Origin of the sequence: Hathewaya proteolytica DSM 3090 (assembly GCF_900142225.1) — a bacterium.
GTDB lineage: Bacteria > Bacillota > Clostridia > Clostridiales > Clostridiaceae > Hathewaya > Hathewaya proteolytica.
The window spans coordinates 57,672-115,342 of sequence record NZ_FRAD01000008.1; the positions used below are offsets into that span (position 1 = coordinate 57,672).

Annotated in this window: 55 protein-coding genes, 1 pseudogene and 1 other annotated feature (2 of these 57 cut by a window edge); of the genes and pseudogenes, 44 read left to right on the forward strand and 12 right to left on the reverse strand. The window is 31.2% G+C overall.

Annotated features, from left to right (window positions below; translation table 11 throughout):
- From BUA73_RS05525 to BUA73_RS05545, 5 genes are all read left to right on the forward strand, one after another.
- Positions 1-783 carry the 3' portion of a DUF342 domain-containing protein gene (locus BUA73_RS05525; protein WP_072903150.1) on the forward strand. It extends 1,002 nt beyond the left edge of the window, so only the last 783 of its 1,785 coding nucleotides appear in the window; its start codon lies beyond the left edge, outside the window; the stop codon is at positions 781-783.
- Positions 784-787: 4 nt separating this feature from the next.
- On the forward strand, positions 788-2,101 hold the full coding sequence (locus BUA73_RS05530; protein ID WP_072903151.1) for an EAL domain-containing protein: 1,314 nt from the start codon (positions 788-790) through the stop codon (positions 2,099-2,101).
- Positions 2,102-2,118: 17 nt separating this feature from the next.
- Positions 2,119-3,090 (forward strand): ornithine cyclodeaminase family protein, encoded by a 972-nt coding sequence (locus tag BUA73_RS05535; protein ID WP_072903152.1) that lies wholly within the window; start codon positions 2,119-2,121, stop codon positions 3,088-3,090.
- A 97-nt stretch (positions 3,091-3,187) separates the two neighbouring features.
- Positions 3,188-4,816 (forward strand): ATP-binding cassette domain-containing protein, encoded by a 1,629-nt coding sequence (locus BUA73_RS05540; protein WP_072903153.1) that lies wholly within the window; start codon positions 3,188-3,190, stop codon positions 4,814-4,816.
- Complete coding sequence (locus BUA73_RS05545) at positions 4,817-6,439, forward strand: ATP-binding cassette domain-containing protein (RefSeq protein ID WP_072903154.1); 1,623 nt, start codon at positions 4,817-4,819, stop codon at positions 6,437-6,439. It begins immediately after the preceding gene.
- A 62-nt stretch (positions 6,440-6,501) separates the two neighbouring features.
- On the opposite strand, the gene BUA73_RS05550 is transcribed toward BUA73_RS05545, so the two are convergent.
- On the reverse strand, positions 6,502-7,044 hold the full coding sequence (locus tag BUA73_RS05550; protein ID WP_072903155.1) for a hypothetical protein: 543 nt from the start codon (positions 7,042-7,044) through the stop codon (positions 6,502-6,504).
- Positions 7,045-7,059: 15 nt separating this feature from the next.
- Entirely contained in the window at positions 7,060-8,025 is a 966-nt protein-coding gene (locus tag BUA73_RS05555) for a YARHG domain-containing protein (RefSeq protein WP_072903156.1), read from the reverse strand.
- A 280-nt stretch (positions 8,026-8,305) separates the two neighbouring features.
- Between BUA73_RS05555 and BUA73_RS05560 the strand changes: the two genes are divergently transcribed.
- Genes BUA73_RS05560 through BUA73_RS05590 form a run of 7 tightly spaced genes read left to right on the forward strand, consistent with a single transcriptional unit; the run spans position 8,306 to position 14,453 of the window.
- On the forward strand, positions 8,306-9,025 hold the full coding sequence (locus BUA73_RS05560) for a hypothetical protein (protein WP_072903157.1): 720 nt from the start codon (positions 8,306-8,308) through the stop codon (positions 9,023-9,025).
- Positions 8,977-9,678 carry a hypothetical protein gene (locus tag BUA73_RS05565; protein ID WP_072903158.1) on the forward strand — a complete coding sequence of 234 codons (702 nt, stop codon included), beginning with the start codon at positions 8,977-8,979 and terminating at the stop codon, positions 9,676-9,678. The genes BUA73_RS05560 and BUA73_RS05565 overlap by 49 nt, the downstream gene beginning before the upstream one ends.
- 31 nt (positions 9,679-9,709) lie before the next feature.
- Entirely contained in the window at positions 9,710-10,837 is a 1,128-nt protein-coding gene (locus BUA73_RS05570) for an ABC transporter ATP-binding protein (RefSeq protein ID WP_072903159.1), read from the forward strand.
- Entirely contained in the window at positions 10,834-11,610 is a 777-nt protein-coding gene (locus BUA73_RS05575; RefSeq protein WP_072903160.1) for an ABC transporter permease subunit, read from the forward strand. The genes BUA73_RS05570 and BUA73_RS05575 overlap by 4 nt, the downstream gene beginning before the upstream one ends.
- A gap of 12 nt (positions 11,611-11,622) precedes the next feature.
- Complete coding sequence (locus BUA73_RS05580) at positions 11,623-12,420, forward strand: carbohydrate ABC transporter permease (RefSeq protein ID WP_072903161.1); 798 nt, start codon at positions 11,623-11,625, stop codon at positions 12,418-12,420.
- On the forward strand, positions 12,420-13,373 hold the full coding sequence (locus BUA73_RS05585) for a hypothetical protein (RefSeq protein WP_072903162.1): 954 nt from the start codon (positions 12,420-12,422) through the stop codon (positions 13,371-13,373). Before BUA73_RS05580 ends, BUA73_RS05585 begins: the two co-directional genes overlap by 1 nt.
- A 27-nt stretch (positions 13,374-13,400) precedes the next feature.
- The gene (locus BUA73_RS05590) at positions 13,401-14,453 is read left to right on the forward strand and encodes a hypothetical protein (protein WP_072903163.1); all 1,053 of its coding nucleotides are present in this window, start codon (positions 13,401-13,403) and stop codon (positions 14,451-14,453) included.
- A 140-nt stretch (positions 14,454-14,593) separates the two neighbouring features.
- Here BUA73_RS05590 and BUA73_RS05595 read toward each other — a convergent pair whose 3' ends face one another.
- Together BUA73_RS05595 and wecB are read right to left on the reverse strand one after the other, a co-directional pair.
- Positions 14,594-15,097: a GNAT family N-acetyltransferase gene (locus BUA73_RS05595; RefSeq protein WP_072903164.1), complete on the reverse strand. Its 504-nt coding sequence runs from the start codon at positions 15,095-15,097 to the stop codon at positions 14,594-14,596.
- Between the two features lie 300 nt (positions 15,098-15,397).
- Complete coding sequence (gene wecB, locus BUA73_RS05600) at positions 15,398-16,558, reverse strand: non-hydrolyzing UDP-N-acetylglucosamine 2-epimerase (RefSeq protein WP_072903165.1); 1,161 nt, start codon at positions 16,556-16,558, stop codon at positions 15,398-15,400.
- A gap of 127 nt (positions 16,559-16,685) precedes the next feature.
- Between wecB and BUA73_RS05605 the strand changes: the two are divergent.
- Together BUA73_RS05605 and BUA73_RS05610 are read left to right on the forward strand one after the other, a co-directional pair.
- Positions 16,686-17,162 (forward strand): annotated as a pseudogene (locus tag BUA73_RS05605) (CinA family protein); the annotation flags it as partial.
- 130 nt (positions 17,163-17,292) lie between these two features.
- The gene (locus BUA73_RS05610; RefSeq protein ID WP_072903167.1) at positions 17,293-17,634 is read left to right on the forward strand and encodes a hypothetical protein; all 342 of its coding nucleotides are present in this window, start codon (positions 17,293-17,295) and stop codon (positions 17,632-17,634) included.
- An 84-nt stretch (positions 17,635-17,718) separates the two neighbouring features.
- Here the strand turns inward: BUA73_RS05610 and BUA73_RS14330 are convergent, their stop codons facing one another.
- Positions 17,719-18,087, reverse strand: coding sequence for a hypothetical protein (locus tag BUA73_RS14330; protein ID WP_242942335.1), 369 nt, complete (start codon positions 18,085-18,087; stop codon positions 17,719-17,721).
- Positions 18,088-18,140: 53 nt separating this feature from the next.
- The gene (locus tag BUA73_RS14335) at positions 18,141-20,180 is read right to left on the reverse strand and encodes an IS4 family transposase (RefSeq protein ID WP_072903169.1); all 2,040 of its coding nucleotides are present in this window, start codon (positions 20,178-20,180) and stop codon (positions 18,141-18,143) included.
- A gap of 406 nt (positions 20,181-20,586) precedes the next feature.
- Here BUA73_RS14335 and BUA73_RS05625 point away from each other — a divergent pair, with 406 nt between their 5' ends.
- Positions 20,587-21,972, forward strand: coding sequence for a hypothetical protein (locus BUA73_RS05625; RefSeq protein WP_072903170.1), 1,386 nt, complete (start codon positions 20,587-20,589; stop codon positions 21,970-21,972).
- Between the two features lie 94 nt (positions 21,973-22,066).
- Here BUA73_RS05625 and BUA73_RS05630 read toward each other — a convergent pair whose 3' ends face one another.
- A complete protein-coding gene (locus BUA73_RS05630; RefSeq protein WP_072903171.1) occupies positions 22,067-23,302 on the reverse strand; it encodes a S8 family serine peptidase in 1,236 nt (411 codons plus the stop codon).
- A 217-nt stretch (positions 23,303-23,519) separates the two neighbouring features.
- On the opposite strand from BUA73_RS05630, the gene BUA73_RS05635 reads away from it, so the two are divergent.
- Positions 23,520-24,554 carry an MBL fold metallo-hydrolase gene (locus BUA73_RS05635; protein WP_084672091.1) on the forward strand — a complete coding sequence of 345 codons (1,035 nt, stop codon included), beginning with the start codon at positions 23,520-23,522 and terminating at the stop codon, positions 24,552-24,554.
- A gap of 76 nt (positions 24,555-24,630) precedes the next feature.
- Here the strand turns inward: BUA73_RS05635 and BUA73_RS05640 are convergent, their stop codons facing one another.
- Positions 24,631-25,518: a selenium metabolism-associated LysR family transcriptional regulator gene (locus BUA73_RS05640; protein WP_072903172.1), complete on the reverse strand. Its 888-nt coding sequence runs from the start codon at positions 25,516-25,518 to the stop codon at positions 24,631-24,633.
- 267 nt (positions 25,519-25,785) lie between these two features.
- Positions 25,786-26,025: a binding site (T-box leader), on the forward strand.
- Positions 26,026-26,093: 68 nt separating this feature from the next.
- Here BUA73_RS05640 and asnS point away from each other — a divergent pair.
- Positions 26,094-27,485 (forward strand): asparagine--tRNA ligase, encoded by a 1,392-nt coding sequence (asnS, locus tag BUA73_RS05645; protein ID WP_072903173.1) that lies wholly within the window; start codon positions 26,094-26,096, stop codon positions 27,483-27,485.
- A 68-nt stretch (positions 27,486-27,553) separates the two neighbouring features.
- Here the strand turns inward: asnS and BUA73_RS05650 are convergent, their stop codons facing one another.
- The 3 genes from BUA73_RS05650 to BUA73_RS05660 are packed head-to-tail and all read right to left on the reverse strand — an operon-like array spanning position 27,554 to position 34,048.
- Entirely contained in the window at positions 27,554-30,709 is a 3,156-nt protein-coding gene (locus BUA73_RS05650) for an AAA family ATPase (RefSeq protein ID WP_072903174.1), read from the reverse strand.
- Between the two features lie 47 nt (positions 30,710-30,756).
- Positions 30,757-31,971 carry an exonuclease SbcCD subunit D gene (locus BUA73_RS05655; RefSeq protein ID WP_072903175.1) on the reverse strand — a complete coding sequence of 405 codons (1,215 nt, stop codon included), beginning with the start codon at positions 31,969-31,971 and terminating at the stop codon, positions 30,757-30,759.
- Positions 31,972-32,011: 40 nt separating this feature from the next.
- A complete protein-coding gene (locus BUA73_RS05660) occupies positions 32,012-34,048 on the reverse strand; it encodes a HAMP domain-containing methyl-accepting chemotaxis protein (protein ID WP_072903176.1) in 2,037 nt (678 codons plus the stop codon).
- A gap of 236 nt (positions 34,049-34,284) precedes the next feature.
- Here BUA73_RS05660 and BUA73_RS05665 point away from each other — a divergent pair, with 236 nt between their 5' ends.
- Positions 34,285-34,710 carry a DMT family transporter gene (locus tag BUA73_RS05665; protein ID WP_072903177.1) on the forward strand — a complete coding sequence of 142 codons (426 nt, stop codon included), beginning with the start codon at positions 34,285-34,287 and terminating at the stop codon, positions 34,708-34,710.
- A gap of 65 nt (positions 34,711-34,775) precedes the next feature.
- Here BUA73_RS05665 and BUA73_RS05670 read toward each other — a convergent pair whose 3' ends face one another.
- On the reverse strand, positions 34,776-35,333 hold the full coding sequence (locus tag BUA73_RS05670) for a hypothetical protein (RefSeq protein ID WP_143146977.1): 558 nt from the start codon (positions 35,331-35,333) through the stop codon (positions 34,776-34,778).
- A 249-nt stretch (positions 35,334-35,582) separates the two neighbouring features.
- Here BUA73_RS05670 and BUA73_RS05675 point away from each other — a divergent pair, with 249 nt between their 5' ends.
- The 26 genes from BUA73_RS05675 to BUA73_RS05800 all read left to right on the forward strand — a co-directional run.
- A complete protein-coding gene (locus BUA73_RS05675; protein WP_072903179.1) occupies positions 35,583-36,839 on the forward strand; it encodes a UDP-N-acetylglucosamine 1-carboxyvinyltransferase in 1,257 nt (418 codons plus the stop codon).
- A 51-nt stretch (positions 36,840-36,890) separates the two neighbouring features.
- Complete coding sequence (locus BUA73_RS05680) at positions 36,891-37,682, forward strand: MBL fold metallo-hydrolase (RefSeq protein WP_072903236.1); 792 nt, start codon at positions 36,891-36,893, stop codon at positions 37,680-37,682.
- Between the two features lie 41 nt (positions 37,683-37,723).
- Entirely contained in the window at positions 37,724-38,287 is a 564-nt protein-coding gene (locus BUA73_RS05685; RefSeq protein ID WP_072903180.1) for a GerMN domain-containing protein, read from the forward strand.
- Positions 38,288-38,386: 99 nt separating this feature from the next.
- Positions 38,387-38,884, forward strand: coding sequence for an SEC-C metal-binding domain-containing protein (locus BUA73_RS05690; protein WP_072903181.1), 498 nt, complete (start codon positions 38,387-38,389; stop codon positions 38,882-38,884).
- 259 nt (positions 38,885-39,143) lie between these two features.
- On the forward strand, positions 39,144-39,917 hold the full coding sequence (gene arsM / locus BUA73_RS05695) for an arsenite methyltransferase (protein WP_178139229.1): 774 nt from the start codon (positions 39,144-39,146) through the stop codon (positions 39,915-39,917).
- Between the two features lie 45 nt (positions 39,918-39,962).
- The gene (gene rlmH / locus BUA73_RS05705; RefSeq protein WP_072903183.1) at positions 39,963-40,442 is read left to right on the forward strand and encodes a 23S rRNA (pseudouridine(1915)-N(3))-methyltransferase RlmH; all 480 of its coding nucleotides are present in this window, start codon (positions 39,963-39,965) and stop codon (positions 40,440-40,442) included.
- Positions 40,443-40,602: 160 nt separating this feature from the next.
- Positions 40,603-41,397: a DNA-methyltransferase gene (locus BUA73_RS05710; protein WP_072903184.1), complete on the forward strand. Its 795-nt coding sequence runs from the start codon at positions 40,603-40,605 to the stop codon at positions 41,395-41,397.
- Positions 41,394-44,153 (forward strand): N-6 DNA methylase, encoded by a 2,760-nt coding sequence (locus BUA73_RS05715; RefSeq protein WP_072903185.1) that lies wholly within the window; start codon positions 41,394-41,396, stop codon positions 44,151-44,153. Before BUA73_RS05710 ends, BUA73_RS05715 begins: the two co-directional genes overlap by 4 nt.
- Positions 44,154-44,274: 121 nt before the next feature.
- A complete protein-coding gene (locus BUA73_RS05720) occupies positions 44,275-44,613 on the forward strand; it encodes a hypothetical protein (RefSeq protein WP_072903186.1) in 339 nt (112 codons plus the stop codon).
- Between the two features lie 20 nt (positions 44,614-44,633).
- Positions 44,634-44,939, forward strand: coding sequence for a hypothetical protein (locus BUA73_RS05725; RefSeq protein WP_072903187.1), 306 nt, complete (start codon positions 44,634-44,636; stop codon positions 44,937-44,939).
- Positions 44,940-45,082: 143 nt separating this feature from the next.
- A complete protein-coding gene (locus tag BUA73_RS05730; protein ID WP_072903188.1) occupies positions 45,083-45,394 on the forward strand; it encodes a DUF960 family protein in 312 nt (103 codons plus the stop codon).
- 16 nt (positions 45,395-45,410) lie between these two features.
- Positions 45,411-45,536 (forward strand): hypothetical protein, encoded by a 126-nt coding sequence (locus BUA73_RS14505; RefSeq protein ID WP_278319407.1) that lies wholly within the window; start codon positions 45,411-45,413, stop codon positions 45,534-45,536.
- Positions 45,537-45,758 carry a hypothetical protein gene (locus BUA73_RS14340; RefSeq protein WP_242942336.1) on the forward strand — a complete coding sequence of 74 codons (222 nt, stop codon included), beginning with the start codon at positions 45,537-45,539 and terminating at the stop codon, positions 45,756-45,758.
- A 754-nt stretch (positions 45,759-46,512) separates the two neighbouring features.
- Positions 46,513-46,803: a Mor transcription activator family protein gene (locus tag BUA73_RS05740; protein ID WP_242942337.1), complete on the forward strand. Its 291-nt coding sequence runs from the start codon at positions 46,513-46,515 to the stop codon at positions 46,801-46,803.
- The gene (locus BUA73_RS05745) at positions 46,803-47,129 is read left to right on the forward strand and encodes a hypothetical protein (protein WP_072903189.1); all 327 of its coding nucleotides are present in this window, start codon (positions 46,803-46,805) and stop codon (positions 47,127-47,129) included. Before BUA73_RS05740 ends, BUA73_RS05745 begins: the two co-directional genes overlap by 1 nt.
- 2 nt (positions 47,130-47,131) lie before the next feature.
- A complete protein-coding gene (locus tag BUA73_RS05750; RefSeq protein ID WP_072903190.1) occupies positions 47,132-47,986 on the forward strand; it encodes a hypothetical protein in 855 nt (284 codons plus the stop codon).
- Between the two features lie 273 nt (positions 47,987-48,259).
- The gene (locus tag BUA73_RS05755; RefSeq protein ID WP_072903191.1) at positions 48,260-49,363 is read left to right on the forward strand and encodes a hypothetical protein; all 1,104 of its coding nucleotides are present in this window, start codon (positions 48,260-48,262) and stop codon (positions 49,361-49,363) included.
- A gap of 172 nt (positions 49,364-49,535) precedes the next feature.
- Positions 49,536-50,936 carry a DNA primase family protein gene (locus BUA73_RS05760; protein ID WP_072903192.1) on the forward strand — a complete coding sequence of 467 codons (1,401 nt, stop codon included), beginning with the start codon at positions 49,536-49,538 and terminating at the stop codon, positions 50,934-50,936.
- A gap of 271 nt (positions 50,937-51,207) precedes the next feature.
- Positions 51,208-51,834 carry a hypothetical protein gene (locus tag BUA73_RS05765; protein ID WP_072903193.1) on the forward strand — a complete coding sequence of 209 codons (627 nt, stop codon included), beginning with the start codon at positions 51,208-51,210 and terminating at the stop codon, positions 51,832-51,834.
- 205 nt (positions 51,835-52,039) lie between these two features.
- Complete coding sequence (locus BUA73_RS05770) at positions 52,040-52,573, forward strand: hypothetical protein (RefSeq protein ID WP_072903194.1); 534 nt, start codon at positions 52,040-52,042, stop codon at positions 52,571-52,573.
- 150 nt (positions 52,574-52,723) lie between these two features.
- Positions 52,724-54,388, forward strand: a complete 1,665-nt coding sequence (locus tag BUA73_RS05775; RefSeq protein WP_242942338.1) for a recombinase family protein — start codon at positions 52,724-52,726, stop codon at positions 54,386-54,388.
- A 172-nt stretch (positions 54,389-54,560) separates the two neighbouring features.
- Positions 54,561-55,073 (forward strand): HEPN domain-containing protein, encoded by a 513-nt coding sequence (locus BUA73_RS05780; protein ID WP_072903196.1) that lies wholly within the window; start codon positions 54,561-54,563, stop codon positions 55,071-55,073.
- Between the two features lie 257 nt (positions 55,074-55,330).
- A complete protein-coding gene (locus BUA73_RS05785) occupies positions 55,331-55,858 on the forward strand; it encodes a hypothetical protein (protein WP_072903197.1) in 528 nt (175 codons plus the stop codon).
- Between the two features lie 95 nt (positions 55,859-55,953).
- Positions 55,954-56,160 (forward strand): hypothetical protein, encoded by a 207-nt coding sequence (locus tag BUA73_RS05790; RefSeq protein WP_047001823.1) that lies wholly within the window; start codon positions 55,954-55,956, stop codon positions 56,158-56,160.
- A gap of 87 nt (positions 56,161-56,247) precedes the next feature.
- Positions 56,248-57,405, forward strand: coding sequence for a helix-turn-helix domain-containing protein (locus tag BUA73_RS05795; RefSeq protein ID WP_072903198.1), 1,158 nt, complete (start codon positions 56,248-56,250; stop codon positions 57,403-57,405).
- A 41-nt stretch (positions 57,406-57,446) separates the two neighbouring features.
- Positions 57,447-57,671, forward strand: partial view of a hypothetical protein gene (locus tag BUA73_RS05800; RefSeq protein ID WP_072903199.1) — the start only. Its footprint extends 462 nt past the window's final position; the window shows 225 of its 687 coding nt (coding positions 1-225); the start codon lies at positions 57,447-57,449; its stop codon lies beyond the right edge, outside the window.

Consider the following 57,671-nt stretch of genomic DNA (forward strand, 5'->3'; position numbering starts at 1 on the left):
GGTTCTGTAGTAATTCGTGGAAATGTAAGTGAAGGTTTTTCTGTAACGAGTTTAGATGATATAAAAATTGATGGTACCGTGGAAGGTGCTACGCTTAGGGCAGGTGGTAACATTATTATACGAAAGGGCATGAATGGTGGGATGATGCAGCAGGGCCATATATTTGCAGGTGGTGCTGTAAGTTCATACTTCTTTGAAAATGTTACTATTAATGCTAAGGGAGATGTGGTGGCAGATACAATTTTGAATTGTAAAATTAATGTCTTGGGAGATATAATTTTAAGAGGTAAAAGGGCATCGATTATTGGGGGGCAATATGTCACTGCAGGAAGTCTAGTGGCAGGTAAAATTGGTAGTGAGGCAGGGGTTTTTACAAAGATAATATTGAAAAGTAGAGAAAGCATTATGTCGGAACAATCAGGATATTTAAAGCAAATTGCTAGATATGAGGATACCATAAGTAAATTAAAAAAGGCTGCTGATATGGTTGATAATATAGAACTGAATGATAAAGAAAAACAAACTGCTAAATTACGTTCTATAATTGCCATAAGGAAATTGGAAAAAGAAATAAAAAATCTAAATAAAGAAGTAGAAGATCTTCAAAAGCATGTCTTATCAAAAAGGACATTTAATAGTGTTAAAGCCAGCAGAGAGATGTATTCAAATGTAGTCATATTCTTCGATAAGATGAGGTATTATAATGACGATGTGCATTATGATTGTATAGTTTATAACTTGAATGGAGATGTTAAATTAATCGAATCTAGGAGGGAGGAGTAAAGTTATGATAATACACATTATATCTAGTATCGCAATCTTTATTATGATATTATATATATTACATCTAAGAAAAAAAAGCCATAAAAACAAAGTACACAATATTTATAAAACTGTTTCAACTATGGAGCAGTGCAAAAAATTTTATGATGGCATAAGCATGAAAAACCATTACACTAGTGTTATCATTTCATTAGATAACTTTTATCAAATAAGAAACATATTTGGGGATGATGGTGCAGAGAATTATATCGGCCATGTTATAGATAAAATAGATAAGTTTATAAAAGAAAATGAATGTGTGGCAAAGCTTAAGGGGAGTCCTAGGTTTATTATTTTTATGGAAGAACATACAAAAGAAAAAGTTGAAAAGAGAATAAACAATATGGTAGATGTTTTATCTAATATAAAAGTAGTGAAGGGTAAGACTAGCTATGACTACTATGGCGAATATTGCACAGGATATTGTATTTTAGATAGCGATAAAGATAATTTTGAATACACAGTAGACAAAACAATGTTAAAATGTAAAATAGGGTATGGAGATAATGATGCAGAATTTGAAAATAGAGAAGAGTTGATAAAAGACATTGAAAGTGCCATGGAGAAAAGGGAATTCATACCGTATTTTCAGCCCACATACGACATTAAGCGCAATAAAATTGTGGGTTCAGAATTGTTAGCAAGGTGGAAACATCCTAAATTCGGCATATTAAATGCAGCAAAGTTTATTCCTCTTATTGAGATCTCAGGATATATTGATGAGTTAGATATTATAATGTTAGAAGAAGCTTGCATCATGATACAAGAGTGGATAAAGCGGGAAGTGGTTCCAGTTCAATTAGCCGTGAATATATCTATAACTAATTTTTATAAATTAGATTTTATGGAGAATATGTTTAAACTTGTGGATAAGTATGATATACCAGCTTGTCTTATTGAATTAAATATTAAATGTGTAACTTTGTCTCATGATGAAATAAACCTGCAAGATATTTTTGAAAAACTAAAGGAAAAGGGTTTCCATATCAGCATAAACAATTTTGAAAATGGGAAGTTAAGATCTAAGCTGTTTGATATGCCATACGACACACTGAAACTTGATTATAGGGCTTTGATGTTAAATAGGAGTAGAGCCATGGATGTATTTCTAAAATCTATAATTAAAATAATAAATAGTAATAAAACACAGTTTGTCATTACAAAAGTTGAAACAGATATAGAACTAGAGAAAATTAAAAACATGGGGTGTAATTATGTTCAGGGCTATGCTATGGGTATGCCAATGTCAAAGCAAGAATATGAAAAAATTATATTTTAAATGTCTAGGAGATTATTATGATATATTTAAATTCAGAGGAAATTATTTCAGCTTTAAGCCTTAAAGAAATTATGGACTCCGTAGAGGAGGCTTACAAATTGTACGAGAAGAAAGACTATGAGATGCCTTCAAGAATTCATGTGGATCATGGTGAAAAAGAGACTCTTCTGTATATGCCTTGTTTTGCTAAGGGGTTGTTCGGTACTAAAATGCTAACAGGGTTCGAGACAAATGCTGAAAAGGGTTTACCTGTTATTGATGGATTAATGGTCTTAAATGATGGAGTTACTGGAAAGCCTGTATGCATTATGGATGCAAAGAGTATAACTATGCTAAGGACAGGAGCTATTGGTGGGCTCGGTGTAAAATACACTACACCGGAAAATATTAGAACCCTTGGACTTGTTGGTACAGGGGTACAGGGTTTTTACCAAGTGGTTTATGCTTGCATGGTGAGAAATATTAAAAAGGTGTACCTTTTTAACAGAAATGATGAAAAAGCTTTTGAGTTTGCGGAAAGGCTTCAAAGAAGGCTTGGAAACATTGAAATTCATGTGATGAATAGTATACGGGAGCTAGTAGAAGCTTCAGAAGTTATAATTACGGCTACTACCTCTGAAAAACCTGTAATACCTGCTGATGCACAGCTTTTAAAAGGAAAGCACTTTATAGCTATCGGTTCATATAAACCCTTTGTTCGAGAATTCCCTGATGAATTATTCACAGTTGTGGATAAGGTTTATGCGGATATAGAATTTGCCAAGGAGGAGTCTGGGGATTTGTGCATACCTATTGAAAAGGGACTTATCCACAGTGTGGATATAAAAACCTTTGGCAAACTAGTAACAGGGGAAATTCCTTTTGAGGAAAGTTCTAAGGGGACTACATTTTTCAAATCTGTGGGTATGGCTTTATTTGATATAATCACAGCAGAAAAAATCTACAAAAGAGCAGTAGAAGAAGGTATGGGGACAAATTTGAAACTGTAATGCAATAAATAAAATGCCTTGGTGGGTTAAAAAAGAGTTTTTACCAAGGCATTTTTATCGTACATTTTGTAAAGGAAATATAAAAGGGGAAAAGACCATGAAAAAATATTTTAGCCATGTAAAATGGCATATTATTTTGCAATTTATTTCAGAAATTACATCCATTATGGCTTTGGCATCAGTGCCATATCTACAAAAATGCCTGGTGGACAACTTTACCTCTAAAGAGAGTTTATCAAAAAATGTTGCCGTGTATATTATAATGCTTATGGCAATCCTTATTTTAACGTATTGTATATTTACATACCTTGCTTCACATTTAACAATTCTTCGTATAAATAGAATGAAATCTTATATGCATAAGGATCTTTTTAAAGCTATATCGCAATTAAAATTTGAGGAGTTTAGGGAGCATAATGTGGGAGAGTATATATCCATGATGAATACCGACATTGTGATTGTGGCAGGAGATTATGCTCAACCATTATTAGATATGTTTAGAAACATAGTTGTTGTAGTGATTTATGCAGTGGCTATGTGTATTTACATAGATGTAAAAATTGCTTTATTCGTATTGATTTCTTCTATATGTATATGTGCTATACCCGTAATTTCCAAAAGGAAATTGGCGAATTTGCGAAAAGAGCAAGTGGAGTGTCAAGGAAAGTATACTAATAAACTTATAGATTATCTGGAAGGATTCAAACTCATAGATGGTAAGACGGTAAATAAAATTAAAAAACAGCACCAACAATCATCGAGAAATATTTCCCAGGCAATAAAACAATTTGGTATATTTAAGGCTTTTACCACATTTCTATATGAAGCTTCAACTAGTGTAATGGAAATAGCAGTATTTATTATCATAGCACTTATGCTCACAAAGGATAGAATTACTGCTGGAACAGCTCTAGCTATTTTTGGATATATACATTGCTTTTCTGAACCATTACAAGATTTCCTATACGATATTAATACTATTAATTCTGTAATGCATGTGAAGGATAGATTTTTGAATTATGTATCAAGAATAAATGGAAGTAATGAAGAGTACCAAGTTAACTATAGAAAGCCTATATCAACAATAGAATTGGATAACGTATCAGTTAAATACGATAACTTTAAGCTGGAAGATATAAGTTGTATTTTTGAACAGGGAAAAAAGTATGCCATTGTTGGACACAGTGGTTCTGGAAAATCCACCATATTAAATGTCATAATGGGTTACGAAAAACCTTATGGTGGCATAGTAAAAATTAATGGACTTGGTAAGGAAGACTCTCTTAAAGATTATAGTATAACTTGCATAAATCAGCATGAACATATATATAATGCTAGTTTTAGAGATAACGCAACCATGTTTGGATCTTATGGGGAAGAATCTATGAGATGTGTTATGGCTCAGTGTAAAGGAAATATCCTTGAAAAAATAGAAAACAAGGAAAGTTGTAAGGAGCTTAGTGGTGGTGAAAAACAGTTTTTATCGCTGATAAGAGCTATTGCTAGTGAAGATGATGTATTATTAATGGACGAACCTTTTTCTGCCATGGATGTAGAGACATACAAAAAAGCCATGGATATAGTGATGAATTTACACAATAAAACTATTATAATGGTAACTCATAATTTAGATGAAAATTTGCAGCGCTTTGACCATGTAATATTAATGGATAATGGTACTATGAAACAAAATATAGATGCCAGTGTGGTTGGGGGGCTTATATAAATGAAAAAATACATTCTAAATGTGAAAAAATATATTATTATGGAGCTTATGCTAGGAATATTGGCAGCTATTTGCGTAGGCTTTATACCTAATTGTGAAAAGCTTCTTTTGGACAATATTGCATTATTGCAAAATAGGGGTGCGCTTATAAACATAATTTTATTATTTGCAGCGTGTGGAATACTAGGTTGTATATTTTCTTATATGTCATCTCTTATGAATATAAAGTGGACATCCTCCATGAGATGTAGGTTGCAAACTGATTTTTTTGATGCCCTAGCGGATACTTCTTATGAAGAATTTAAGAAAAAAGCAGTGGGAGATTACGTATCCATGGAAACTAATAATACAGATGTGGTGGTAGATGAATATATAAAGCCATTTTTAAACATGGTACAAGCTATTTTAAAAGTAATTGTATATGCCATCATCATGTTTCTTTGTATAGATTGGAAAATATCCTTATTAATTTTTGCTCTGTCTTTTTTCACAATTTTTATTCCAAAGATATTTGAAAAAAAGAATAAAAAGCTTGGACAACTGTTTATGAAGGCCACAGAAAATTATACAACTTCAGTAAAAGATTATCTAGAAGGTATTAAACTAATAAACAATAAAACACGAAGAGCTATAATAGAACAACATAATCATGTAGTGAACAAAACCATATCCCAAAAAATTAAGTCGGGTACTTTTGTTATATTTTCAATGTGCATGGAGGTAACAGGGATAAAGATTGTGGAGCTTATTGTATTTATCTTTGTGGTTATACTACTATTGAAGGGACAGATGACGGCGGGTATGGCATTGGCTGTATTTACATATTCCTCGTATTTTGTATCGCCACTGCAAGATACGTTAAATAGTATAAATTCTATTAACTCAAGAAAAGGCATCGCAAAAGAGTACATGGAAACCATGGAACATTACAATACACATAAGATTAGAAACTGTGGTATAAATGATCATAAAAAATGCATAGAATGTTTTAAAAATAGTATAAAGTTTGAAAATGTGTGCATTCAGCGAGAACAGTTCAAAATGGACCATATAAATTTAGAATTTGAAAAAGGCAAAAAGTACGTCATAATCGGTCATAGTGGCTCTGGAAAAACCACCATTTTAAATCTCCTTATGGGTTATGAAAAATTAGATAGTGGCTGTATTAAAATTGATGGAAATAGTATCGAGGAAAGTAATACTGATGGCATTATGGGGTGCATAAGTCAAAAAGATCATATATTTAGTGATAGTTTCAAAAATAATGTAACGGTTTTTGGGTCTTACGGTGAGGAGCAAATAGAAAAAGGCACCTTAAGTAGTTATGGCGGCATATTACAAAAAATATGCCATAAGTCAGATTGTAGTGACCTTAGTGGCGGAGAGAAGCAAATAACATCTCTTTTGCGTGCACTAACTGCTGATAAGGATATAATACTGATGGACGAACCGTTTTCAGACTTGGATGTGGTGACATATAAAAAGGCTATGGATACAGTAATGGAGCTTGAAGATAAAACTATTATTATGGTAACACATAATTTGGATGAAAACCTCCAGAGATTTGACAAAATTATAAGTATGGACAATGGTAAGGTAATAGAAGAAAGGCAGCTCAGCTAGGGCTGCCTTTCTTCTATAAAGTTGAGTATATTATTTTTACCCAAAAAACTGTAGAGTAAAATCTAATTAATATCGATCTCCATACCATTTAGTTTCCAGGTACCATCTTCATCAATAAATTCAACATATAAGACTTCAGTCTTATCACTAAATTCAATATTACCATACACATGCATTTCATAAGCTATATTAAATTTTTTTTGCGTTTTATAATACGTATAACATCTTGGGAGGTAATAAATTTTTGCCTCAGGAATAGTAAATTCTTTTTTAGAACCACGATTATTTATTATCTTGTTTTTTTCTACAGTTATATTTTTAGTTACAATCTTTTTTAGTTCCTCAGTATTGCCCGTATCTATATAGTGTAATAATGTTGCGAATTTAGATTCGAACTGCCTTCTAAGCAGATTGTCTTCTTGGGATTCTAAGTTGTTATATTCATCAGTAACTGTTTTTTCATCTGTGCTACTTAATTGTGTGTTACTTATAGGTTTTGTATTGTTTTTATCATCTATCTTATCTTTGGAATTATTACAACCAATAAATAAAATAGATATCAACACCATACTAATTAATTTTATTAAATTCTTTTTTATTCTCATAAATATCACCCTCTATTATTTAATTTTTTTAATTTGTTCTGAAACTAATTTAATATTTTTTTTATCTGTATCCGTGAAAAACTTATCTACATTATCATATTTAGGAGAATACCATCTTTGGGTAGAGAAATATCTTAATAGTCTTTCTGATTTAAATTTATAACCATGAATAGCATAATAATAATTTTTTATATCATTTAGTGATTCTTCATCACAGTTTATAAGGTCTGATGTTTTAAGTTCTAAGTCAGGTGAAAGATCTATTTCCATAGGATGTATATTCATGATTTTTTCTATTTTCATGCTAGAAATTATAAAGGAATATATAATTCCTTTATTGCTATTAATTTGAACATAGTAATCATTTACTGCAAATTCATGTTTAGCCCCTAATGTATATGGTGACCCTCCTACATCATCTTCCCTAAACTCTATATTGTTTTCATAAAGTGTATATTCGTCTCCAAGCAGTTCTAGTGCTTTAGACAATGGAGTACCGTCGTTGAAATTTGAGGATGGTATACGACTTACATTTATACCTGTTACAATATTCCTATTATCTGGATTATGAAAGTATATACAAAAATCTACTTTTCCCTCGTGGATACCGATATAATCTGTGGAAGAATTTAATTCTTCTTGTGCCGCTTGGTTGGTAAATGACTTGAATTTAAATTGCTTTAATCTATTTACAGCTTCTTGTCGAGTCATACCAATATAGAAATCACCCGAAGATTGATCTAACATATTTATCTTCAATTGTTCTGGTGATTTTATGATTTCTTCAATAGATTCCCGTTTATTTTCTTTAGGTGTATTTATATCAGAAGAAATAGATTTCTTTTGTTCAGTAGTAGACTTTATTTTATCCGATTCCACACTATTCTTTCCTCCATATGAAATCATTAGTGATAATCCTACTACCAGTAAACATAGTGTGGCAGATATTATAATACCCTTTCCTTTTTTATTGCCTTGCATGATATGAATTAACCTCTCTTTTAGATTCTTTTTTACACTACCAAAACTTTATATCCTTTCCTACCTTAATGATAGTATATTTTGACAAGAAAATTTTGTCAATATGAATTGGCTGTTTTAGCGATGTTTTAAAGATTAAAATATAATAAACGTGCCTTTAAGTTTCAAGATAGATTCCTCTAAAATTCAATGAAAAAGCACTAAAATATGAATAAATGTTTACAATATTCATTAATAATGATAAGGTATATTTAGAATATTGTAGGAATAGGGGGACACTATGTATAAATTTAAAAAGATAATAGCAATATTTTCAATCTTAAATTCAGTATTTATTATGGGGTGCGGAGTTAAAAATGACCAAAAAGCAGAAATACAGTTGTGGTGGTATGAGCATGGGGTCGAAAACATGATTGATCATAATGAGAAAGAAGTTATATATAATACGAGAGCTATTATCGATAGGGTAAAATCGTATTGTGATTCAAACAAAATACCTTTAAAAATGAATGTATATACGAGCTCACAGATATCCTATGAAAATTATATTTTAAAAAGGAATGTAAATTTATCTAAAGATAATGTAATTATTATGGATAAAAGTTCTAGTCTATATGAACTTAATGAAAACCATTGCGATTATAATAAAATAAGCAATTACAAAAATTTGTATACAACTTTAGAAAAGTTATCGTTTATTCCACTTGATATGAATATTGAAATGTTTGCAATAGACACAGAATTGTTGGGAAAATATAGTGCAAAACTTGATAAAAACGTAATATCATATAATGAATATCTGGATGTAGTGAATAAAATGAGAACTAATGGATATGTTGGAGGGTTTCTAAATACAAAATTAAATTTAAAGAAAGAAAATTTATTTTCAAGTTCGCCTAAAATAAGAGATGAAAATATAAATATTAAAAAATATAAAAGAGTGATCAATGAATGTATAAAAGAAACACAAAACATATCAGCCAAAACAATGAAATATTAATGGATACGACAACTTATGTTGAATTTTGTAAACCTGATTTCAATCAATATATAGATGATAAAAGCAAGAATAAAAAATATGTAGAGATATATACGTATATTAATAATGGTTCACAATGTACTAAAAAGTACTGTGAGGATTTTAACTTTAACAAATATAAAGTTGTGTTGAAACCAACAGGCATGGATTATTGCTTTTTTATAGGTAAAAATGTGACAAATAATAAAGTATATGATATTGGAAATTTGCTTATGGAACAGAATACAGTGTTTAATTTAAACAATAATTTTAATATATATGAAGCAGAGAACAAATTTCCAACTATGAAATATGATGATATCTACAAATATCTTGGATTTGGACAGAACGGGGATTGCCTTTTTGATAATTCTTCTAAGGAAGATAATGATGGAATGATTTATAATGAAAGTTTAAAATCTCAGCTTAACATTTTGTATAAGGAGATATATTCAGGTCTATTTAATGATATAAAAAAGCAATACTATGATTCTTTTCAGTTCAATATGCCTGTGAATAATTATATTATATCTTCAATATATAATATATCAAAAAAAGTAATAGATAATCCCGAAACGGATTTGGATAGTGAAATTAATAATATGGTAACTGAGCTAAAGCTTAAATATAAATAAACTTAACTTTAAACAGGGGGATATAATAATTATGGCGGGTGTTGAACTGAATAATATAACAAAAGTATATCCAAATGGTTTCAAGGCACTTGAAAATTTAAATCTTAGTATAAAGGACAAGGAATTTCTTGTCCTTGTTGGTTCGTCAGGGTGTGGTAAATCAACTATACTTAGGATAATTGCAGGTCTTGAGGATATAACTTCGGGGGAACTGAAAATAGGAGATAGGGTAGTGAATAATGTACATCCAAAGGATCGAAATATATCTATGGTATTTCAGGATTTTGCATTATATCCTCACTTAAGCGTATATGATAACATGGCATTTTCTTTAAAGTTGAAACGTTATAAAAAGGATGAAATAAATAAAAAAATTAATGAAATTGCTAAAACCTTGGAAATAGATGACATACTAGACAAAAAACCCAGTACGTTATCGGGTGGACAGAAACAGAGGGTGGCTCTTGGGCGCGCTATCATAAGGGACCCTGAGGTATTTTTATTTGATGAGCCATTATCAAATATTGATGCGAAACTTAGGATGCAGACTAGAATAGAACTTATAAAGTTACATAGGGAATTAAAAACTACATTTATATACGTTACTCATGACCAAACGGAAGCTATGACCATGGGTGATAGAATAGTTGTTTTAAACGATGGGGAAATACAACAGATAGATACTCCTGAAAACTTGTACAATCATCCTTGCAATCTATTTACAGCCGGTTTTATTGGAACACCTCAGATGAATTTTATAGGAGGAGAACTTTGTACCAAGGAAAGCATAAGGTATATTTATGTAGAAAATAAAGATGAAGATTGTTGTAAGCTGCAGGAACATATATTAGAAAAGCTAAAGGAATATGAGGATCAGGAAGTAATACTGGGTATACGTCCTGAGGATTTCACCATAATCATGGATGATTGTTCAAAGAATAAAAATGAGGATGTAATACAATTTTGTGATTGCAAGGTAGAGGCTGTGGAGCTTCTAGGTCACGAAAAGCTTGTTTATATGAAATATGGAGCTATAACGGTTTTAGTGAAGACGGTGGCAATTAACAAGATATGCAATGATGAAAAATATGGCTTATGTTGCAATGTAGAGAAGATACACATATTTAGCAGAGATACAGAAAGGAATATGATACTATGAAGAATACAAAACTTTTAAGGTATGCATTTCTAAGTATATCTGGTGTATTCCTGCTATTTGTAATTCCATTTATAATAGCCCAAGGAGATGTTACAGCAAATTTGATATTTGGGGAAGAATCTCTTTTTAGAGATGAGGTATTTATGCTGTCACTAAAGAATTCTGTAATATTTATGATCATATTTATACCTATTGTAGTGATTGTGGGTTATGTTTTGGCATATTTTACTGAGCACTGTCAGCTTGGATTGTGGTTTCAGCTTGCAGTAATTTTGCCCATTGTAACACCTGCACTGGGAGTTTCGGGTTTTTTCAAGGGAAAAATATATGGAAACCTTGCTAGTCATTTGAATGGTATATTTATTGTAGGGATAATTTTTGTATGGGCTACCGTAGGGTATGCATATCTTGCTATACTCATATCGCTGAAAAATAGGGATAAAAACATTGAAGAGGCGGCATATCTAGATGGAGCATCTACTTTTAAAATAATTCGAAGCATGATACTGCCAATGCATTCAGAAGCATTAGTGCTTGCCACCATTTTAAGTATTTATAACTGTTTGAAACTTTTCAAGTATACTTACGCTATTTTTGGGGAAATTCCAGATCTAAGTATGTTTCAAACGCAGAATTATCTATATATAAAGTTAAAAAAATTTGAGCCTGGAACTCTCATAGTAGCGGCGGATATTTTTCTTATGGTAATTCTCATTACTTTATTGCTTGTGGTTGGTCTTGGTGAATACAGAAAAAAGAAACTATTCAAATAGGAGGGAAACCATATGAAAAAACTTTTTATTAAATTTATAGCTATAGTCATAGCAGTTGTTTTCCTTATCCCAATTTTATATACCATTCTATATTCATTTTTAGACCCGGGGAGTGGAGGGCATTTCAGTATCCAGCAGTATGTTAATATATCCATGGACAAGGTGGAGATATTTAAGACCTTGTTGAATTCCATTATTATTGTAGGTTGTATTATAGTAGGGCAACTTATAGTATCTTGTTTTACAGCATATTATTTTGCATTTAACAGTAGGAAATTTAGCAAGTGTATGTTCATTGTTTATATTTTTATAATGCTATTGCCATTGCAAATAACGCTGATCCCCAATGTAATTTTGTTTAACAGTATAGAAAAAATGTACAATATAAAGTTGTTTGATAACTATATAACCATTATTTTGCCTGGAATTTTTAATACTCTTGGTGTATTTTTTTTAAAGCAATACTTTGATAGTATACCGAAAAAATATATTGAAATGGCAAAAATTGATGGAGCATCAAACTTTCAGATTTTCACTAAAGTAGTGTTACCAAATTCTAAATATGCCATACTTGCAGTTTGTTTAGTAATATTTATAGACAACTGGAATCTTATTGAGCAGCCACTTATATTCATAGACTCCGTTTCCAAGATGCCGGCTAGTATTTATCTAAATACATTGTATGATATGGATAAAAGTATTTTCTATGCTGCTAGCATAGTATTCATGTTTCCAGTGCTGTTTTTAATATTGAAAAATATAAATAATATTAAATCCTTTATAAGTCAGGGGAAGAGGGGAAAAATGTAATGAGCAAAGTAGTGCATAATATCGTAAAAATATTTTTAATATTTGTAGTAATAATAGTTATACTTGGATTCCTTGTATTATCAGTAAATAAGCAAATGTTAATGAAGGTACAGATATCTAATATTAGACAAAATGATGAAGTGGATTGTTCTGTAAGACTTAATGGAGAAGTAAAACCAAAGTATACTTTCAATGTGGTTGCATCTAAGGACATAGAGGTAGAAAAGTCGGAGGGGCATAACGGGGAGATTTTAGAAGAAGGACAACTACTTATGAAGTTGAAAAATACTGGTAGTGGATTTTCTAAGGATGTTGTATCTGTTGATTTGATTTCCAAAGAAAAAAACGTGAAAAATGAATTTTCTTTAAAGAATACGGGGGAGTGCACAGTAAAGCACAGGGTGTATTTAAATTTTATAAATGAAAATCCATTTATTTCAGCAGGGGATATTATCATGACGTATAGTTTTTACGCAAATAATGATGATTTGTATATAGAATGTAGCAGTAAAAAAGGTCAAATAAGTGAAGAAAAGTTAAAGGTAGCAACCATAGATAGGCAAAGCGCTGATATTAGCATCATAAAAAAAGAACAGTATTTAGAACATGATATTTTTAAATTTGCTAATAAATCGGAAAGTATTATGGCTATAAATAGAAATGTAGATATTGAAATTAAGTCTAGTCGACAGTTCAGATCAGCAGTGCCTAAGACTGCATTTATTCAGGATCCTTATAAGCTTAATGAGGGATATTTATATGTGGTAAATAAAACCAAGTCTGTGCTAGGTGATGGGTATACTCTCAAAAAAGTAGAATGTAAGAAGTTATATGAGTGTGATGAATTTATAGATTGTGGAGATGTATTTGTCATGGATAATAGCACTGAGGGCGTTGTAATGTATCCCACACCTGATATGAAAGAATCACAGAGGGTTCAGATAGATAAGTAACAGTAATTTATATAAGGGGCAGAAAACATGAAAAAAGTATTTGCTTATATAACAGTTGTTGTAATGGTCACATTATGCATATATGTGCACACTGTAGCGAAATTTAACAAAAACGTGGTTGAGATTCATATGGACAATTGTTCTTCTACAAAAGAAACTGAAGAAATGCGTGATGATATGAGAAAGCAAGATTATGTTACCATATACGATGTGAGCAGCGGAGAAAAAAATTTAAAAGCGTATGATGGCAATATAAATATATATCTAAATATGAATAAGTTTCAGGCAAAAAATATGAATCTAAATGAAAATGAAGCTATAATAGGCGAGGATACGGTGAAGGAAAAGAACATTCTAGTGCCTTTGGATAATATAATCCAAGTAGATGGTAGAAATTATGACATAAATTGTGTTGTTGAAAACAAGAATTTTATTATGACAAGATATAGAGATGATATGAAGGATTCCATAAAAAATCAAGTATTGTATATGGTAATTGACTCATCAGCATTGAATTATGAAAAAGATATCATTCAGTCCGTTTTAGAGAAAAATAATATTAAAACTTCTCAGTGTCTTTTTTATGGAGATGTACATAACACTGTAAAAAAGGTATTATTTATATTTATGGTAATGGACTGTATTGTGCTTGCCATTTTAATATATAAGAAGTTTAGAGAAAACCTACAAAAAAGCGTTGAGTTTTATAAATCATGTAAGAAAAATATGACATTTGCAGGGTTTATTTATAACTATTTTATCAAGAAAAGAAAATTTGATGTAATAATACAAACAGCAATCCTTTGTGTAATCCTTGGAGTCAGCATAATTTTAATGAGAAAACTTCTCATAATAAAACTACCTTTTAATGAAAACTTTGCGAATATAGGCAACATAGTGGCTACATTTAAAGTAATAGAGAAAAGGCTACGATATAAGCTACAAACTGGTTTTTCCGAGTTTAATATATATGTTGTAAAGGTAAGTTTTATATATATTATTCTATTAATTGTGGGCATTACTTTGTGTATAAAATCTCTCTTAAAACTTATATTTAGTAAACCGGCTAATGAAAAATAAAGCATTTAAAGATTACTACGTATACACAATATAAATATGTATAATGGTGTATATGTAAAAAATATACACCATAAAGAATGAAAAACCTTCCTAAATATTATAAAAGGAAGGTTTTTTTTGCATAGAATTGGTCATGAAGCTTATGCTACAATTTTTAAAAAATCTCTCATGGTAAGCATATATTTGACTTCGTTGTCTAGTTTTTTTACTTCTTTAAATCCAACTTTCTTAAAAGCACGGCGAGATCTTATATTTTCAAATTTAATATTGGCAATGACGCTATTTACTCGCCACGTAAAAAATGCTTCCTTTAAACCTTCTAGTATAGCTGCTTTACCTAGGCCCAGTCCCCAAAGCTCACGTTCTCCAATAGCTATAACTATTTCTGCATCAGAACCCTTGGGAACTAATCTTATGAAACCAATGGAATCATCCTCATTGGTAATGATATAAAAACTACTATTATTATTAAAAAGGTGTGTAAGTATAGGCATGTTTACAGTATTTATAGCGTTTTCAATGCTTCTGCTAGCATTTCTATCTTCATTTAAATACTGCGTAACTTCAGTGTCTCTGAGCCAGTCAATTATTTTATAAGCGTCAGGCCTATATACTTCCTGTCGCAGAGATATATCGCTTTTCATCTAAAATTCCTCCAAAACATTTATAATTATAAGGGAAATAATTCTACTATTTCAATGCCAATTAATAATCATTGTACTATTATCATAAATATTAGTAAAACTGTATGATTGTATTTAATAGCATTTAAATAAAGAAACTGCTGTTTCTCAATACTTTTCTTCAATTACCATATACATACCATTTAAAATAACCATTACCATTTAAAATAATCAGTGGAATTTAATTAAATTAAGTTGTATTTAATGACAAAAAAACACGCAAGCTACATTAGTGTTGTAATTTACGTGTTTGGATAGAATTTATTTAATTATTTCTGGTGAAAAATCTTCTGGTTTTTCCAGTGTAAGTTTGTAATAATATAATATACTGTCTGCAATTCGCTTAGAAGCATTGCCATCACCATAAGGATTTACAGCATTAGACATGGAGTCATATTCCTTTTTGTCTGTAATCAAAGTAGAGGCAGTGTGGAAAATTTCTTCCTTGTCAGTGCCAACAAGCTTCACGGTACCAGCCTTTACAGCCTCAGGTCTTTCTGTAGTATCTCTCATGACTAAAACTGGTTTTCCCAGGTGGGGAGCTTCTTCTTGAATACCACCGGAATCTGATAAAATCATATAGGATTTATTCATAAGATTATGTGTTTCCTTTAAATCTAGTGGAGGAAGCAGATGGACATTGTTTGTATTGCCAAGTATAGATTTCGCTGTATTTTGTACCAACGGATTTAGGTGTACAAGGTACACAACTTCTACGTCTTCATATGCATCCGCTATATTTTTCAGAGCATGACAGATATTTTCTAATGGCGCACCTAGGTTTTCACGTCTGTGAGCTGTGACCATAAGAACTTTTTTATTTTCAAAATCTATATTTTTTAGCGTTTCATTTTCAAAAACATAATCCTGTTCCACGGTGGATTTCATGGCATCAATTACTGTATTACCCGTGATGAAGATATTGTCCTTTATGTTTTCACGTAAAAGATTTTCTTTGGAGGTTATGGTAGGTGCAAAATGAAGGTCGCAAAGATGACCTGTGAGCACACGGTTTATTTCCTCAGGGAAAGGTGAATATTTATTGTAGGTTCTAAGTCCTGCTTCCACATGACCTATGGTAATTTTGTTGTAAAATCCTGATAGTGCAGATGCAAAGGTGGTAGTTGTATCACCGTGGACAAGAATTAAATCTGGTCTGTAGTCTGCAAATATTTTATCAAGCTCTTCCAAAATACTGGTGGTAATAGTGGTTAGAGTCTGTTTATTTTTCATGATATTTAAATCATAATCGGGTGTAAGCTTGAAGAGTTCAAGGACCTGATCTAGCATTTGCCTATGTTGTGCTGTAACGCATATTTTACACTGAAATTCGTTTCTTTCCTGTAATTCCTTTATTAAAGGACACATTTTTATGGCTTCAGGTCTTGTGCCGAATATAGCCATGGCTTTGATTGGTTTCATATATTATCACTTCCTTGGAATTAATACATATTAACTTTATATTATCATAGGTAGTATAATAAAGAAAGTAATATGAAAAATTAAATGGTATAGATATATAGGAAAGGAAATGAAATATAATATGGAATCTCTTGAGAACAAGGTAGCAGAAATGCTCATACGTAAAAATTTAACTATCGCCACAGCAGAATCGTGTACCGGAGGCTATGTAGCGGGGACACTGATAAATTATCCAGGCATATCTAGCGTGTTTAAGGAAGGATTCGTTACATATACCGAGGAAGCAAAAATGAAACGCCTTGGTGTAAAAAAAGATACTCTAGAAAAATACACCGTGGTAAGTAGTGAAGTGGCAGAAGAAATGGCTGAGGGGGTAGCAAAGGCAGCAGGTGCAGATATTGGAGTATCCACTACAGGTATAGCTGGCCCAAGTGGTGGTACAAAAACACAACCTGTGGGACTTGTATATATAGCTGTATGCTTCCATGGCAAATGTCATAGCAAAAAGCTAAATTTAACTGGAAATCGTCAGGAAGTTAGAAGAGAAGCAGTGATGGAAGTATTGGAACTTGTGATGAACATAATATTGAATACTGAAAAATGATTTGTCATATAATGTCGAAAAATGTAATACGAAACAACAAGTAGTGTATGGGGTAATTTATTTACAATTGTACATATTCAGTATATACTTAATTTAGACAAAAAATTAAGTATTAAGGGGGAAAATGAAAATGAAAGGGAAAAAGAAAAGAATTAGTAAGGTTTTTATAACAATGATTGTAGCTACAATACTTATACCTACAATTGCTTACGCCGCTGAAAGTTGTCCATTTTGGAGTAAATATTACAACAAAGTATCAGGGCATGAATTTCAAGAACAATTTTATGATGCGAGATACCGATTGATAGATTCAGGTAAAGAACCTTTTGAAGTTTATCTTGGGAATGGTGTATATGATACATTGTATAGAAAGTATGAAAAATATGAAGGAAAGGAAATAAAGGGCTGTGCTTGTGGAAAACAAACAATAAGAACATGGACAACTAAAATTTACATTAAAGAAGAATTTTGATATTGTTAATTACCACATTAATTTATCCACGTAGTTGGTCAGATATATCAAATATTTACTTTATAAATAAATTAAGTAGAGTTTTCAGTCAGCACTACTTAAAATATTTATCTCATTTAATGGCTTCCAGTAGTTATATGGATGAGGATGTAGAAAGTTATAAGAGGCAACCCAAAGAGAAACTCCATAAAGTTCACCATCTTCGCTTCCATAACTGCAGGTGTTGCTATAATAAGATTTGAAGGTGCGGTTAAGCAGTTCTATTACTTGCTTAATCCAACGAAATTCAGTGGATATATCATCATCATTGGTGAGTCCTATAACCTGAGTAACATCAAAGTCCCAACCATTCACTAGTTTGCACTGCTGTCTTGTAAGCGGATAGGAACTATAACCGTCTGCAATGAATTTTAATACTTTATGAGGAAAGCTTTTAAACTTCTCAAAAGCCATAATCATAGCTAATATACATGGACCTACAGAACGGGCAATCCGTACTTGATAGCCTAAGATAGAATTCTTGTAAGGCATGCACTGTCTAGTAGATAGTTTAAGATTAACGTGATAAGTAAGGCAAGTTCCATAATATGAGCATTGAACTTCTGATACTTAAAGTTAATTGCTCTAGAAGGAAGCCCGTGTAAATCCGTCTTAAAGAAATCTATGGTAAATTCACGATAGATGTAGTGAAGTTTGTACTTATGTTTATCAGAATAACTTAAGTCCTTAGGCAATTTCTCTAAGTTCTTGCGGTAGTAGGAACACTTAGAATTAACACATTTATGTATTCTAAAGTGCTTACGGTCTTTCTTAGGTGTTAAAATATGTCCACAATAAGGACAACGCAAAGTAAGGGGGTTACTATAGACATTTGTTTCGTTAAATAACTCCCCACATACTTTGCACTGATATTGACCTTTAGAACTATTATTTTTGTAAATGTATTTATGCGGAGCACCACAACGAGGGCGTACTGTAGATTCATTAACTTTTGAACCTTCAGACCTACGATTTACTGTCTTAACAGTTTTTATGTATTTATGTGTGTAATAAGCTAAAAGCAATCGATAATCAACGGGTTTTGGATTAAAGATCTTAGGCAGTTTATCTACTTTGAACTTTTGATATTCTGGACTATGCGAATCCTCAAAAGCCCATTGCCTAAGAGGAATATATTTAGTAACTAAACTTTCCCAGCAAATATTTCGCAACAAAGCCTGAATAAATGGGGCTTGAGATAGCATCCATTCAGTAACTTTACTTTTAATCAGAGATGTGATATCTGCTGACAATGTTGAAATATGTTTCACAAACAAATCCATCAGGCTTTGCAATGAATTAGATAACTCCATATCCTGTATATCTTCACAGAACATGAAAAATAATTCGCCATACGTCTTCTGGTCATTTTCGTTTCGACGAATCCATGCTAGAATGATATATCTGGTAAATACAATGACTGTATGGCTTACCATTGCACCATAATTATGGCTCTGAAATTCAGTGCCTAACTTCATGAAAGATTTAGAAGATTTAAAGAAACATTCGATAGACCATCTGTTTCCATAAATACGTACGATTTCTTCATCTGCAAGTGAGCAGTTCGTGCTTAAGATATATAAGCATTCACTTTTCTTGTTGTGATTTCGTACAAATACAATCTTTACAGGTATTCCTGTTTTGGTCGTAACCACCAATGAGCCGAAGATATTTCTGGCGCCTTCATCAAAGCATACAAATTTCTTTAATTCAGGAAGTGTGTATTGCTTTCCGTTGTAGGCGTAACGTTGTTTTAATTGCTTCACCATTCCAATAACATCAATGCCTGTGGCAAGGACTTCCTTTATCATTGGTTCTGTAGTAAACCATGTATCCATAAGGACATAATCAGCTTTGATGCCAGCATTTAAAGCATCTTTAACCAAAAGGACAGCAGCGTCTGTTTTGTGCATCATGCTTTCTTTACGAAATTTGTAACCATTTGTACGATGATCAATTTGATTAGAAATTTCATTATAACGATTACTCTCATTAGCAGAAGAAAGCATGTTGAACCCGGTGGGGATAAAGCTATACCCATCAGACCACCCAAGTGTAAGAAGTGTAAATCCCTTTTGATATTTGTGTTCAACATGGTCAAATACGCGAGCAAGCAATTCAACTGATTTGATACGATTAGGTTTGATTACAGAATCATCCCAAATAAGGACTTTTACTCTTTCTGGTCTGATAAGTGCATCAAATACTGTTGCAACCTTAGTTGCTAGGAGCAAAAGAAACTTGCTCCAGTTATAGGACGTTTCATTCCAAAAACGATAGTACGTATTCTTTGAAACAGCCTGATCTTTATGTTTAGAATTCAGGAAACGAAAAAGATTCTTTCCTTGAAAGACTAACAGAAGTAAAAACTGTAATACATCATAAGCAGAAATTCCGCAAGATTTAGTAATGTTGGATTTACGCATCAGTTTTCCGATTTGTAGTTCTCTTATTGCATCAGAAAATTTATTTGGGGTATGGTCATTTTGGTTCATTTGATTTATCATAAGATTAGCACCTTTTCTTTGTATTTTAATGGTTGTGGTAATCTTATTATACCAAAGAATTGGTGCTATTTTAATGTCAATGAACCAATAAAAACAATAAATTTGCTTGGAAAATCAAGCATTCTCGCCGGTTATGCTGGGGGGAAAGTTGAGTTAGTAATAAAACTAATTGTTTAATAAATTTATTTTATATTAAATATATGACAGCAAATAAGTTATAATTGAATTTATAACAATGACATTTTCTTTCTGTTGTTTTTTGTTTTTGACAATTTAATTATAAAAGAAAAAGGGGGGCATTGTTTTTTTGTTTAAAAAACTTTGTAACCCTTGATATATAAAGAAAAAGTAAAAAATATAATGTAAAAAGCTTTACACTAACGAATTTAAAACGGGGGATGAGAATATGAAAAAGAAAATAATAGCAGTTATGGTGTTACTAGTATATGTTTTAACTATCGTTGGGTGTGGGAAATCTGATATTAATAATTCAAAGGATAAAGTCCAAATTTGGAGTTATAAGGATGAAATTGAAACTGGAAAATCTGAGTATACATTAGAACTTATAAGTAAAGCTAGAAATTATTGCAATAATAATAATATCCCATATGAAATGTGTAGTTATAGTTCAAAAGATATGTCAAAGAATGATTATGTGTTAAAGAGAAATCTTAGCATATCCAAGGGAAACAGTATTTGTATTGGAGATATGATGGAGATGGAACAGTGCCCTAAACAACATGCAGACTACTCAAAAATTCCAAACTATTCTAATATAAATGAGTCTTTTAAAGGGTTTAGATATATACCGTTGGATATAAATTTAAAGATTAGATTAATTAACAGAGAGTTGTTGGATATATATAATTTAAAGTATAATAATGAGTTTATAAATGACAGTGAGTACTATGAAATTATATTGTCTCTTATTGAAGAAGGGGCTTCGCTGAGTATAGAGGAAGATTTTAGCGATTTGGGCATTGTAGATATATTTCCAGAAGAGTATTTAAAAACACTTATAAGGTGTAGTGAACCTTCATACACGGATATTGGCAAAAAAAATTATGATAAGGAATCATATAAAAAATTGTACAAGGGAATTATAATTAAATTTATTAATAAGTACAAAAATCAAATTAAAAATAAGGTTGTTTGGGCTGATTGGGATACGAGAAATATAAAAGACGGAAAAACGGGAAAAAATTTTGATGAATATGAGATGGTAAATTTCACCGATATATGGAACACTAATAACCATATTACATTAGATATTGATTTTGAAAAATATGTTCCTTCATATAATATTAGAAGTAGTAAATATTGTATATATATGAGTGAAAAAGTCACTAATAATAAAGCCTATGACCTTGTAAATTATTTGATAAGTGAGGAGGCTTTGATGGATGGTAAAATGTATAATTTTTTGTATCCTACTTTTAAGTACAAAGAATTATATAAGGACATTGGATATGATGCTAATGGAAAATATATAGGTAGTAAAAAATATTTTACGGAAGAGATTATGGAACAAAGAGGATATACCAATGGTACCAAAGGTGGTATGAGAAAAATCCAGGAATCTGTATACAAAAATATTTTAGAAGGACCTTCAAAACAAACACAAAAAGAAATTGAAAAAGAGATAAATAAAGTAGTGAGCGATGATTGTAGGTTCAGAATAACATCTAGATTGTACAGGCTAGCAGGTGAAAAGATTAAAAATAATGATCTTGATTTGGATAAAGAATTAGAAAAATTCCTAAATGAGCTCAGGTTAGAATATGGGGTATAGAATTTTAAATCTTATAAAAAACAGGTGTATGCGTGAGTTGGCATACATCTGTTTTTTATATGTGGCTCTTTTGGCAATGGCAGTGATGGAAAATCTAGTTTTTAAGTTTTGGCAAAATTAAATCCTTTATATATACTATGGGATATTTAATGCTGCCTTCTTCAAATTCTAATTGTGTAGAGGCAAGTTTCATAAGGGACAAGATGTCTTTTTGGGCAAATTCGCTACAATATTCGCAAAGTAGAGCGCATATACCGCCATAATATGCACAGGCTGTGGAGACACAGCATATTTTGCAATAATTTTCGTGCAGATATGAGGGGTATGTGGCTTTGCCTTCTCTTTCAGGTATGAAATTTCTATTTAGATTTAAAGTGTACATATTATTGCAAGGACCTAGAAAATCAGGCTTGTTTTTCTTTCTACAAACACCTATAGAGGAAAACTCATGTAATTTAGGTGGGTGAAGGCTAGAAAGTCCGCCTACTGTGATTATATTTTTCAGAGAAGCCATACCTAAAATCGGATTACAAGTGTTTCTATTGCTACCTGCTGGAGCAATAATTGTTACTCCTGCTGCTACAATTTTATCAAATAGTTCTTGAAAAAGATCTAAGAGAAAGTTGTCAAAGCTTAGTTCTTCAAAGGGAAGGAGAAGAACCTTGATTTTGTATTCCAATGCATGATTAAGTACCAGTTGAATTCCATATAAAATATCACCTATAAAGCCTTTGCCATTAGAATCGAAAGCTTTCACAGAATACAGGTTACACCTTGGGGCAATTCCACGTATGAGGCTGTTAGAGCTAATGCCGTTGCCACCTATAATCCCACTTAAATATGTTCCCATACCATTGTCATCGTAAGTGTAGGTATATTTATTTATAAGATCCACAGATTTAATGATTCTATATTCAGGGCTTGTCAAATCCTTGTTGGGGTAAATTCCCGTGCTGACAAATGCCACGGTGATTCCCTTGCCATTGAGGGAAAAGTCATTTTTTACATTTAAAGGTCTGATATATATGTTTTGTTCTTCCAAAGAAACTGATTCTTTTGTCAATGGCAGTGACATGGCATATGAATCTAGTGTGATATAAGAAACTTCGGGGTACTCTGTGAGTCTTTCAATATATCTAGGACTAACTATAGCACAAATACAATTAATATCATTAATAATATGGAGCACTTCATTCTTTGAGCGCTGAATTTTTTTTGCCATATTTTCAAGCAGTGATGTACATTTTATAAGAACTCTATACTTACCGTAGATGCAATTTTTCATACAAATTTGCAAGTTGGGACTAATTTTATTTTTTAAATTAAACACAGGAAACCTCCATTAATCAGTGCCTACATTATTTTATACATAACATTGAAATTTCGTGCAGAGTTTTTGAAAATCGCAAACGATTAATTTCAAGGATAGATAATACTTATAAATATGCAAAAAACTATTTAAAAAAGAAATTTGACAAACAATTCTAACAAATATATAATAACAAATGTTGTACAACGGTATTATATGATTTTGAGGAGATGTAAGGATGAGTAAAAAGATTAAAAAGTTAATAGCTACAACACTGCTAGTTAGCATACTAGGAATCACAGGATGTGGCAAAAGTGATAAGGCAGATAACAGTAATAAGGATAATAATAAAAACAATGGCACAGTGGTAGAAAAAGCCAGCACCGATAACCTTAGTCCAAAACTTAAGATAACAACTCTTGCTGAAAATAAAAATGAGGAACATCAGACATTAAAGAATGAATTTGGTTTCTCTGTTTTAATCGAATATGGTGACAAAAAGGTGATTTTTGACACTGGAAAAGCTGGAGAATTTATAAAAAATGCAGAAAAGATGAATGTAGACATTAGCAAGGTGGATGATATGGTGTTAAGTCATGCCCATTACGACCATTGTGGTGGACTTATGCCTTATTTAAATAAATACGACGCAAAGGATACAAAATTATATTTAAAAAATTCTTTCTTCGAGTTATCAGACAATAAGTATTATTATGATAAAGTCGGTAAGAAATTTGACTTTACAGATGGAAAGCCAGGATATTTTCCAGTAGGAATTAACTTTAAGGAAAAGGATGTTACAGACAAAGGTGTGAAAATCAGCTATATTAATGGTGACAGTGAAGACATGGAAAAAGGTATGACAGTGCATGGACACTTCACTATTAACGAAGGAGACAAGCTAGCACCGAATATGTTGGTGAAAGATGGGGACAATTACATAGTAGATGATTTTGATGAGGAAGTAGCAGTTTCTATTGAGACAGATAAGGGCCTTGTAATTTTATCAGGTTGTTCTCATACAGGGATACTTAATATTGTAAACACAATTCAGCAGAGAACAGGGAAAAAGGTTTATGCTGTTATAGGTGGATTCCATCTTCTTGATGCCTCCGATGAAAAGATCCAGTCCACTATTGATCGTTTCAAGGAACTTGGAGTTGAAAAGATAGGACTTTCTCATTGTACAGGTCCTAAGGCTACAAAGATGTTTAAAGAACAGATGCCAAACCAGACATTTGTAAATGAAACTGGAAGCATATACGAAAATTAATGTAGTAAATTTTGCATAAGATACTAAGAAAGGCTGTCCACATATCCTCGTAGGTTGTGTACAGCCTTTTATGTATTTAGAAATTGTACAGCTCCTTGCACATGTTGAAAAATGCTCTTCCAGTTGGGCTAAGGGTTCTTTTGGAATTCATTATAAGGAAGATATTTCTCTTTATGCTGATGTCTTTAAGCTTGCTGCACATAATAGATTTGTCATATGCATAATTATCGTAAACCTTTGAGGATACTATGGAAATTCCCATACCTGTTTTTACAAATTGAAGCAAGGTATCCAAGTTATTAACTTCACAGTATACATTTATTTTATTTAAATCTATAGTGGAAGAAAGAAGGTTTTCAAAGGTAGTTCGGGTAGCTGAGTTCTTTTCTCGGAATATGAACGGGTATTTGTATAGCTTGTTTATATCTAATAATGGTGGTAAGTTGAATTTTGGATTTGCAATGATAACTAGCTCGTCCTCTAGTAACTTATAGCTCTTAATCCTTTCGTTATTTATGGCACTACCTATGATGCCTAATTCACAGTCCAAGTTCTCAATGTCCTTCAATATTCTACCGGAGCTTTGTTCATTGATATTAAAGGTAACACTAGGGTATCGCTGACTAAAGTTCTGAAGAAGACTTGGAACGATTGAATTGCAAGGTGTGGTACTAGCTGATAGATTTAGTTTGCCAGATACACAGGAATTAAAGTCAGATAATGCTAGAACAGCGTGATTTCTAGTATTTATAATATCTACGGCATAATCAAGGAATGAACTACCAGCAGGAGTGAGGTTAACTTCCTTTGATGACCTGTCAAAAAGTTGTATATTTAACTCCTTTTCTAAACTAGAGATGTGTGAGCTTATTGTAGGCTGTGATAAAAATATAACATTTGCTGCTTTGGAAAAACTTTTATATTTTGCAACACTAATAAAAGCTTCAATTTGTTTAAAATCCATTTTGTTACCTCCCATAAAATGTTCATAGTTCTATTATGTAATGTATTATTGAAAATATCAATAGTGTTTAGTGAAAAAATCTATAAATAAATTTTGAATAACCCCTTTACAAATGAGAATATATAAATATAGTATATTAATATCAAAAAAAATTACAAAAAATGTATGGGGATTGATATAAACTTCTCATACTATAACTGTATAATTAAAATGAAAAACTATTGACACTGTAATTAAACAATGCTAGAATATCAGTTAATTAATGCGATAAAAACAATGAAGAGAAGAGTAGGTATGAAGCTTAGTTGAAGCGAGTCAGGGGTAGTGTAAGCCTGATACGAATGTCATACTGAAGAACATCTCAGAGTTACTAACCGAAAAGCGTAATGCTTAGTAGGCTTAGTCGGAGCCATACCGTTACAGCATGGATGTTGTATCTGCAACAGTTAAGAGTGGAGTTTATCTCAACTTGGGTGGTACCACGGAATTATGCCTTTCGTCCCATATTTTATGGAGCGAAGGGTTTTTTTATTTGCATTTAAATAAAGATAATTTTTATATAGGAGGAAGAAAAAATGGAAACAACTTTAATAAAAAGTATTTTCAGAAATACAGCGGAATACGCTGGTAAACAAGTTCAGCTTACTGGCTGGATTAGAACGTTGAGAGATTCGAAGGCTTTTGCATTTATAGAGCTTAATGACGGAAGTTTCTTCAAAAACGTACAGATTGTATTGGATGATAGCGTAGAAAACTTTAGAGAGTTAGTAAAGCTACCTATATCTTCATCGTTAAGGATAATTGGTACTGTCATTGAAACTCCAGAAGCAAAGCAACCTTTCGAGATAAAGGCACAGGAAGTTGTGGTAGAAGGAATGTCCAATGCAGATTACCCACTTCAAAAGAAGAGACATTCTCCAGAGTACCTTAGAACCATAGCTCACTTAAGACCTAGAACAAATCTTTTCTCAGCAGTTTTCAGAGTAAGATCTGTTGCGGCATATGCAATCCACAAATTCTTCTTTGACAAGGGATTTGTGTATGTTCATACCCCAATAATCACAGGTAGTGATTGCGAGGGTGCTGGAGAGATGTTCCAGGTTACGACTTTAGACCTTAACAACATTCCCAAAAATGACAATGGTGAAGTGGATTACACTCAGGATTTCTTCGGTAAGGAGACAAATCTTACGGTAAGTGGGCAGTTAGAAGCTGAGATATTTGCCCTATCTCATAGAAATGTTTATACATTTGGGCCAACTTTTAGGGCAGAAAACTCAAACACCACAAGACATGCCAGTGAATTCTGGATGATAGAGCCTGAAATGGCCTTTGCTGAATTGAAAGATTATATGGATGTGGCAGAGGAAATGATAAAATACGTTATAAATTTTGTCATGGAAAATGCTCCAGAGGAAATGGAATTCTTCAACAGCTTTGTAGATAAGGGGCTTTTAGAGAGATTAAAACACGTTGCAAATTCTGATTTTGGAAGGGTATCTTATACTGAAGCAGTGGAACTTCTTCAAAAATCAGGACAGAAGTTTGAATATGATGTGGAGTGGGGCATAGACCTACAGACTGAGCACGAAAGATATCTTACTGAAAAGATATTTAACAAACCTGTATTCGTAACGGATTATCCAAAGGAAATCAAAGCTTTCTACATGAGAATGAATGATGACAATAAAACTGTGGCAGCTGCTGACTTGCTTGTACCAGCAATTGGAGAGCTTATAGGTGGAAGCCAAAGAGAAGAGAGATACGACAAACTTGTATCTAGAATAGAAGAGCTTGGATTAAATACAGAAGATTACTCATGGTATCTAGACCTTAGAAAATACGGTGAAACAAAACATGCTGGTTTTGGTCTTGGATTTGAAAGGGCAATTATGTACCTTACAGGTGTAAACAACATCAGAGACGTGCTGCCATTCCCAAGAACACCAAATAACGCAGAATTTTAAAATATAAAAAATCACTTCAGGAAAAGTATGAAAATACACAACCTGAAGTGATTTTTGCTATAATGAGATTAACTTTTAACTATTTTTACTGTGCTTCCTTTTAGTCCTGATTCTGAGGGCCATACTAGAAGCTTTACAGGGACTCGCTCTTTGATTTTCTCCACATGGCTTATGATGCCAATGGAAAGGTTATCACTATGAAGTTTTTCCAAAGATTCCAATACCACATCTAGTAGATCGTCATCTAGAGTACCAAATCCTTCATCTAAAAAGAATAGCTCCAGTGGCGCTGTACCCTTCAATTGTATTTGCGAAGACAGTGCCAGCGCTAGTGACAATGAAATAAGGAAAGTTTCTCCACCGGACAATGTAGAAGCATCTCTTCTGGCATTCCCGTTTTTGTTGTCTATAATCATGAATTTACTGCTGTTTTCATCGGTTTCTAAACTGTAAGTGTTGTTTGTTATGGTAGATAGATTCCTACTAGCAATACGGGATATATATTTTAATTGCTGAGAGGCCACATATTCCACAAACCGTTTCCCTTTAAATAAATCTGTCAGGTCTTTTAGTATGCTCAAGGTGTGTTCAGTTTTTTTCATTTCAGATAGAAGGTTGGATTTTGCCATTAACTTTGATTTTATATTATCAACATCTTGACGATATAGGGCAACTGACTTATTTAATTCCGTTACATTATCTTCAGTGTCTTTTAACTTTTGGCATATTTCTTGCCATTGATCCTGTGAAAGAGTTTCTCCCTGCAATTTTTCCTTGGTTGTGGATATTTTACTTTCTATATCTTGTTTGCGTTTTTCATACTCTTTAATAAAGTTGTTCAGCTTAACCATTTCTTCTTCGCTAACATAGCAAGTCATGGCCTGCTCCATACTTGCAAAGTCAAGCTTTACAAGATTCTTTGAAATTGTGTCCTTTGCAGAATTTATGCGATGTTGTAACATAGTTGTTTCTGATTCTAGAGATGCTATATATTTACTAATGTCATTAAGCTTATCCACAATATCATTGCGATTTTGTTCACACTGTGCATAACTTTTGTCTATAGTACATATTTCCTCATCTAGTTCTTTATAATATTCCTTGAGAGTACCGCGACCATTTTTTAGGGTATCTAGTTCCTTATGGAGTTTTTTTGATAGCTCAGATTTTTCACTGCCCTTTGTTTTTATTTCAGTCACACATGCATAGGCTTTTTTCAGTTCATTATCATTTTTTTCGTTTTCACTTTGCAAAGTAAGGAGTTTTTGCCTATTGGTTTTCAGTTCAGATTCTATATTTTTTAGTAGAATTTCATTTTTTCGCATGTGCTCTAGGCTGCTTTGAAAATCTTGTATACATAGGCTCTCTTTTAACTCTGACAATTGTGTTGTTATACGGGAGCTGGAAATTGTTATATCCTCGTATTCTTTTTTAAGGGAAATTATATTTTTTTCACAGGATTCCATGATGGTTTCAAATTTTCCCATGGATACTTCTAATTTTGAAAGGTCATCTCTTAATTTTAAAATGGATTCCTCTGTGGAACATACCTTTTTCTTTACTTCTTCTATGAGTAAAGAGAGTTGGTCTATATTAGGTGTAATGTCTGGTGTGGGTGTAGAATTATGCAAGGATTTTAAGGAATCACCTTTGTGTATTACTCCACATACGGGACATGGCTCTCCTTCCACTAGTTGAGTTCTCAATATTATAGCTAAATTTTCTCTTTCAGCATTTTTTAATTTTTCCTGTAAATCTTCCAAGTGTTTTTCAAGTTTAGATTTCTCAACCGTAAGCTCTGCAATTACATGTTTTTTTTCTTCATAATGGTTCTTACTCTGTTGTAGTAATATTTTATTTTTCTCAATGTCTGCACCATATTCCTTAATGGAAGTTTCCAATGACAAAAGTTTTTTCTTAGCTTCTTCATTTTTATCTAAGAGTTCTATACCTTTTAGGATTTGCTCCTTTTTATCAAGAGAGCCCTTGGTCTCTGATTCCTGTATCTCAAGGCTAGCTATGCCTGTGCCTAAATCTGATATGAGCTGTTTAAACTCTACAGTCTTAGACTCCATGGCTTTGCATTTGGTGGACTGTTCCATATAATCTGTTCTTAAGCTGATGATTTCTTCATCTAGAGAAATCAACTCTATTTCTTTTGCAAGGGCATCCTGAACTTTACCTCGTATAGAAATCAGATCTTTATATTTTCCATTTTTTATGGTGGTGATTTCGGTATATTTTTTGTCTAACTTCTCTTTTTCTACAAGAAGTAATTGAAACTCCCTTTTATTTTCCAGTAAAGAGCCATTCTTCTCTTTTATGCTAGAAGAAGCATTGAGAAAATCGTCTATATATGGTTTTATCAGTGCAGCCTTATTTGCTTTTTCTACTTTTCCCGTGGCATGGTCAAATATGGGTTTATCTTGCTGAAGTTCTTCTTCAACTTTTATAAACCCTTGAAGTTCCTGTTGCAATGACCAAATTTGCTGACAATGCTGGTGTTCCTGCTTAATTATACCCAAAGAGGCTGTAGCATTTTTAAGTTCTTCAGTGGCAGCACTTAGAATTCTTCCTTTTTCACATAATACTTCCTCGGTTATGTTTTCGTACTCAAGCAAGTTGCCTTCTAGCCTATTCTTTTGAGTGTTTACACTGCTATATCTCCTGGATAACTTTGAACTGAATTGTTCACCGTATTTCTCCAAGGCAAATATTCTCTCTAACATATCCCTTCGAGGTTTTCCCTCTAGCTTTAAAAATTCGCTGAATTTGCCCTGAGGGAGTACTACAGTTCTAGTGAAGTCCTCGCAAGTAAGTCCTAAAATTTCTATGCATTTTTCGGTGACACTTCTAGCTTTATCGCATAGAACTACTTCGCCTTCTGGAGTTATCTCAATGATTTTTGAAAGAGAATTATTTATACCATTGTCTTTATTTCTCTTAAATTCTCTTTCTACTCTGTAATGTTTTCTGTGTTTTTTTCCAATCTCAAATTCGTATATTACACTGCCAGTTTTTACATTAGAATTAACAAAATTTGTACTCTTTCGTGCCATTTCCCCATAAAGTGCCAAAGTCATGCCGTCTAGAATGGTAGATTTACCACTACCCGTAGGACCAAAGATACCAAACAGCCGTCTTGAATCCAGTAGATTAAAATCTATAGTTTGAGTATCAATAAAACTATTTATACCCTTAATTGTTAATTTCACAGGTTTCATAATGCGCCGTTCACACCTTTCTATGAAATAATTTTTTAACGATTTTCTTATATTTCTTCTTCTTCCATAATTGCCAATGCTTCTTGTATAACTTCGTCCTCTGGTTCTACTTTTCTATTTTTTATATAAAATTGAGAGAAAAGCTCTTTAAAGCTTTTCTCTGATAAGTTAAAGCATTGATCCTCGTTATCTTCCTGGTCTTCAGATTTTATAATAGGTCGGATTTCAAGAATGTCATCTTTGTAGCTTTTCATCTCTTTTATATGCTCTTGGCTGATAAAGCTATCTGTTTCTATCTCCAGGTATACCCAACAATTTTTATTTCCGTTTTCACGGCATTTATCTATGGCGTCATTCACACTGGAGCATTTCCATATTTCTATAGGCTTATATGTTTTAAAATTTACAGTTTCTATGTCTGGTTCTTCGCCACAATGGATGTCTAATATATAGCAGCCCTTGGTAAAATTGATTTCATTTTTGTTATATTGCAGTGGTGAACCTGCATATCTGACCTTGCCCATGGTTCCAGGCACACTCATAGGTTTGTGTATATGTCCTAATGCCACGTATTGAGCTTTTTTTGGAAAACAATCGCAGTTTACTATGAAGGAACCCCCTAATTGAATACTGCGTTCGGAGCCTGTTTCTTCACTGCCCATGGCGAACAAGTGTGATGTGGCAATGTTTATAGTATCATCTTTGTAATGTTGACTTAGATTGTCAAACAAACCCTTTAAACGATGGCTATAGCACATAGCTTTTTCTTCGTCACTTTCTTCTATGTCATATAAAACCTCGTCTAGTCTTTTTTCACTAGGATATGGAACGGTGAGAATCACTATTTTTTCTCCATTAATGTATGCCTCAATATAACCTTCTCCAGAATCGCATATTTCGTTCATGCCATACTTTCCAGGGGGAATTACTGTTTTTGGTGTGGCCACCATGACTATGCCATGTTCCATAGCTAGTGGTGCAGCAGCCACAAGCCTTTGAGGGTTATCGTGATTCCCTGATATAACTAGAGTCATAGTCTTTCCATCATTGCTAATCTTCTTCAGTAGTTCATAAAACATATTTTCTGCTCTGGCTGGTGGGTTGCTGCTGTCGTATATATCCCCAGCTATGATTACAAGATCTATTTTTTTATCTATAACAAGTTGTGAAAAGTCTTCTAGAAATTCCTGTTGTTCATCCATACGGCTAAAGCCTTCAAGGTTTTTGCCAAGATGAAAATCTGATGTGTGTAATATTCTCATTTCATTCACCTCCAACCCATTTTACATTATGATTATATACCTATTTTATTATATCATCTATGCTCTTTTCAAGGAGGTCTGCCGTATTGTTAAGTAAATCTGCTTCTTCCATGAGTTTCTCCATGCTATTAGTTTGCTCATTTATGCTGGAAGATATTTCTTCCATACTAGCGGCAATTTCTTCATTGGCCTGAGTAATGTTCTCTACAGCATTATTAAATTCTTTTACGGCTTCAACGACAGTGAACATTTTTTCAGAGGAACTGCGAAGATTGTCATCAGATACAGAAAAACTATTTAGGATTTTGTCATAGGTATTTTTCATAACTATAGCAACTTTGTTGCCTTCTTCAGTTTTTACACTGCTGTTTGTTATTAATTTTAACATATCTTCAATTTGTTTTTGTGTAGTTTTAACAAGGTTATTGATGTTTTTGCTGTATGTAAGGCTTTCATTGGCCAACTTCCCTATTTCATTGGCTACTACGGCAAAGCCTCTGCCAGCATCGCCAGCTCTTGCGGATTCTATCTGCGCATTTAATGCCAGGAGATTTGTTTGATTGGCGATATCGTCAATATAATAAGTAATTTTTTCTATTTCAGAAGAAGCTTTAATTAAACTATCCATTTTTTCTTTTGTGAGAGACATGCTAGTATTTATGTCAATGATTTTGTTTACCATATCTTTTACATCTTCACTACCTTGTTTTGCATGAATTTCAGTAGATTCAGTGGAAGATAAGACTGTTTTTATCTCTTCCTCTATAGACGCCATGATTTCCGTGGTTTCCATGGCTTTGTCACTAAGTTTTTGTGCGCTTTCAGATGCAATAGTAGTACTTTCCGTAACTTTCTGAGAAGCAGAGAGAATTTCTTCAAAAGAAGCAAAATTTGTGCTAGCTGAATCACTTTGTGATGAGGATAACCTTAGGAGTTCAAGAGAACTTTTTTTCACATTATCCCTTAGAGTGGTCATTTTTTCGTTGAGAAGCTCCACCATACATTTGAAGTTATTGCCTAGTACACCTATTTCATCACGGGATTTTATATTTATTTTGACATCAAAATTCCCTTCCGCTATTTCCGAAGTAGCTTTATTTAATTTTTTTAAAGGTCTTAATATTATGACCAAGGTAATCCAAAGCACCACAATAGACAGCAATAATCCTATGATCATAACTGTGAAGTTTGAATCGTTTATGTTTTTAAGCAGTGATAAGGTGTCTTCGTTACTTATGCCTATTATTATAGAGCCAAGGAATGCACCATTTTTAATATAAGGTACTGATATGTGCTTAACGTGTTGTTTGTATTTACCTACATATGAATCTATGACTACGGGTTTATCTTTTTGAGACTTTAAAAGAAGTGAAGGCATATTAAATTTTTTAGAATTAAGGTCCTTTTCAGAGTGTGCCGATATATTGCCATTGGGCTCCACCATAGCAGCATACAAAACACTTTTATTTTCTTTAAGGCTTTCCAGACTCTTTTGCATTGTAAATTTGTTTAATAATTTTTTTATATTGTCTACGCTAAGACCAATCTGTACATAAGCATTGTTTTTTAATTTTACAGTTCCATATTTGTAGCTTTTGTTGTCTACAGTACTTACCCTTGCCTCCTCTAGAAGATAATTTTTATTATCTGCAGCAAGATTTCTTATTTTGTGGTCACTAGGGTAAATATAACCCACATTATCTGACATGTTGCTATAAAGTATTTTAAAATTACTATCAACTACATTTATCTCGGACATTGAGGTATCCTTGGAAAGAGTCATGAGCATATTGCTATTAATTGAATTAAAAGGAACATTGTTTAACATGAAACCTATACTGAGGATTTTGTTGTCTACAAGAGAGTAAAGTTCTTTTTCACAAGTTTGATTATTTTCTAACTTTTCCATAACTGACTTAGTAAGGGCTATGGAATGATTTTTAGATGATAATGACATACCATCAGTTACTTTCTTTGATGTAGAATTTGAAAACACCAATAATTCTACTGCCATTACTACAAATACTACCATTGAAATTTTAAAAAACAACGGTATTTTAATAAATTTTTTCTTCATAATTATCCCCCCGATGTAAATAATAAAATATTACACAAATATTATACATAATGAACATTGTAAGTATATAAAATTTTCAAAGTTTTTTCTGGAATAATGAACAGTTTTAATGGTTTTTTTTAATAATTTTAGTGATTAAACAAAAATAAAACAAAAATTCGACTTATCATAGCATAAATTCAATATATTGGGATAAATTAATGAAAAGAGTTATAATAATTTGAAGGAGTGAAAAAATGGGAATAATAATTGCGATGATATCGGGAATGTTGATGAGTATACAGGGAGTTTTCAATACGAATGTAACAAAAAAGATTGGATTGTGGGAGACTAATTTAATAGTGCAAGGAATAGCACTTATAACTACAGTTGTCATATATTTTATATTTAGAAAAGGAAACTGGAGTGAAATAGGGAACGTGGGGAAGTTATACTTTACTGGGGGGATTATTGGAACGTTTATAACAGCAACTGTTGTTGTGGCAATGAAGGCGCTAAGTCCTAGCTGTGCTGTATCTGTCATACTTATATCTCAGTTAATATCTGCGGCTGCCATAGACTATTTTGGATGGTTTGGTATTGAGAGGATGGCTTTTGGGTTGAATAAATTTATTGGAGTACTATTACTTGTTATTGGAGTTATTGTATTCAAATACAAATAAAATAAATAAGTTTACTGTAGAGATATATAAAACCCACCGAGTTTAGAATGGTGGGTTTTACTAAATTAGAATTGTCTTAGTTCAAAGGATTTTATCACGGAATCAAATTTAGAACCGTTCATTTTCCAAATTTCTAGTTTTGAAATTCTCGTAAAATTTAAAATAGAGTCTGTAGGCTGTGACTTTACAAAGGGCACACTGCCTTGAGTGGACAACTTTTTCAATGTATAGTTGCAGGACGTCAGTGGCACATTGAAATCGAAAGCTGGGTTGTTTATAATGGAGTTTTCTGTGGAAATATTGTGCTGTTCTAACCCCTCAAGAATGGCTCTATTTAATCTAGATATGTATCCCATTTGAGATATTCCAATGGAGCAAAGCTTTGAATCAAGGTTTACGTGCAAGCTATTTACTACATTTACTTTAAATTTTTTATATGGTTCTAAGACCTTATATAAGATTTTATTTAAGGTTTCTACATCTGAGTTTAAGGTTGTGACCATTGGGATGTAAAGAGAAGGGGTGCATTTATAAGCCTTGTATCTTTTGCACACAGTTTTTTGCATGCTTTCAAGGCACGATATATAATTTTCATCTAAAAGAGCAACAATTTGTAATTTCATCTTTCCCTCCAAAACTGCTGAAATATCCTTAATAATTCTAATATAAGTGTTTTGGTGGAAAAATTCAATATAAAAAATGAAAAACATTAAAGTATTTCCTAGGAATGTAGTCTTGTAATATGGTATAATGGAATTTGTGGAAATATGTAATATTGAAATCAGATGAAGTAATATATAATAGATTATTATAGATTTTGGATAACAGTGTGAAGATAAATTATAATGGATTAGTGTGGAGGTTTGCAACATATGGATAAATTAATTGTAGATGGAGGCTATAAACTTCATGGTGAAGTAGATATAAACGGTGCTAAAAATGCATCGGTAGCACTCATACCGGCATCTATTCTTTGTAGTAAGGGAATATGTACATTAGAAAATGTTCCAGATATTGAAGATATAAGAAGTAGCATTAAAATACTCAACAGTATAGGTTGTAAAACTCATCACAATGGCAGCAATGTAACTATAGACAGCACTGAAATAAATAAGCTTTATGGCTGTTGTGAGGAAGTTCGAAAAATGAGGGCCTCTTATTATCTTCTTGGAGCGTTACTTGGTAGATTTAAAGAAGCTAGGGTGGATCTTCCAGGAGGTTGTCCTATAGGAAAGAGACCTATCGATCTACACATTAAGGGGTTTGAAGCTCTTGGTGCTGAGGTAACAATAGATGAAAATACTATACATGTTAAGGCTGATAGACTCATTGGAACAAATATATTTTTTGATTTTGCCAGTGTAGGCGCAACTATAAATGTGATGATGGCAGCGGTTTTAGCGGAAGGAACTACTGTTATAGAAAATGCTGCAAAGGAACCGTATATTGTAGATTTAGCTAACTATCTCAATGGAATGGGAGCCAATATAAAGGGTGCAGGTACAGATGTCATAAGAATCAAAGGCGTAGAGGAACTTACAGGTTGTACATATAGTGTGGTACCAGATTTAATGGAAGCAAGTACATATATGATAGCTGCATCAGCGACTGGTGGAGATGTGGTCATAAAAAATGTCATTCCAAAGCATTTGGAGGCTGTAACTGCCAAACTTAAAGAAATGGGCGTAAACATTTTAGAGGGCGATGATTTTATTCGCGTTGTATCTAAGGGTGAGTTTAAGGCGGCTAGCATAAAGACATTGCCGTACCCTGGATTTCCAACGGATGTTCAACAGCCTATGTGTGTTATGATGACTGTAGCTAAAGGGAATAGTGTTATACAGGAGACTATGTATGAGTCTAGATTCAAATACACAGAAGAACTAAAGAAAATGGGTGCTAAAATTGATGTTGAAGACAGGGTTGCAAAGATATCCGGTGTTCCAGAATTAAATGGAACTTTAGTTGAAGCTACAGATCTAAGAGCTGGGGCGGCATTAGTTGTAGCAGCTTTAATAGCAAAGGGTACTACAGAAATTGTTGGCGTGGAGCATATAGATAGAGGATATCCGCATATTGAGGAAAAGTTCAAGATGCTAGGTGCACACATAAAAAGAATTTCGGAATAAAGGGATACTGAGAAAGAGTTAGGAAAAAATAAGGAAGCGTGTATAATTATGATTACATTTTGTCCACTATATAGTGGTAGTAGCGGCAACAGCATTTTAATTGGAAGTGAAAATACCAAGATTCTCATAGATGCTGGAGTTGCAGGAAAAAGGGTTATGGATGCTTTAGATGGTATTGGAGAGAACCCCAAGGACATAAAGGGCATATTTATAACTCATGAACACATTGACCACGTTAGGGGCGCAGGTATATTGTCTAGGAAATTAGATGTACCTATATTTGCCAATGCAAAAACGTGGACAGCTATGGAAGGTCAACTGGGAAAAATTAAAGAGTGCAACATAAAGGTAATAGATAAAACAGAGCTAACCCTAGGCGATATAACCATAAAAGGATACGGTATATCCCATGATGCTGTATCACCTATGGGATATAATGTATATATTGATGATAAGAAGGTTACAGTAGCTACTGACTTAGGATATGTTTCAGAGGAAGTAAAGGATGCTATTAATGGCTCGACGGTGCTTCTCATGGAAAGTAATCACGATGTAGAGATGCTTAAATTTGGCACTTATCCATACAGTCTAAAAAGGCGCGTATTAAGTGATATTGGCCATCTATCTAATGATGACTGTGGTAAGGCACTGGTGGATTACATAGTCCACACTAAAAGTGCCAAGCATGTTTTTTTAGGACATTTAAGCAAAAATAATAATTATCCTGAACTTGCATATAAAACCGTAGAGGAAACTTTAAGACAGGAAAATATCATTGTTGGCAGAGATCTAGAATTAGCTATGACTTATAGAGATAGGCCAAGTAAAGTTATAAAACTTTAAGGTTAAATTACAAAGGTATTAATAGGTAAGGGGAGAAATTTATGAAAAAAGCATTAGCCATAATAAGTTTAATTGCTATTACCAGTTTGTATTTTATTGGGTGTAGTACAGATAAATCATCTAAGGTTTCCAATGGGAAATATTATCTTCAAAAGTCCGCTAAGAGTGAGGAGGAACCGTTGAAATTAGAATTATACTTCGATAGTTCTACTTCCACTGGAGGTGTCAGCGTTGGCAAAGAAGAGCGTCTTTTGGATAGGCAGGAAGTGATAGGAGAGCTTATTGTAGGTGAGTTATTAAAGGGACCATCTGTTAAAAGCAACTTGAAAGCAGTTTTCCCAAAGGATGTTAAGCTTATAAGTTTTTCTATAAAGGAAAAGATGGCTATAGTCAACTTTAGTCCTGAAATTCAATCAAATATGGAACCTTTAAAGGAAGAGATCTGTCTTAAGGCTATATCGGCATCTTTATCGCAGCTCAGCGGAATAGATAAAATACTTATTCAGGTGGATAGCAAAAGTATAAAAACTATTGGTGGCAATTATGATATATCAAAACCTATTCTTAAAGGTCAAAATGAATTTACAAAAATACAAGTTAAATAGTAAGAACTTCATATAAGATAAAATTGGGTGTTTACACATTTACAGTTTGTGATAAAATAATAATATCTTAATAAACTAATCATAAGGAGAGGGAAGAACATGTCTTTATATAAGGAATGGAATGATTATGTAGTTGATGTTGTAAAAAACAAGGGAGAAAATGTATTCTGGGATACTTTTGGAAAAGTTGAAACTGGATTTTATAAAAAGGTTTTAGGAGAGCAAATTACGTCTCTTCAAGGAACTGTAGAAGAGTTGGCAAGTAAATTTGATGTTGATGCAATTCAATTTATGGGCTTAATTGATGGCATCAGTGATAGTTTAAATGAGGAATTAGATTTAGAGAACATGGAAAGAGATACAAAGCTTGATGTACATATTGACTACGAGAAGCTTTACTTCAATATGCTAGATTCTAAAGCTGACTACCTGTATACTTTACCACAATGGGACGCTATATTCTCAGTTGACAAGAGAAAATCAATACAGAAGGATTACAGAGACTCTAAGACTGTAGTTAAAGAAGTGAGAATAGGTAGAAACGACCCATGTCCATGTGGAAGTGGTAAGAAATACAAGAAGTGTTGCGGTAAATAATTTGCAATTAGTCTGCAAAACAGCTTTATGCTACATTTGAATTTAGAGAATCAAAATTTAGAAAATCAAAACTCTTATGGAGTTTCTAACAGCTCTTTGCTATGTTGCAGAGAGCTTTTTTCGGATTTTTAGAAAGGGAATTTTTTATAGTTAGAGAGGGGAGAAAATCGTGAAAGAATTTAAAGACACAGATGTAAGTGAAAAAGATATAAATATAAGTGAAAAAGATATAAGCCAAAAAGATATAAGTGGGAAAGACATGAGAAATGTGGTTCGCAATAGTTATAAAAACATTGTGGTAGGTAACAATAACAAGGATACCTGTTGTTGTGGCAGTGGTAATACTGTTGAAAATAGCAATAAAGCACAAACCGTATCAAAGAGTATAGGGTATTCGGCAGAGGACATGAATTTAGTGCCGGAAAACGCCAATTTAGGACTTGGCTGTGGAAATCCTCAGATAGCTGCCAATATTCAGGAAGGGGAAACAGTTTTGGATTTAGGCAGTGGAGCGGGATTTGATTGCTTTCTAGCTTCTAAAAAAGTTGGAAGAAGAGGCCTTGTCATAGGTGTGGATATGACTCCTGAAATGCTGACTCAGGCAAGAAAAAATGCAAAGCTCCACAGATATAGAAATGTGGATTTTAGATTAGGAGAAATTGAAAATCTTCCAGTGGCAGACAATACTGTAGATGTTATAATATCTAACTGTGTTATAAATCTTTCTACCAATAAACAGCGTGTCTACAATGAAGCTTATCGTGTGCTTAAAGTGGGTGGACGAGTTTGCATTTCCGATGTGGTGCGCATGAAAGAACTCACCGACGAGATGAAGCAAGATGACTCCCTTTACTGCAACTGAGTTACAGGTGCCTCTTCCGTGGAAGAGTTAACGATTTACCTGAAAAAAGCAGGGTTTAAAGATATTGTAATAGAGACAAAGCCTGTATCAGAAGAATACGCAGAGCAGTGGGCACAAGGTTTGTCCGTAGGGGAATACATCATGTCCTCCATTATTAAAGCTAAAAAATAACAATATAATAAGCAAAATGAATTTGCTTGTGGAAAGGAAGCATACATGAATATAACTTTAATTGTGGTAGGAAAAATAAAAGAAAAATTCTTGAGGGATGCTGTGGATGAGTACACGAAACGCCTAGGCAGATACTGCAAGATAAACATAGTAGAGCTAACAGATGAAAAAACCCCGGATAACGCTTCCGAAAAAGAAGAGCTTGCCATCAAGGAAAAAGAAGGTGAATCCATTTTGAAGAACATCCGAGACAATATGTTTGTCATAGCCTTAGATCTAAAGGGGGATCATCTAAGCTCAGAACAATTTGCAAAGTACATAGACGATCTAGGCGTTCAGGGTGAAAGTCACATAGCCTTCGTCATAGGTGGATCCCTTGGAATCGCACCAAAAGTATTGAATAGAGCCAACTATAAACTATGTTTCTCTAAAATGACCTTTCCTCACCAACTGTTTAGAGTAATGCTGTTAGAGCAGATATACAGAGGATATAGGATAATGAAGGGAGAACCGTATCATAAGTAAATGAGGTTTTTACTGAAATTGGATGAATAATTTTTGATAATTATATGAATTATGAATTAAGATATAAAGAATAGGTTACTACTAGTTTTTGTAGTAACTTATTTATTTTATATATAAATTTGATATGCTATAATTTACTATAAAGACAGGAGGGAATTTAATGTTACAAGAGTATTTAAATAAAGTAATCAAAGGCGATTGCCTTGAAGTTATGAAAAATTTTGAAGATAAATCTATAGATATGATATTGTGTGATTTACCTTATGGAACAACACAAAATAAGTGGGATTCTGTCATACCACTTGATGAACTTTGGAAAGAGTATAAAAGAATATTAAAAGACGATGGGGTTGTAGTACTAACATCACAGGGGATATTTACAGCTAAATTGATACTAAGTAATGAAAAATGGTTCAAATATAAATTAGTGTGGGAAAAGTCAAAAGCAACTAATTTTTTAAATGCAAAAAAACAGCCATTAAGAAAACATGAAGACATATGTGTTTTTTATAAGAAGCAACCTAAATATAAACCACAAATGACGGCTGGAGAACCATATGATAAAGGAGTAAGAAAAAATCAACTTACAGGAAGCTATGGAGATTTTAATCCAGTTCATGTTAAAAGTGAGGGGATGAGATATCCTACAGATGTTGTATATTTTAAGACTGCTGAATCGGAAGGAAAAGTATATCATTCAACACAAAAACCAGTTGAATTGGGGAGGTATTTAATAAAAACCTTTACGGATGAAAATGCTGTAGTTTTAGATAATGCTTGTGGAAGTGGAAGTTTTTTAGTTTCAGCTATACTTGAAAATCGTAGATTTATAGGAATAGAAAAAAATGAAGATATTCAATTATATAAAAATCATAAGATAGATTTAATTGATGTTTGTAATGAGAGAATAAGTGAAGCATATAAAAAAATTGAAAGTGGGGATGGGGATATATGAGAAAAGCAGGTAGTACTAGTGAAAATGAAAGAAGTTGGGCAATTGATTTAATTTCAGATATAAATACATACATTTATGAAAAAAATGATGAGAGCGTAATAAAACATGCTGGTGGAGAAATGAGCCTATCAACTGGGGGAGGCTCATTATTCCCAGATACATTGCTATTTGGAGATAAAGGAAAAACAAGTATTTTACAAGGATGGGAATTAAAATATCCTGATACAAGTATTGAAGATAAAGAGCTTATTGATAATGCAAAAATTAAGGCAGAATTACTAGGGGTAAATAGTTTTTTAATATGGAATGTATCTATTGCTAAGTTATATGTAAAAAGTAATGAGTCAGAAGAGTTTAAAGTTATAAAAGAGTGGGATTCATTAGCACACATAACAACTCGTGCAGAAGTAGCATATAATATGCATGAAGTTAGAAATGAACTTCATATAATTTTAGATGATTTAAATTATTTTTTTAGAAATGGAATATTAAAAAGTGAAAAGGTATTAAATTCAATATCGGGTGAAAAATTACTATCATTAATGTTTGATAATATAGAAAATTGTGCTGAATCAATTAAAAATGAATGCATAGTTAATGGAGATTTAAATGATGAAGTATTATTATGGTGGGATATGGAGGGAATTACTTATGGTAAAAAGGCTAATAAGTGGTTTGAAATATCTAAGCTTGCAATTATTTCATTAATGAATAAGTTTATATTTGCTAATATTTTAAAAAAATATAATAGTAAAGCTAATGTAATAGATAGAATAAATGAGGAATCTTCTATTGAGGATTGCCTAGAAACTTTTGATAATATATCAAGTGAATGTGATTTTTACAATATATTCGAAGAAAAAATGGGAGAAAGATATATTAATGATGAGTCTTTAAGTATACTACTAAATTTTAATAAATATTTAGTAGAATTAGATTTCACAAACTATAATGATACTATCTTAGAAGGGGTATTAACACAGGTAGTAACTAGGAGTAAAAGAAAAGTAGCAGGACAGTTTTCAACACCTAGAGAGTTAGCAGTCTTTCTTTCAGCATTGACTATTAAGAATAAAAAATCTAGGGTTTTAGACCCGTGTTGTGGAACTGGTACAATTGCTAAAGCTGTTTATGATATAAAGAAAGTATCTGGTATTGAGAGTAAAGAAGCAATTAAACAAGTATGGGCAGGAGATAAATTCAGATATCCATTACAGTTTGCAATGTTAGCATTAACAAGCCCAGAAAATATGGGACAACAAATAAATATTTACAAAGATGATGTTTTTAATTTATCAGAGGGTGAAAGAATCTCAATACATGATGTAAATAGTAATAATATTCTTAGTGTTGATTGTGGTAAGTATGATGTTGTAGTATCTAATTTACCATTTGTTCAACAAGAAAATTTACTAGAATTAAATAGTACAGCTATAGAGTTTATAAATAAAACAAATTCTATATTTAATGGAAGAAGTGATTTATATGCGTATATAGCATTGAAGTTAGATGAAATTTTAACAGAGCAAGGTAGAATAGGAATTATTGTTTCTAATTCATGGTTAGGGACAGAGTTTGGGGATAAGTTTTTTGAAGAATTGCAAAATAGGTATAACATAGAATGTATAATAACATCAGGTAAAGCACGATGGTTTAAGAATGCTGATGTTGTAACTAATATAATTATTTTAAATAAAAGAAATGTTAATATTGAGGATAATATTAAATTTATTGTAGTAAATGAAGATATAGCAAAATTAATAGGGAGTGGAGATGTAGTATCACAAGTTGATAATGCTTCTAAGTTAGTTGCAAAAATTAGACAAGGTATAGATACTAGAGAATTTACTATAAATAACTATTCAACTAATGATATAAAAGAATTGGACAAGATAGGAATGATTAAAAATTCATTATTTACAGATTGTAGATGGTTACTAGATTTAAAGGATAAATTAGTACCAATTACGGATTACTTTGTTGTTAAACGTGGAGAACGTAGAGGATGTAATGATTTATTTTATCCTAAAAAACATAATATAGAAGAGGAGTATATAGTTCCAGTTATGAAAAAACTAGATACTTCTGCTTATATGATGAATTTGAATGCATCAATTGATGGGTTTGTATGTGGTAAAACATTGAAGGAATTAGAAGAATTAGGGCATAATGGAGCGAGAAATTGGATAGCTAAATTTGATGGAGCTAAAGATAAAAATGGAAAAATATATAATCAAAAATTAGCAAGAGCTAATATTCATTGGTATGAGATGTCATTAAATAGTACTTTCGATATAGGATTATTGATTAATCCTGATGAAAGATTATTCTTCTCAAAAGCACCTTACCCTGTTTTTTTTGACCAAAGATTAACAGGTTTAGTTAGGAATAACAATAATGATGACTTATCAATATTAGTAGCAATGTTAAATAGTATATTAGGAATTTTCTATATAGAAGCGATTGGATTTGGTAGAGGATTAGGTGTCTTAGACATAAATAAAAGTAAAGTTGAAGAACGTTTTAGAATGCTAAATCCACAATTAATTTCTGAAGATGATAAAGAAAATATAAAAGATTTATATAATAAGCTAGAAGCTAGAGGGGTAAAACCTATTATGGATGAATTATCACAAAATGATAGAATTAATTTTGATAAAGCCGTATTAAGAGCTTTTGGATTAGAAGAATATTATGATAGGATAAAAATATCATTATTACAGCTATTCAAAATAAGAAAATCAGTAGGTAAATAAGAACATAAAATAAACAGGTATGAAATAAAAATACTTTTTAAATATATATTATATTTACAATAAAAGTTCTTACACTTGTAATGAGTGTAAGAACTTTTTTCTGTAGAGGGGGATATATATAATGAGAAAGATTTATAATGAAAGTCAGTTTTTAGAGCTAAGTAAATATTCAAGAGAAATTATTGAAAGTACTAGAGAAATAATTTCTATACTAAATGAAAATTATGGGGAGGATAGAGAGGTTGACAATGATTTAGGTGGATATATACTTATAGCAGAAAATATCGTAGATATCGAAGTATTGAAGCAAGATAAATTACAAGGTTTAGTGCCAGAATATACTGATGTCATTGAATGTAGTGAAGGAGTTAATTGGACTTCTTCACTATTTTTACTTTCAAGTGATTTTTCAATTCTAGTAGTAACAACCGAAGAACTTTCTAAGTTCCTATTAGAATAAGATAAGGAGGTTAAATTGATGTGAGTAAGAAAAGCGAAGATAAGATAATCAAAGAAACTAAGTACTGTAAGATAATAAACCAAGGAAAAGTTGGAGATGATGAGTATACATATACAATTGAAAAAATCTATATCAAAGAGCTAAAAAGAAATGAAGTAAGGTTCTGTGTATATAAAGCAACCAGAAGAGGTGATGAAACATATATTCCAAGAAGCCTTGATGTGACTGAATTAGAGTTATTAGAGCTAATAAAAGAATCAATAAAGAATCAAGTATTTTCAGAAGAATTTATAACAATGTTAAAACAAGAAATAAGCAAAGTATAAAGTCTTAATTACTATTGATGTAGTGATTAAGACTTTTATTATTTTTAGGAGGTAGAAGGTAATGAAAAGAATTTTATGTGTAGGCGTAATTAGAAATGGAAAGATAACTATAAAAACTTGTAATGAAAAGGAGATAGAGAAGTATGTTCAAGAAAAATAATAGATATGTAACTAGAGGAGTAAATGAGGAAATTGATATAAGATTACAACTTATTATATGGAGTATGATTGATAAGTTGAATGATGAAGGAAATGTTGAGCTAGATTACTTACAAGTGTTCAAGCTAAGAAAAGAAGATAATAAGATTGTAATAAATCAAAGTCAAGAAGTTCCTAAATATTCAAGAACATATGAAATAGAGTTAGAAGATATTGAGATTGATAATGAAATTAAGGTATATGTAATAGACAACGGAGTTGAAGGGAGTACTATGTTATTTCCTTGGGAATATTGATGAGATGGGGGAAAAAATGAAGAAGTTAAGTAAAGAAAAGACCTTTGATTATGATAGTAAAGAGCTTTTAGGAGTAATGCGTTTCGACTTCTATGATGGAGGACTTTCTAATCAATGGAATCCAAGAGAATTAATAATATAATTGAATGATAGAAAAGAAATAAACCTAAAGAAGTTACAAGAAGAACTAAATTACATTCAGTTTATATTGATAAGGGACTTCAATAAAGTTGTAGAGCTATGTAATGGTATAGGTTATGATAAAGAAGCTTTAGTATATATAGAGCTTGAAGAAGGTAAGTATGTAGTAAAGTTAATACCTGTACTAGATAGTTACTCATACATATACATTTATAAGAGATAGGAGGAGAAATTAATGGATATTGTAACAGTAATAAAAGTAGTTGGAACAATACTAACAGTTGTAGCAACATCAGTAGAAGCAATAAATAAGAAGTAGTAAACAAAGAATTAATAAGTATAATAATGAAAGTAATAGGGGGCAAAGGGGGCAGAGTGGAAGAGAAAATTGCATAGTAACTTTCAAGTTGATGAAACTAAAAATACTTTTCTAAAATCTCTACCACCTATCCCCCTTTTCAACCTAAAGTAAAAAATGTTTATATTTTTTTAGTAGTTAATAAATACTAATGATTATAAGTTAAGAAATTAAGAAGTGATTAATAAAGAAAAGCGAAATAAGAAGTCATAAACATAAGAAAATAATAATAGATACCTTTACTTGAAATATGAGAAAACAATAGACAATCCTAGTCATTCAGTAGGAGGAATACTTCAAAAAGCTATGATAACACATCAGAAAACAGAGATTTCATAAAGAGTGAATAAATAATAGCAATCAGAATAAAAGCTACGAATAAAGGCTAAATAAACTGTTTTTACTGATATGTTCAAATATATATTATAAATATGATAAAAGAGTTAATGTTTCTAATGAAAGAAACATTAACTCTTTTCTATATAGTTACAAAGAAAGGAGTAAGAATAGTTAAAAGATTATAAGTGATTTTACAATAGAAAATCACTTGTTTTATCAATCTTATAAAAAACTTATAAAGAAAGTAAGATTATATTAAGTTAAAAAAGGAGGTGATGGAATGGGCAATATGAGGAAGAAGAGTGAAAATTACAGAGGTATCTATAAGGATATGGTTGAAGTTTTAGGGCATGAGATAACATTAAAAGTATATGAGAATTATAAAGGTCAGCAGATAACATTTCCAGTGAGATTATATTCGGATAAATATGTAATTGATTATTTAAATAAGTATTATGATGGAAAGAACCTAAAACAGATATCAAGGAAATTAGGATATACATGTAATTGGCTACAAAAAGTAATAAAAAAAAATGGGATAAACAAAAGGAAGAGAGGAGAAAAGAAATAATGAATATTTTTGATGCAGGTGGATTAGTATCTTTTGTAGCATTAGTAATGAGTTTAATAGTAGGAATAGGTATATATATGCTACTAAATAATTTGTTTGAGATTAAACATTTTGGATTTGGGGCATTGATAAGTTTCTTCTTTGGTTGTGTTCTTGCTGGAGCTTTTATCGTTAATATTATTGCTGGTTTATTAGGTGGTTTCCTTTCTGTAGTATGGGGATTAGCAAAGATAATAGCTATAATTGCAATACTAGGTTATGGTATAATATTAATTTATAATAAAGTAACTGCTAAAAAGCAGAATAAGCATAAGGGTGATAAGTAGTTATGAATATAAAAGGTAGAGAAATTAAAGTTAATAAAAATATTTTAATTATTGTAGGGGTAATAGTTTTTATAACCATTGGTTTTATAGGTAAAGGTAATAATGAAGAAAAGAGAATGATTGAAAATACTGTTAAAGCAATAGAAGCAAGAGATTATGATTATGCAGAGGAAGCATTGGCAAGTGTAGTAGATGGTAATAATAAGAAAGTGGACAAGTTGTGGAATATTATAAAATGTTACAAGGGTGCACAAACAGAATTTTATGCAGGTAATATTAATAAGGCAAATGAGTATTTAGAAGACATGAATAATGAATATAAAAAATATGATACATTAAAAGAGGATGTTGAAAAATTAAAGGCTGATGTAAAAGAAAGGGAAGCATTCATAGAGGAGATACGAGGGAAAATTCCTGAATATGAAAAGGTACTTAAGAATAAAGAATATGAGAAGTATAATGAGATTCAAGGGGAGATTAAAGAAATAGGTAATAAAGATTTTTACTTTAAATTACCACAAGATATTTTAACTAAATTAAATAAATTAGAGCTTAGTTTGGGAGAAGGTATTGGAGAATATAATTCAATAAAAGCGGAAAAGCAGAAACAGGATGAAGAAAAAGAATCGAAAGCGATTGCTGAAAAATTCACACCAGAGATGGCTAAAGAATACGCCGAAAAAGATACTAATATAAACACTGGTAATACAAGATTAGAAATCATTTCTACACCAGAATATGATGAAGCTGGAATAAAGTATTACAAGGTTGCTGTTTATTTAAAAGATAGTAATGAATTGATGTACTATTATGCAGTTTATGCCACAGGTGGAACACAGTTTTTAAGTTATAACTAAGTTTTAATAAAGCTTTATTTATCATTAGAGATAGATAAAGCTTTATTTTTCTATTTTTTTTTATTAAAATAAAAATTATTTTAACTTAATTTTTATTAGAAGAATATTTGATATAGAAGTATAGAAGTATAGTAATAAATTTTTTATTATTAAAGTTTATTATAAAATATAATTGTTATCGTTAAATTTATATGGCAATAGTAACGATATTTTCATTACATAACAGAGGTAAGAATTTTATATAAATAATTATTAACGAGGAGAAACTAAATTATGACAAAGGTAAATGATAGTAAAAATGATAGTAATAAGTGTGTAAATGAATATTTAAATGGAGCAGATAAATATTATTTATCTGGGAAATATGATATATCTATTAGAACTATTGATAGATGGATATTAGATTTGGGAGTAAGTAAGGTTAAACTTAGGATTTTAAGAAGACATGATAAGATATCAATGGATATACAATATGAAGTATTTAAAGCATTAGGTAGTAATCCTATATTTTATGGATACAATGACTCAGAATGGAATATAAATAGAGTTATTAACTATATAAAAAGGACATATGGTATTGAAGTTAATAGGAGAATGGCAGCGGTTTTGATGGAAGACGCAAGAGCTTTAGGTTATATATATAAAACAGAGCAAGTTTATGATGATATAGGAAGGTTAGATGAGTTAGGATATAGTATAGTGTTACTAGATTATATTAAAATTGGTAGGATTAAGAGATTAGAGGTAGAACCATTAGGTATAAGAGATTATACAGAGGATGTACTTGATGTAAATCTTGTAATTGGGAGGGCTAATGAAAAGATATATTTAGATGTTATTGTATCAGAATTGGAAATAGTTGATAAAGAAAAGAGGGTTGTTATATATAAAACTAGTGATGAACAAAGTAGAATTAAGCAAAGGATTCAGAGAAAGTCAATTATAAATGATAAGTATGATTTATTGAATAGAATCAAGAAATCAGAAAGAACACAAAATATTGTATTTATAAGCAAGTATGATAAAGATATTGAAAAGTTACAAAGAAAGAGAAGTAATATAAAATATTTTATCGTAGATGAAGGGATATATAGTGAATTACTACAAAGTAAGTATGAGGGTAACTATGTTAAACCAATAGCACAGTATATGTATGATGATAATAATAAAAACAGACGTTTTAGGAATGTAGCAGATATAAGCAATACAGTACAGGGAAAGGTAGAATCATATGTCTCAAAAGTTACTAAATATAAAAATAGCATTAGAAATGATATAAAAATAAAAAATGAAAAAGAAGATATATTACATATAAATGGCGAAAATAAAGAAAAACTCTTTAAAATAATAAATGATAACTTTATATATAACATTTAAGACAGAGAAGAAAGTACTCTGTCTTTTAATTTTATATTAAGTCCATTGAGGTGAGAAAAAAATGCCCATATCTTATAATAGTTCTTGTAAGTAATGAAGAAACGCCAAGGAAAAATAAAGGTGATAAAGAGAAAAAATAAGGTTATAAAAGTATAAATAAGGAGGGGAAAAGATGACAGAACAAGAGCAATGGCAAGAATTTTTGAATATGGGATTCATAGTTAAGGAAAGAACAGGTGAAATACTGGGTTTGAATGCAAATCTATTTGCATCATACATAGATAGAAGATTTAAATTAATTTACACCAAAGAAGATTTTTACAATTACAAAGAAAAGTTAGGAAAATGGATTAAGGTTGAAGATATGAAAATGAGGACTACCTTAAGAAAAATTCTCCTTAGCTACTGTGATAGTATTTGGACAAGAAAGCTAGAGGATGAATATATAGAAGCATTAAAAAGAACTGTATTCTTTGAAGGAGAACTAAATAGTAATAGAAGATTTATAAATATGCTTAATGGGATGTATGATTTAGAAACTCATACATTAATAGAGCATAGTTATACGTACTACAGCACTATTCAAATTCCTATTGAATATGACCCAAAGGCTGAATGTCCTAGCTTTCAAAGATTCTTAGATGAGTCGTTTTTAGGGGATGAAGAGTCAATAAAAGTAGCTGAGGAATGGTTAGGCTATTCCATGACATCTGAAACTAAAGCTCAAAAAGCGTTAGTACTATATGCAAAAGGTAGAAATGGAAAAGGCGTATATCTTCACATACTAGGAAAATGTGTAGGAAAAGAAAATACTACTAATATAGCAATCACGGAATTAAGCAATTCATTCATGCGTTCAACTTTAAATAACAAACTAGCTAACATATGCAGTGAAATGGAGTTAAATAGTAAAAGCTTAAATACTCAGTATTTCAAGATGATAACTGGTGAGGATGACATAATGGCTGAGGAAAAATATAAACAAGCTTATTCACTTAAGCCAACAGTAAAACTAATTTACTCAACTAATAATTTACCTCATACAAAGGATGTTACATTAGGTTTTAAGAGAAGATTATGTGTTCTTCACTTTAGAAATACTGTAGCAGAAAAGGATATTGATATAAATCTAAAGGAAAAACTAGAGAAAGAGCTTTCGGGGATATTTAATCTAGCAATGAAAGGCTTGAAAAGACTAGTAGATAATAACTATCAATTTACTAAATGCAGTATTTCAGATGAATTACTGAAAGAGTATGAAAAAGATCTTAACCCTATGATTTCTTTCTTTGAAGAGTGCATTGAGCAAGCTGATGAGACTTATAGGGAAGACAGAAAGATAATTTACAATACTTTTAAAGTGTGGGCTGATGCTAATGGGATGAAGGGTTATGCAGATATAAGTTCTAGAAAATTCTGGACTAAATTTAATGAGCAAATGGAATTTTTAGAATACGAGTATAAAACGGGACATTCTAATAAACTTAGCTATTACACAGGAGTAAAAGTTGTAGGAGAATACAGGATTGATAAGAACCATCCAATGTACAATGGATTTCCATTGGGTGGATAGGAAAGAATGAGGTGGATTTGAAAAAGTCTAAAATCTAATCAAATCAACAGGTTGGGTAGGTGGGAAGGTAAATTTCCTTAAAAATACCCAAAAGATATTTTTAAAAGAAATAATAGAATAGTTTTTTTTCAAGGAAAGCTCCCACCGAACCTAATTGAGTGAAATCAATAGGTTCAGAAAGAAACAATCAAACAATCAAAACCCCACAATATCACCAAATAAAGATAGTGGATTAAATTTAATCAAATAAACTGAAAAGGAGAATGATGAAATGGCAGTAGTAAAAAGGAGACCAGTTCCAAAAACAACAGATAAAACAGAGGGAAAAAGTAGTGAAGTAATTACATGGAAACCAGAGGAGGAAGATCTGAACTCAAACGAACCAAGAGAAAGAAGACGATGTCCTAGAACAAGCGATTTAAAAACTAATCAAAATGAAGTAGAAGAAGGAGAGGGTATAGTAACAATGGATAATTTAGAACAAGAACAATGTAACCAAGAACAAAGTAATTACGAATTACATATGTTTCAACCATCAGTAAGTCAAACAACCAGTAGAGGTAACCTTAAGGCAGGAGCTATGTCAATTGTAAAGTCTAACTGTGGAAAAAGAATTACAATTTCTAAAGAAGTAATGGAAAAGTTAAATAATCCATCAAAGATTGTAATATCATTTTCAGATGAAAGCATAGCCATTGGAGAGTATTTGCCTAACAACAATAATCAGTTACATTTAAAGATGGTAGGAAAGAAAGCAATTATTTATTCTGCTGGTTTAGTAACTGAGATAGCAAAGAAATATCAATTAGATTTCAGTACTAGAACATCAATAACATTTACACAAGTTGGCTATGTAGAAAGCAATGGATATACTGTTGCAATAATAAAAATAAAATAAATGATTTCAAGGAGGATGAAACATGGACAAGTCTAAGAGAGTAGAAGAAATAATGGAGATTTTATCACAGGTAATACTAGATACATTCAACAGGGAAAAGTCCCTGAAAATAAGTAGTTGTTAAGTAAGGACATAAGCTTGATACTAACCAAAATATGATTAGTATCAAGCTAATAAAATAAATGATAAAAAGGAGAGATTAACAATGGCAGTTATAAAAAAAGATGGAAGAAGTGTACAAATAGAACTAGGGTGTAAGAAATGCAAAGTAAAAAGTTATGAACCAAATGGAAGAAAGATTATTAAACAACAAGTATTTAACCAAGGATATGTAACCTTTGAACTTGAGGATGGAACATTGGTTGAACAATACGTGCTTATAACACCGTGGAATAGATACTTATTTTATAAGTTAATTAAGGCGATTAAGGGTGAGTTCAATATAAATGATGAGTGTGAAAACTTTCAATATGAAGAATTAATAGGTAAAGAGGTTGTTATAGAGCTAGAGGATGAACATAAGGATACTGGTACATACACTAATATTACTAATATCTATAATGTTGAAGATGGAGAAATTCTAATAATTGATGACAATAAGAGAAAAGAGAAGAGGTTTTCAGAAATGGAGAAAAATAACCTAATAAATATGCAGTACATGACCAATAAGGTGAATGAAAATATCAATTATATTGATACAGGTATTGAGGACATGGAGAATGAGGAGATTAACTTCTAAGTAAGGGAATTTATTACACTTGGTATTAGAATAAATATCAAGTGTAATTATAAAAAACTGAGATACATATAACTGTGAAGAGTATTTTACTAAATGACATGATAAGTATATATTATAAACCTGATGATAAATAAAATGGAGGAAATTAAAATGTTAAGTATCAAAACAAGAGTTGCAATTTATTCAAGGGTAAGTACCATTGAACAGGCTGAAGAAGGTTATAGTATAGATGAACAAGAAAGATTGTTAATAGAGTGGTGTAGGAAGATGGACTATGAAGTCTATAAGTGTTATGCAGATAGGGGAATTAGTGGTAAAGATATTAAGAGTAGACCAGCATTAAAAGAGTTGTTAAGTGATGCAGAGGAAAAGAAATTTGATATGGTTTTATCATGGAAGATTAATCGTGTCAGTAGAAAACTTGAAGATGTATTAAAAATAGTTAATCTTCTTGAGAATAACAATATTTCTTTCAAATCTTATTCAGAACCATTTGAGACAGATACACCAGCAGGTAAAATGCAATTTCAAATGATGGCGTTAATAGGAGAATTCGAGAGAGGAACAATAGCTCAGAATGTAAAAATGGGCATGTGTGCAAAGGCTAGAACAGGAGAATGGTGTGGGGGGAAAGTATTGGGTTATGACTTAGTTCCACTTGAAAAGCAAAAAGGAGATAAGAGAACAAAAACAATACTTACTATAAATGAAAGAGAAGCAGAATCAGTTAGATTGATATTCAATGAATACGCTGATGGAAAAGGATACAAGGCTATTACTAATCAATTGAATAAGCTAGGTTATAAGACTAAGAAGAGGAATAGTTTTTCAGTGGGTTCAATAAGAGATATTCTAACTAATCCAGTCTATATAGGAAAAATAAGATACAATGTAAGGCAGAATTGGAGTGAAAAGAGAAGGAGGAACATCAATGCTAATCCAATAATAACTGATGGAATACATGAACCTATAATAGATGAAAAGTTATGGGATAAAGTACAAGCAATAATGGAAAGTAAGAAAGGTAAGCCTTCAAGAATATATGATGGTGAATATCCACTAACAGGAATATTAAGATGTCCTAAGTGTGGAGCGGGAATGGTAATATCAAGAACTACTAATAAGTTAGCTGATGGTACTAAGAAGAGAATAGCATATTACTGTTGTGGAAATTGGAAGAATAAAGGTACAAGTGTATGTAATTCTAATACAATAAGAGTAGATAAAGCTAATGAATATGTATTTAGTAAGTTATCAGAGTTACTTTCTAATGAAAAGATGGTAAAAACAATAGTTAATAATGTTAATAAGGAAAGAATTAGAAAGGTAAATCCAGCAAAGAAGGACTTATCAAAAATAGATAATGAGCTAGAAAAATTAGATAAGAAAAGAGCTAAGTTATTTGAAGCTTATGAGGATGAGATAATAACTAAGGAAGAGTTTAAGTTAAGAAAAGAAGAACTAATGAAGAGAGTTAAGGTTTTAGAAGAAGAGAAAGCTCCACTACTAGTAACACTTTCAGATGATGTAAATGAGGAAGTACCATATGAACTTGTTAAAAGTATCTTAGAGAACTTTAGTAAAGTATTAACTGAAAGCTCAACAAGAGAGCAACAGAAGAAGTTATTACATATGATAATTTCTGAAATAACTATCAATGAACTAAGGGAGATTGATTCAATAAAGATTAAATTAGATGATAAATTAATAAATTATTTAAGCAAAGAAGAAGGAGTATCCATGAAGGGTACTCCTTCTTATTTTATGCTAAGAAATATTGGGATAAAGACATTGAATTTAGATATTGCTATATAGATATCACCAGAATGTAATATTGAGATTGTTATTAGATGAAATTATAATATATAGTATATAGAGTTAATTTATATATAAGAGTATATCATAGTATGAAAATTGAATATTATAGTAGAATTAGTTGTATATAAATTTAATGATATAAATATATAATTTTACAGGGAGAGCCTCAATGAGAAAAGAAAACATGAATTTAGGAAGAACTACATATGTTAACAATGGTATAGATATGGCAAATATTTTCTTTAATATTTCTCAAGAAGATGAGAAGACATCCAAAATTTTATATGAAAAAGGATATTATAATCAATCTGTTTATTTTTGTATACAATCTATGGAAAAGTATGTGAAGTTTTTTATTTGTAAAAAAGTTGATATATCAAATAAATATTTTGCAAATAAAATAAGAGAAACAGGACATTCAATAGATAGTTCAATAGATTTTCTTATAGAAATTATAGCTGGTAATGATAATTTACTAAGAGAGCAAATCAGTAATCAAATTAAAAATCAAATATTGCATGGAGTAAAGCTTTCAAGATTGTATAATGCAGTTAGATATCCTTTTTACAGTGAATATAATAAAAGCTATAAAATTTTAAAAATGTCACTAATAGATTGTAAAGAGATGTATATGATGTTTGAAGCACTTAAAAAAATGTTACAAGATTTAGGGAGAATTTAAATATATATTTTTTATGTTAAAAATATTAGTATAAAGAATTTTAATTTAAATAAAACTTAATAAATTATTTAAGCAATGAAGAAGGAGTATCTATGAAGGGTATTCCTTCTTCATTTATGTTAAGAAATATTGGAATAAATACATTGAATTTAGATATTGCTATATAACAATAAAAAATAAAATGAAAAAATATTGAGGATAGTATATAAGAAGGTATATTATTTTAGTATAAAGAATTTATTGGAGGTAATAAGCCTATGACATTAGAAATTAATTTTAAAAAATATATAGAGGAGATTGAATTAATAGATGCTCAAAATCGTGTTGAGTGTGATTTATATTCAATAATTGCATATATTATTAGGGCCAGTAAACAAGGTGTGAATATTTCTTTAAGAGATGTTTCTACAAGGCGAGGAACTGAATTTTCTAAAAGGTTTATAGGTGATTCGAGATTTCCAGACTTTGTAATAAGAGCAAGAGAGATGAGTAATGACGCGAAAGTTCTTGGAGCAATGGAGGTAAAATATGTAACTGAAGATTTAGATTTGGAAAAACATTTAGAGCAGTTAAGTGGGAATATTAACTCATATAAGCAAGTAATTTATACAAATGGACTTGTATGGAGATTTTATAAGTTAGATAAATATAAAAAAGATGAACAACCTGTATGGGAATTTAGACTTGCAGAGGAGAGGAAAGGCAGAATTGAATGGGGAGGTGGTGATGAATGGAATAAATTATTAAAAAAATTAGATGATATAGATTGGATAGGACAAAAGTAATTTATAAATATTAAATTTAAGTTTAAATAATAGATAAATATTATAAGAATTCATAAAGAGCATAAGAAAGAATTCTAGGGAAGTATTGGAATAAAGTGCAACAAAAGAAATTGGTTCATATGATATTATCAGAAATAAGAATAAATGAAGTAAGAGAAATAGATTTAATAAAACTAAAAATAAATGATAGTCTAGTAGATTATCTAAGTAAGGAAGAAGGAGTATCTATAAAGGGTACTCTTTCTTCTTTTATGTTGAGAAATCTTGATATAAATACATTAAACTTAGATATTGCTATATAAATTTTATGTAATATGTTGGGAAGCTAGATATAAATGTCAATACTATACATATAAGATTTAGCAGTATCTATAGGAGGTATTTATAATATGTTAATAGTATTGGAAAGAGAAAAATTATATGAAGAAATTTGGAATATCAAGATGAAGGATTTAGCCAAATCTTATGGTATTTCAGAAGTAAGTTTAAGAAAATATTGTAGGCAGTTAAATGTCCCATTTCCTCAAAGTGGTTATTGGACAAAAGTTAGAAATGGAAGTAATCCTAAAAGAATAGCATTACCTAATTTTAATGGCGATAATAAGATAGTTATACAAAGATACGAATACAACAAAAAAACTACTTATAATAAAGATGACAGATTAAAACATATGGAAGAAGATGAAAAAAATAAAGTATTAGAATTTCGTAATAATATAAAAGTTACTGAAAAATTATATAAACCACATCCATTGCTTAAGGAAATCAAGTTCTATAGTGATAATAGAGATATGCTAAGAGATGGTAGAGCTAAGAATATAGATTTAAAAGTATCAAATGAATTAAGAAGCAGAGCTATTAGGCTAATGAATACAATTTTGAAAAATCTAGAAGCGTTAGGATTTCAGATAAAAAGTAAAGATAAAGATACTAGGGTATGTATAGGAAAAGAAGAAGTTAAAATTGGTTTAAAGGAAAAGCTTGTTAGGGTTGAACATATAAAAACTGATAAAGATTCTTATTGGAGCCCAGCATATGACTATAAGTACTCTGGAGAATTAACATTATTTATTGATGATTATGAAGCTCCAAGGAAAAATTGGAGAGATTTAAGCAATAGAAAGTTAGAAGAAATGATAGGTGATTTTATAATTACGGTTATTGATACTGCTGAAATTATTAGAGTTAAGAAGGAAAAGAGAGCAAGAGAAGATGAAATAAGAAAGCAACAAGAGATTGAAAAAAGAAAACTAAAGAAGAGACAAGAGTATGATATGAAAAAAATAGATGAATTAAAAGTATGTGCTGAAAATTATATGGTATCAATTAAAATGGAAGAATATATAAGTGAATTAGAAAAAGAGATAACCAATATTATAGACAATGAAAAAAGAGATAAGATTTGTAGCTATATAAAATGGGCAAGAGAGAAAATAGATTGGCTAAATCCAATTAATCAGAAATATGATGAGTTGCTTGGTAAAAAATATAATGATGATTTGTATGATGTTAAATTTCAAGATGGTGGTGATGAGTGTTGGTGGTAATGTATTTTTAATATTTATTAATGCCTTAGGAGGTTAAATTCATGGAATTAAGTATAGAAAATATTCATATTTTTGATGAAAGAGTATCACAAAAGTTTAGGGGTTTTATAGAGTTACGTAAAGATGAGTTTAATATAGATAAAAGTTATAAGTTTAAAATTATTTATAATGCAGAATCTGTATTAAATGATGAAGATTTTAATTTTGAGCATTCAATATATAAAAATGTAACTTTAAAGTTTAAAAATGATAATAAAAAAAGTACT

Coding starts and splice junctions, on each gene's coding strand:
- BUA73_RS05530 (WP_072903151.1), top strand. CDS start 788: ATGATAATACACATTATATCTAGTATCGCAATCTTTATTATGATATTA.
- BUA73_RS05535 (WP_072903152.1), top strand. CDS start 2,119: ATGATATATTTAAATTCAGAGGAAATTATTTCAGCTTTAAGCCTTAAA.
- BUA73_RS05540 (WP_072903153.1), top strand. CDS start 3,188: ATGAAAAAATATTTTAGCCATGTAAAATGGCATATTATTTTGCAATTT.
- BUA73_RS05545 (WP_072903154.1), top strand. CDS start 4,817: ATGAAAAAATACATTCTAAATGTGAAAAAATATATTATTATGGAGCTT.
- BUA73_RS05550 (WP_072903155.1), bottom strand. CDS start 7,044: ATGAGAATAAAAAAGAATTTAATAAAATTAATTAGTATGGTGTTGATA.
- BUA73_RS05555 (WP_072903156.1), bottom strand. CDS start 8,025: ATGCAAGGCAATAAAAAAGGAAAGGGTATTATAATATCTGCCACACTA.
- BUA73_RS05560 (WP_072903157.1), top strand. CDS start 8,306: ATGTATAAATTTAAAAAGATAATAGCAATATTTTCAATCTTAAATTCA.
- BUA73_RS05565 (WP_072903158.1), top strand. CDS start 8,977: ATGTATAAAAGAAACACAAAACATATCAGCCAAAACAATGAAATATTA.
- BUA73_RS05570 (WP_072903159.1), top strand. CDS start 9,710: ATGGCGGGTGTTGAACTGAATAATATAACAAAAGTATATCCAAATGGT.
- BUA73_RS05575 (WP_072903160.1), top strand. CDS start 10,834: ATGAAGAATACAAAACTTTTAAGGTATGCATTTCTAAGTATATCTGGT.
- BUA73_RS05580 (WP_072903161.1), top strand. CDS start 11,623: ATGAAAAAACTTTTTATTAAATTTATAGCTATAGTCATAGCAGTTGTT.
- BUA73_RS05585 (WP_072903162.1), top strand. CDS start 12,420: ATGAGCAAAGTAGTGCATAATATCGTAAAAATATTTTTAATATTTGTA.
- BUA73_RS05590 (WP_072903163.1), top strand. CDS start 13,401: ATGAAAAAAGTATTTGCTTATATAACAGTTGTTGTAATGGTCACATTA.
- BUA73_RS05595 (WP_072903164.1), bottom strand. CDS start 15,097: ATGAAAAGCGATATATCTCTGCGACAGGAAGTATATAGGCCTGACGCT.
- wecB (WP_072903165.1), bottom strand. CDS start 16,558: ATGAAACCAATCAAAGCCATGGCTATATTCGGCACAAGACCTGAAGCC.
- BUA73_RS05610 (WP_072903167.1), top strand. CDS start 17,293: ATGAAAGGGAAAAAGAAAAGAATTAGTAAGGTTTTTATAACAATGATT.
- BUA73_RS14330 (WP_242942335.1), bottom strand. CDS start 18,087: ATGGCTTTTGAGAAGTTTAAAAGCTTTCCTCATAAAGTATTAAAATTC.
- BUA73_RS14335 (WP_072903169.1), bottom strand. CDS start 20,180: ATGATAAATCAAATGAACCAAAATGACCATACCCCAAATAAATTTTCT.
- BUA73_RS05625 (WP_072903170.1), top strand. CDS start 20,587: ATGAAAAAGAAAATAATAGCAGTTATGGTGTTACTAGTATATGTTTTA.
- BUA73_RS05635 (WP_084672091.1), top strand. CDS start 23,520: ATGAGTAAAAAGATTAAAAAGTTAATAGCTACAACACTGCTAGTTAGC.
- BUA73_RS05640 (WP_072903172.1), bottom strand. CDS start 25,518: ATGGATTTTAAACAAATTGAAGCTTTTATTAGTGTTGCAAAATATAAA.
- asnS (WP_072903173.1), top strand. CDS start 26,094: ATGGAAACAACTTTAATAAAAAGTATTTTCAGAAATACAGCGGAATAC.
- BUA73_RS05650 (WP_072903174.1), bottom strand. CDS start 30,709: ATGAAACCTGTGAAATTAACAATTAAGGGTATAAATAGTTTTATTGAT.
- BUA73_RS05655 (WP_072903175.1), bottom strand. CDS start 31,971: ATGAGAATATTACACACATCAGATTTTCATCTTGGCAAAAACCTTGAA.
- BUA73_RS05660 (WP_072903176.1), bottom strand. CDS start 34,048: ATGAAGAAAAAATTTATTAAAATACCGTTGTTTTTTAAAATTTCAATG.
- BUA73_RS05665 (WP_072903177.1), top strand. CDS start 34,285: ATGGGAATAATAATTGCGATGATATCGGGAATGTTGATGAGTATACAG.
- BUA73_RS05670 (WP_143146977.1), bottom strand. CDS start 35,333: ATGAAATTACAAATTGTTGCTCTTTTAGATGAAAATTATATATCGTGC.
- BUA73_RS05675 (WP_072903179.1), top strand. CDS start 35,583: ATGGATAAATTAATTGTAGATGGAGGCTATAAACTTCATGGTGAAGTA.
- BUA73_RS05685 (WP_072903180.1), top strand. CDS start 37,724: ATGAAAAAAGCATTAGCCATAATAAGTTTAATTGCTATTACCAGTTTG.
- BUA73_RS05690 (WP_072903181.1), top strand. CDS start 38,387: ATGTCTTTATATAAGGAATGGAATGATTATGTAGTTGATGTTGTAAAA.
- rlmH (WP_072903183.1), top strand. CDS start 39,963: ATGAATATAACTTTAATTGTGGTAGGAAAAATAAAAGAAAAATTCTTG.
- BUA73_RS05710 (WP_072903184.1), top strand. CDS start 40,603: ATGTTACAAGAGTATTTAAATAAAGTAATCAAAGGCGATTGCCTTGAA.
- BUA73_RS05715 (WP_072903185.1), top strand. CDS start 41,394: ATGAGAAAAGCAGGTAGTACTAGTGAAAATGAAAGAAGTTGGGCAATT.
- BUA73_RS05720 (WP_072903186.1), top strand. CDS start 44,275: ATGAGAAAGATTTATAATGAAAGTCAGTTTTTAGAGCTAAGTAAATAT.
- BUA73_RS05730 (WP_072903188.1), top strand. CDS start 45,083: ATGTTCAAGAAAAATAATAGATATGTAACTAGAGGAGTAAATGAGGAA.
- BUA73_RS14505 (WP_278319407.1), top strand. CDS start 45,411: ATGAAGAAGTTAAGTAAAGAAAAGACCTTTGATTATGATAGTAAAGAG.
- BUA73_RS05740 (WP_242942337.1), top strand. CDS start 46,513: ATGGGCAATATGAGGAAGAAGAGTGAAAATTACAGAGGTATCTATAAG.
- BUA73_RS05745 (WP_072903189.1), top strand. CDS start 46,803: ATGAATATTTTTGATGCAGGTGGATTAGTATCTTTTGTAGCATTAGTA.
- BUA73_RS05750 (WP_072903190.1), top strand. CDS start 47,132: ATGAATATAAAAGGTAGAGAAATTAAAGTTAATAAAAATATTTTAATT.
- BUA73_RS05755 (WP_072903191.1), top strand. CDS start 48,260: ATGACAAAGGTAAATGATAGTAAAAATGATAGTAATAAGTGTGTAAAT.
- BUA73_RS05760 (WP_072903192.1), top strand. CDS start 49,536: ATGACAGAACAAGAGCAATGGCAAGAATTTTTGAATATGGGATTCATA.
- BUA73_RS05765 (WP_072903193.1), top strand. CDS start 51,208: ATGGCAGTAGTAAAAAGGAGACCAGTTCCAAAAACAACAGATAAAACA.
- BUA73_RS05770 (WP_072903194.1), top strand. CDS start 52,040: ATGGCAGTTATAAAAAAAGATGGAAGAAGTGTACAAATAGAACTAGGG.
- BUA73_RS05775 (WP_242942338.1), top strand. CDS start 52,724: ATGTTAAGTATCAAAACAAGAGTTGCAATTTATTCAAGGGTAAGTACC.
- BUA73_RS05780 (WP_072903196.1), top strand. CDS start 54,561: ATGAGAAAAGAAAACATGAATTTAGGAAGAACTACATATGTTAACAAT.
- BUA73_RS05785 (WP_072903197.1), top strand. CDS start 55,331: ATGACATTAGAAATTAATTTTAAAAAATATATAGAGGAGATTGAATTA.
- BUA73_RS05795 (WP_072903198.1), top strand. CDS start 56,248: ATGTTAATAGTATTGGAAAGAGAAAAATTATATGAAGAAATTTGGAAT.